Consider the following 56,138-nt stretch of genomic DNA (forward strand, 5'->3'; position numbering starts at 1 on the left):
GAAATAGGGAGAGACCAATGCGCCGAATCCTTGGCATCGCCGCCCTCGCGGCGCTGGCGGCGAGCACCGTCACCGCGTGCTCCGACTCCGGGGACGAGTCCGAGTACGGCAAGAGCCTCACCGGCGAGCCGGTCAAGCTGTCGGTGATCGCCTCCGGCCCCGGCCCCATCTACCAGCCCGAGCTGCTGAAGGCGGCCAAGGCCGCGGTGAACGCGGTCAACGACGCCGGCGGCGTCAAGCCCGGCGGCGGCGAGGCCCGCCCGCTGGAGCTGGTGCACTGCGAGGCGTCCACCGTCACCGACCCGAACGCCGCCACCAAGTGCGCCCGCGAGGCCATCGACCAGAAGGTCGTCGCCGGCGTCGGCAAGTACGTCTCGTCGGACGCCGTCGTCCAGGCGTTCCAGGGGGCGGACATCCCCCTCGTCGGGACGATGGTCCAGACGGGCCAGGACTTCTCGAACCCCGTGTCGTTCCCGATCATCGGCGGCTCGCCGATGCTCTCGGCGGGCACCGGCATCGCGCTGCAGAAGGCGGGCGCGAAGACGGTGGCCGTGGTCACCGGCGACAGCCCCTCCGGGCGGCTGGTCCCGCAGTACGTGAAGGCCCTGCTGGAGTCGCCCGACGACCTGAAGGGCGCCTTCTACCTGCCGTTCGACGCGTCGGCCGACCTGACCTCGAACTTCAGCGAGATCGCCGCCGCCAACCCCGACGGGGTCGCGCTGCTGGCCTCGACCGACGTCACCAGCAAGACCATCGTCGGGCTGCGCCAGGCCGGCTACAAGGGCAAGATCTCGGTGGTCGCGACGGCCGTGTCCGAGGGCTCGCTGGAGAAGACCGGCGAGGCGGGCGAGGGCACCATCGTCGTCAGCGACTACCACCCGGTGACCAGCACGGACAACCCGAAGATCAAGCAGTTCCTGGACGAGATGAAGAAGTACGGCGACGGTGAGATCGAGGGCACCGAGTTCGCGCTGAACGCCTGGGCGTCGGTCCACCTGGTCGCCGAGCGGCTCAACGGGCTGTCGGAGGTCAGCGGCGCCGCCCTGATGAAGTCGCTCGAAGGCAGCAAGGTGTCGCTCGGCATCGCGCCCGACTTCACCTACGGCGAGCCGAACTTCCTGAAGCTGCCGCGGATCCCGCGGGCCACCGTGCAGTTCCAGACGGTGAAGGACGGCAAGATCATGGCGCCCGAGGGCGGCGAGTTCACCGACCTCAACCAGGCCGCGAAGTAACACGGACCCGGCCGGGAGCCTCTCCATGAACGACCTGCTCACGTTTCTCATCCTGGGACTGTCGGTGGGGGCGGTCTACGCCCTCACCGCCCAGGGGCTGGTGCTGATCTACCGCGGCAGCGGCGTGGTGAACTTCGCGCAGGGCGCCTACAGCATGATCGGCGCCTACGTCTTCTACCGCGTCGCTCCGGACCTCGGGCTCGGGCAGCCCGCGGCGTGGCTGCTCGCCCTGGGCGTCCCCGCGCTGCTCGGCGCCGCCACGCACCTGCTGCTGATGAAGCACCTGCGGCGGGCCTCGTCGCTGGTGCGGCTCGTCGCGACCCTCGGCGTGTTCGCGCTGCTGGTCGGGATCGGCTACCAGCTGTGGGGACGCGGGCAGGACCTCGTCGTCTCCCCGCTTCCGCACGAGCCGCACCACCTGTTCGGCGCGGACGCGGGGATCGGCGAGGACCGCTTCTGGGTCATCGGCATCGCCGCCGTGCTCACGGTCGGGCTCGTCGCGCTGTTCCGGTGGACGCCGTTCGGGCGCTCCACCGAGGCGATCGCGGAGAACCCGGTGGCCGCGGCGGCGCTCGGCAAGTCGCCGGACGTGGTCGCCACGGCCAACTGGGTGCTCGGCGCCGTCCTGGCGTCGCTGGCCGGCATCCTCGTCGCGCCGATCCTGTTCCTCAGCGTCGAGGCGCTCTCGCTGATCGTGCTGCGCTCGCTGGCGGCGGCGCTCGTCGGCCGGTTCTACTCGTTCTGGAAGACGCTCGCCGCGGCGCTGGTCATCGGCGTCGTCGAGACGCTGCTGGCGCGCTACATCACCGACGAGGGCCCGCTGGCGCCGTTCGTCTCCGAGGACCGGCTGCTGTTCGGGGCGTTCACCGCCCAGTCGGTGTCGCACTCCGCCGCGTTCCTCATGATCGTCGTGGTGCTGTTCGTCGCGGGCCGCAACCTGCCCGCGCGCGGCGAGCTGCTCGACCGCCTGCCGGTGCTGGGCACGGGACGGATCTCCCTGCCCGGCCTGGTGGTGGCGGTGGCGATCACGGTCGCGGTCATCCTGGCGGTGCCCTCGGCGTGGGCGGCCTCGATCCAGGTCAGCCTGGCCGCCGCGATGATCTGCCTGTCGCTGGTGGTGGTCACCGGCCTCACCGGCCAGATCTCGCTGGCGCAGATGGGCCTGGCCGGCACCGGGGCGTGGATCGCCGGGAAGCTCGTCCAGACGCAGTCGTGGCCGTTCGTCCCGGCCCTGGCCGTCGCCGTGGTGATCACGACCGTGGTCGGTGTGGTGGTCGCGGTCCCCGCGCTGCGCACCCGCGGTGTGAACCTGGCCCTGCTGACCTTCGGCCTCACCGTCGTGCTGTCCCAGCTGATCCTGCAGAACCCGGCCCTCACCGGCGGGCTCGAAGGGATCGACATCGGCAAGCTGAGCGTGTTCGGCCTCGCCATCGACGGGTTCGACCATCCGCGCCGGCTCGCCTTCGTCACGCTGGCCGTCCTCGTCGCGGTGTGCGTCGCGGTGGCGAACGTCCGGCGCAGCGGCACCGGGCTGCGGCTCATCGCGCTGCGCAGCAACGAGCGCGCCGCCGCGGCCCTCGGCCTGAACAGCGCGGCGATCAAGGTCTACGCGTTCGGGCTCGGGGCGGCGCTGGCCGCGCTCGGCGGCGTGTTCCTGGCCTTCCGCCAGCAGAACCTGGTGCTGACCGAGTTCTCGCCGTTCTCGTCGGTGCAGCTCGTGGTCTACACGGTGATCGGCGGGATCGGCTACGTGATCGGCGCGATCGGCGGCGGCACGTTCGCCCCCGGCGGCATCGGCGGGCAGATCCTGCACTCGTTCGGGCTCGGCACCAACGCGCTGGAGATCGTCTCGGGCACGATGCTGCTGCTGATCATCCTCGCGAACCCGAGCGGGATGGCCTTCGAGCAGGTCAGGGCCGTCTCGATGGTCCGCGAGCGGATCGGGACCCGGCGGCGCCGGCCGCCCGCGGTGGCCGCCGCGCCCGTCCTCGGGCAGGGCGGGGAGGCGCCGCGCGCCGAGCGCTCGGAGAGCGCGCGCACCCTGGTGGTCGACGGGCTGAGCGTCCACTTCGGCCGGGTGCGGGCGGTCGACGAGGTGAACCTGCGCGTGCACCCGGGCGAGGTGCTCGCCCTGATCGGCCCCAACGGCGCCGGCAAGACGACGGTGATCGACGCGCTGACCGGCTTCGTCAAGCCCGAGCGCGGCGCGCGGATCCGGCTCGGCGACCACGCCTTGGAGGACTGGGGCGCCGCGCGCCGTGCCCGCGCCGGGCTCGTCCGCTCCTTCCAGTCCCTGGAGCTGTTCGAGGACCTGACGGTGCTGGAGAACCTCCTGGTCACGTCGGAGAGCCCGGGGACGCGGTACGTGACCGACCTGGTCCGCCCGCGCACGCCGCGGCTGACCGCCGCCGGGGAGGCGGCCGTCCAGGAGTTCGGCCTCGCCGAGGACCTGGAGCGGCTGCCCGACGAGCTGCCGCACGGGCGGCGCAGGCTGCTGGCCATCGCCCGCGCCGTCGCGTCCGACCCCGCGGTGCTGCTGCTGGACGAGCCCGCCGCGGGACTCGGCGAGGAGGAGACGGCCGAGCTGGCCCGGCTGATCCGCCGGCTCGCCGACACCCTCGGCATCGCCGTCCTGGTCATCGAGCACGACATGTCGTTCGTGCAGACCTGCGCCGACCGGATCGCCGTGCTCAACTTCGGGCGGCTGATCGCGGACGGCGCGCCGGAGGAGATCCTCCGGGACCCGGCCGTGGTCGAGGCGTACCTCGGGACCGACGCGCCGGCCGAGCCGGAAAGGGCGTGAGGACATGCTGCTGAAGGTCGAGGGGATGTCCGCCGGGTACTCGGGTGTGGACGTCATCCGCGAGCTGGACCTGACGATCGACAAGGGCGAGGTCGTCGCGCTGCTCGGCCCGAACGGCGCCGGGAAGACCACGACGCTGCTCGCGCTGGCCGGGGTGCTCGTGCCCACGTCCGGCAAGGTCCTGTACCGGGACGCGCCGCTGCGCGGCGCGCTGCACCAGCGGGCACGGCGCGGCGTCGCCTACATCAGCGAGCAGGGGTCGGTGTTCAGCCGGCTGACGACGCTGGCGAACCTGCAGCTCGGGCCGGGGCCGGTGGCCGACGCGCTGGCGCTGTTCCCCGAGCTGGAGCCGCTGCTCAAGCGGCGCGGCGGGCTGCTGTCCGGCGGTGAGCAGCGGATGCTCGCGCTGGCCCGCAGCCTGGCGGGCAAGCCGGACCTGCTGCTGGTGGACGAGCTGTCGCTGGGCCTGGCCCCGCTGATCGTGACGCGGCTGCTGGAGCGGCTGCGCGCGGCGGCCGACGAGGCCGGGACGGCGGTGCTGATCGTCGAGCAGCACGCCTCGCAGGTGCTGGCGGTCAGCGACCGCGGGTACGTGCTGCGGCGCGGCCGGCTGTCGCTGTCCGGCACGGGGAGCGAGCTGCTCGACTCGCCCGAGGCCCTCCAGTCGGCCTACCTCGGGGCGGGACCGGACGCCGTGTCCGGCTGACCGCCCGCACACCGGACGACGGCGTGCCGGGGATTCCGCTGAATCCCCGGCACGCCGTTTCCATGTGCCCGTGTTTTCTGAGTGCCCCGTGTTGCTCTGTGCCCGTGCTTCTATGCGCCCGTGCGCGTCAGCGGGGGAGGCCGAGTCCGCGCCGGGCGATGATGCCGCGCTGGATCTCGCTGGTCCCGCCGTAGATCGTCGTGCCGAGGGAGAAGCGGAGCGCGTGCTCGACCCGCCCCTCCTCGGGCGCGCCGGGCGTGAACCGGCTGCGCACCGCGTCCGGGCCGAGGAGGTCGAACATGTCCTCGGCGGCCCGGGTCAGCGCCTCGGAGCTGAAGAGCTTCGCCATCGGGCCCTCCGCCACGGGCGTGTCGCCGCGCTGCGCCATGGCCGCCGCGCGCCGCTGCAGCAGCAGCGACACCTCGGTCTCGGCGGCGCACCGGCCGAGCCGCTCCCGCACGTCCGGGTCGTCGATGCGCGGCCGCCCGGCGCCGCCGCGGGCGGTCCGCGCCCAGCCCTCCGCCGCCTCCAGCAGGCCGAGCATCGAGGCGCCGAAGCCGGTCGAGTGCTCCTCCTGGAGCGCCTCGCCCAGCACGCGCCAGCCGCCGTTCACCTCGCCGATCCGCCAGTCGTCGTGGACGCGCGCGTCGCGGTAGTAGGTGATGTTCGTCCGCTCGCCGGAGATGGTGCGCACGGCCTGGACCTCGATGCCGGGCTGGTCCAGCGGGACGAGGAAGACGGTCAGCCCCCCGTGCTTGGACGAGGTGTCGGTGCGGGCCAGGAGGAACACGTGATCGCCGATGTGGGCGTTGGTCGTGAACATCTTGGAGCCGTTGACGACCCACTCGTCGCCGTCGCGCACGGCGCGGGTCCGGGCGGCGGCGAGGTCCGACCCGCACTCGGGCTCGGTGAACCCGAGCACGATGAGGACCTCCCCGCGCAGCGCCCTCGGGATGATCTCCGCCCGCTGCCGGTCGGTCCCGGCGTGCAGGATGGCGCGGGCGACCATGTGCGTCGTACTGACCCCGTACGTGGGCGCCTCGGCCTTGCTCAGCTCCTCCTCGACCACGCACCGGTCGAGCGGGTCGCAGGGCCGGCCGCCCCACTCCTCGGGCCAGCCGAGCGCGAGCAGCCCCGCCTCGTGCATCGCGCGGACGAACCCGTCGTCGTGGGCGACGCCCGTGCGGTGGCACCGCTCGGCGAGCTCCTCGGTCAGGTGCTCCCTGAGGAACGCCCTGACCTCCGCGCGCAGCGCCTCGCCCCGTTCCCCTATGCGGAAGTCCACTGTTCCCCCATCTGTGCGGCGCCGTAGCGGCGGTCGGCCGCCCTGCGGTAGGCGGCGCGCGGTTCGAGGCAGACCGCGCCCCACGCCCGCGCGCGCCGGTAGTAGAGCTGGACGTCGTACTCGTCGGTGAAGCCGTAGCCGCCGTGGAAGTGCAGCGCGCGGTAGGTCGCGTCGCGCGCCGTCTCGGTGCCGAACGCGAAGGCCATGGCCGCCAGCTCCGCGAAGCGCTCCGGCTCCTCGTCGCCCGCCCACGCGGCCTCGTGGCAGAGCAGGCGGGCCCCGTCGACGGCGGTGGCGGAGTCGGCGAGAGCGTGCGCGATGGACTGGAACGTTCCGATCGGGACGCCGAACGCGCGGCGCTCCGTGACGTAGCCGACGCCGATCTCGACGGCGCGCGCGGCGATGCCGACCTGCGCGGCCGCCGTCAGCAGCAGGTACTCGTCCAGCGCGGCGTCGTAGGCGGCCTCGGCGGCCGGTCCCGAGGCGAGCGGTTCGGCGTCCGGGCCGAGGGGCAGGTCGGCGAGCGGCATCGAACCGAGGTTCGGGGTCTGGGCGCGCCCGCCGGGGGAGCGGACGAGCAGCAGCCGGTCCCCGTCCAGGACCAGCGCGTCGTCGGCGACCGCGCCGGCCGGCACGAGCCCGGCCGTGCCGTCGCGGGCCGGGCGGACGGCCACGGTCACGGTGCGCTCGCCCGCCAGCGCCGCGGCGAGCGCGGCGGCGGCGGGCGGCGTGCCCAGCCGGGCCAGCAGGCGTGCGGCGACCTGCGCCTCGATGATCGGGGCGGGAGCGATGAAGCGCCCCTGGACCTCGGCGACGAGCGCGAGATCGAGCGGGGTCGCGCCCCAGCCGCCGTCCGCCTCGCCGACGGCCATGGCCACGGCCCCGGCGTCGCGTACCGCGTCCCACAGCCGCGGATCGAAGCCGAGCGGCTCGGCCGCGCGGACCTGACCCGGTGACGCCGCGTCCCCGAACAGGGCGGTGAACGACGCGACGAGCTGGCGCTGCTCGTCGCTCAGACCAACATCCATGCAGGCACATCCAGTTCTCGGTGCTACGTCCGGACGATCCCGTCCCGGGTCGCCCGCAGGCCGTTGCGCTCGGCGTCCCACCCGTCGGCCGGGACGCCCGCCGCGCGCAGCGGTCCCTTCATGATCTTGTTCGAGGCCGACCTCGGCAGCTCGGCGGTGAACGCGATGAACCGCGGGACGGCGAAGTACGGCAGCCGGTCGGCCAGGTAGCGGAACAGCTCCGCCGGATCGGGCGCGCCCTCCGGATGGGGCACCACCAGCAGCAGGACCTCGTCCTCGCTGTGCTCGCTGGGCACCCCGACCGCGGCGGCCTCGGTGACCCGCGGGTGCGTGTTCGCCGCGGACTCGACCTCCAGCGAGGAGATGTTCTCGCCGCGGCGCCGGATGCTGTCGCGGATGCGGTCGACGAGGAAGAACTCGCCGTCCGGCGTCCGGCGGACGGCGTCCCCGGTGTGGAAGTAGGAGTTCCGCCATGCCTCCGCCGTGGCGTCGGGGCGGCCGAGGTAGCCCTGGAACATCGTCCACGGCTCGTCCGGGCGGACGACGAGCTCGCCGATCCGCCCGTCCGGGACCGGCCGGTCGTGCCCGTCCACGACCAGGGCCTCGAACCCCGGGCGCACCCAGCCGAGCCCGCCGGCTCCCGACACCCCGTGCGGGGCGGCGAGCGGCGTGGCGGCCTCAGTGCTGCCGTAGCCGGCGCAGTAGGACACCCCGAACCGTGCGCAGAACGCGTCGACGTCCGCCGGGACGGGCGCCAGGCACACCTTGCGCAGGCCGCTCGACCGCTCCAGCCCGCTCGGCGGCTGCGCCTCCAGGAAGCGTGCCATGGCGCCGGTGAGCACGGCGAAGGTCGAGCCGCTGCGGGCGATGTCCGCCCAGAAGCCCGAGGCCGAGAAGCGGGGGGCGATGTAGGCGCGCGCCCCGGCGATCAGGGCGTTGTACACGCCCCACAACTGCCCGCCGACGTGGAACAGCGGCATCGCCACGTAGCTGGTGTCGTCGGGCTCCACCGCGCCGATGTACACGGGGCTCGCGTATCCGTACGCCTGGGCGTGCGGGACGAGGACGCCCTTGCTCGGCCCGGTCGTCCCGGACGTGTAGAACACCGCAGCGATGTCCCAGGGCTCGGCGTCCTCGATCACGGGTTCGCCTTCGGGGAGGTCGAAGCGGCCCCGTCCGCTCTCCGCCGGGACGTGCTCGATGAGGTCGCCGCGCAGCCGTCCGCCGTCGGCCGCCGCGAGGCGGTCCAGGTAGTGCGTCTCGCCGATCGCCGCGACGGCGCCGCTGTCGCGCACGACATGGTCGAGGAACTCGCCGCGGAACGCGGTGTTCACCGGCACCTCCACCGCCCCGGCGCAGGTCAGGCCCAGCCAGGCGAGGACGGCGTCGACGTGGTCGTCCAGCATCAGCAGGACCCGGTCGCCGGGCCGCACGCCGCGGGCGCGCAGGCGCCCCGCGAGCGCGGCGGCCTCGTCCAGCAGCGCGCCGTAGCCGAGTTCGGCGCCGGGCCCGGCGACCGCCGGGCGGCCGGGGTGCTTCTCGGCCTGCTCCCGGAGCACGCGGACGACGCTGCGCCTTTCCAATGGCGGCAGCGAGCCTTCGAAGGACGGTTTCATGATGCCTCCCCGCTCATGGAGTTCGTGGGCCCGTCCGGAAGCGGAGCACGCCGCGGACGGCCACCCGGCCGTGCTCGTTGCGGACCTCGGTGTCCACGGTCCCGTCGGCGGCCGGGACGTAGGCGATCGTCAGCTCGTCCGCGTCCGAGACCGGACTCCGGTAGGAGACCTCGGCTCCGAGGAGACCGCTCACGCCCAAGGGGCCGAGATGCCGCTCGGCGAGCCTGGCGACGATGCCCAGGGTGACCTCCCCGGGGAGCGCGGGCGCGGACAGGCCGAGCTCGCGCGACCGGACCGGGTCGATGTGCATCGCGTCCTGCACGCGGCCGTCGGCCGTCAGGCCGAGCAGGGTGCGGAAGACCGCGGCCTGGTACGGATGGACGCTCTCCCGCACCTCGACCGCCTCGCCGCCACCGGGGGCCCCGGCGGCGCCGGCGTCCGGGGACGGCCGCCGCGGGCTCCGCTCACCGGGCAGCCGGAAGTGCACGTCGAGCGACGAGGAGGCGATCCGCTCGCCGGCCGCGCCGGTCTCGACGTCGAGCGTCACCACCAGCCGTTCGTTGGAACGTTCCTTCAGGCTGAGCGCCGCGGTCGCCTGCGCCTCGGCGCACTCGGCGGCGAGCGGCCGGTGGAGGGTGAGGCGCAGCGCCTTCGCGAAGGAGGGGAGACCCGCGTCCTGGACGCCGCTCCCGAAGTCGAGGAGCGCGTCGTGCGCGAACCGCGTCGCGAACGTCGGCAGCGTCGTGAAGCCGGGCGCCGACTCCCACACGAGCGAGCGGGCGTTGCGCGCGTCGGCGCCGGCGGCGATGGCGTAGGTGATCGTGTCGCGCAGCGACCACCGCACGGGGTACGTGCGCGGCTCCCAGCGGTCCACGAGACGCAGGATCTCCGAAACGCCGTCGGGCACGGTACCTCCTCCGGGGGCTGTCCGCGAAACTCAATCCAATTTCGACGTCGTTGTCAATACAGTGGCACAGGGCGTACATTGCGAGCGGGCGCCGCGCCGGACCGCGCGGCGCGGGCGTCGGAATCGGATCGGTCGGGAGTGGGGACGATGGGGGCTGAGGGCGAGCGGGCCGCTGCGGGAGAGTCGGCGAGGCCCTGGGACCAGGACGAGCTGCTCCGCCTGATGGACGTCCGGCCCGCCGGGCCGGGCCGGTACACGGCACCTCCGCACGAGGGGGCCGAACGCAACGTGGTGGAGGCCGGCCAACTCCTCGCGGACGCCGTCGTCGCGGCGTCCAAGGAGATCCCCGAACACCGGGTGACCTCGGCGTCCATGGTGTTCTCCCGGGCCGCCGGCCACGACAAGGGCGTCTCCGTCGACCTCGACGTGGCGCACCGGGGCCGGACCTACTCCACCGTCCAGGCGCGGGTCGCGCAGGAGGACAAGCTCCGCTGCGCCGGGCTGATCCTCATGGGCGCCGACGCCGAGGACCTGGTCACCTCGACCGCGCCGATGCCCGACGTCCCGCGGCCGGACGCGGTGCGCCCCTTTGGGCCGCCCGGCATGCAGGTGCAGGGCCGTGAGCTGCGCGTCGTCGACGACGCCTACGACTGGGACCCGCAGCACGTCGGCCCCCCTGAGCTGATGGTGTGGACCCGCTTCGCCGCCGCGCCCCAGGCCCCCTACCTGCACAGCGCCCTGATGACGCACTCGGTCACGCACTGGGCGATCGCCGCAGCGCTGCGCCCGCACGCCGGATACAGCGAGGCGATGGCGCACAAGACGATCTCCACGGGGATCTCCAAGGCCACGGTCGCCTACCACGACGACATCGACGTCTCCCGCTGGTTCCTGTACGTGAACCGGGCCATCTACACCGGGCGCGGGACGACGCAGAGCGAGGGCCGCGTCTACGGCGAGGACGGCCGGCTGGCGGCGTCGTACGCCGTGCACGGGATGATCCGGCCGCTGGCGCGCCGCGGCGGCGCCCCGGACATGGTGCTCTGATTCCGCCGCCCCGTTGATTTTGACATCGACATCGATATATCCTGACGACATCCCGACCGGAGGGGGAGACGATCCATGCCGTCACGTGACCTGCCGTATCCGCTGTTCGACGCGGACAACCACCTGTACGAGACCGAGGACGCGTTCACCCGGTACCTGCCGAAGCAGTACCAGGGCGCGATCGAGTACGTGCAGGTCCGCGGCCGGACGAAGATCGCGATCCGGGGGCAGATCAGCGAGTACATCCCGAACCCGACGTTCGAGAAGGTCGCCCGTCCCGGGGCGCAGGAGGACTACTTCAAGCACGGCAACCCCGAGGGCAAGTCCTACCGGGAGATCGTCGGCAAGCCGATCGAGTCCATCCCCGCGTTCCGCGAGCCCGGCCCCCGGCTGGAGCTGATGGACCAGCAGGGCATCTCGCGGACGCTGATGTTCCCGACGCTGGCCAGCCTTCTCGAGGACCGGATGCGGGACGACCCCGAGCTGACCCACGCCGCCGTTCACTCGCTGAACCAGTGGCTCGACGAGGTCTGGTCGTTCAACTACAAGGACCGCATCTACACCGCCCCGGTGATCACCCTCCCGATCGTGGAGGAGGCCGTCAAGGAGCTGGAGTGGTGCCTGGAGCGCGGCGCGCGCGTCGTGCTGGTCCGCCCCGCGCCCGCGTTCGGCGTCGCCGGCCCGCGCTCGGTCGCGCTGCCGGAGTTCGACCCGTTCTGGAAGCTCGTCCAGGACAGCGGCACGATGGTCGCCTTCCACTCCTCCGACAGCGGCTACCAGCGCTACACCGCCGACTGGGAGGGCAAGCAGCGCGAGTACCTGCCGTTCACGCTGCAGCCCTTCCGCGAGATCGGGCAGTGGCGGGCGATCGAGGACACGGTGGCGTCGCTGATCTGCCACGGCTGCCTGTCCCGCTTCCCCGACCTGAAGATCGCCACCATCGAGACCGGGTCGTCGTGGGTGGGGCCGCTGCTGGAGAAGCTGCAGACCACCTTCAAGAAGATGCCCCAGGGCTTCGAGGAGGACCCGGTGGAGCAGATGCGCCGGCTGATTCACGTGAGCCCGTTCATCGAGGACGACATGGCCGCGCTCGCCGACCTGCTCGGCATCGACCGGGTCCTGTTCGGCTCGGACTTCCCGCACCCCGAGGGCAAGGCCGACCCGATCACCTACGTCGACGACCTCGCCCACCTCGACGACGCGGCCAAGGCGAAGATCATGGGCGGGAACCTGTCCCGCCTCATCCCCGCGTGACCTGAGCGTCCCGGGGCCGCACGCCCGCCGTGGCCTCGGCGCGACGCCACGGCGCGGGAAGGCCCGCCGTACCCCGTGGGGCGGCGGGCCTTTCCGACTCTCCGCCTCCGGGCGAAGGAGGGAACCACGATGACGCAGGCTCTCGCCGGCCTCTACCTGCCGCAGATCCGGATGGACTTCGCCGCCATCGAACGGCGCGCCCGGGTGGCCGAGGAGGCCGGCTTCCACTCCGCCTGGTTCATCGACCACCTCGCGCCGCCCGCCGCCCGCGAGCTCGACCTGCTCGACGCCTGGACGGTCGCGACGGCGGTCGCCATGCGCACCGAGCGGCTGCACGTCGGGCACCTCGTGCTGTGCGCGGAGCTCCGCCACCCGGCGGTGCTGGCGAAGATGGCCGCCAGCCTCGACGCCGTCTCCGGCGGGCGGCTGGAGCTCGGCCTCGGCTGGGGGTCGGTCGCCAAGGAGCTCACCGACTACGGATTCACCGATCCCGGCCCGGCGGAACGCGCCGGCCGGCTCGCCGAGACCATCGACATCCTCCGCCTGCTCTGGACCGGCGAACCGGTGGACTTCGACGGCGCGCACTGGACGCTCCGGGACGCGGTCTGCCGGCCCCGTCCCGCCGCCGGCCGGGTGCCGATCCACATCGGCGGCGCCGGCCGCCGTCTCACGCTGCCGCTGGCCGCCGAGCGGGCCGACTGGTGGAACTGCCCGTCGAGCGCCGCGGACCGCCTCGCCGAACTGCGCCCGTCGGTCGGCTCCGCCCGGGTCTCCGTCCAGCACCCGATCGGCCTGGCCGCCTCCTCGGCGGCCCGCGACGAGGTCGCCGAGACGGCGCGGCGCCGCTTCGGCGCGTGGGGCGGGGTCGTCACCGGAACCCCGGACGAGGTCGCCGCCGCGCTGGCCCGCGAACGCGACGCCGGGGCCGAGCTGTTCGTGTGCCAGTTCCACGACTTCGGCACCCCGGAGACGATCCGGCTCTTCGCCGAGGAAGTGCTGCCGGCCCTCGATCGGCCGGCCACCCCCGAAAGGCGCGGCACGTGACGATCGGCACCGACCCGGACGGACCGGCGGGCATGCTCCAGGAGCTGGGCTTCGCGACGTGGACGGCCGGCGATGAACTGCACGGCGCGGCCCCGGTCACCCCGGCGATGCACGTCCCGGGCCTCCCGCACCTGCGGACGTCCGTCCTCGCCGTCTGGACCGACACGCTCACCGGCCTGCTGGCCACCCAGGTCACCGCGCCCCGCGTGCCGGTGACCCTGGAACTCGACGTGCAGCTCTACCGTCCCGCGCCCGCCGAGGGAACCGTCCAGGGGGTCGCCAGGGCCGTCAAGGTCGGCCGCTCCGTCTTCGTCGCCGACGTCGAGTTCACCGTCGCCGGCGAGCCGGTGGCGATCGCCGGCGCCTCCTTCATGATGGCGCCGGACCCGGGGCTCACGATGCCGTCCGCCTTCAGCGTCGAGCTTCCCGCGGCGCCGGAACCGCTGTCCCGGCCGTTCGCCGAGCGCGCGGGCTGCGTCCGCCGCGGCCCCGGCGTCGCCGTCCTGCCCCGCTCGGCGGACGGCCTGAACATCTCCGGCACGATCAACGGCGGCCTCATCGCCCTGGCCGCCGAAGAGGCGGCGCTGTCGCTGGCGCCGGGAGACACGCTGTGCTCGCTCGGCCTGCGCTACCTCCAGCCGGCGCGCACCGGCCCCCTCGTCGCCACGGCGCGGCTGCGGGACGGCCTCGGCCGGGTCGAACTGCGCGACTCCGGCAACGGCGACCGCCTCACCTGCACCGCGACCGCAAGGACCTTCGAGCGCGCCACACCCCCCGGCCCACCAGGACGTTGACTTGCGGCGTGTTGTTGTTATCCGGTCCCGGATAACAACAACACGCCGCAAGTCAACGAACGCGGCGGGGGCCGCTTCAGCCGGCGGCCTGGGCGGAGTGGAGGATTTCGTCGGCGAAGCGGCGCAGGCCGTCGAGGGCCTCCCGGGAACGGGTCCACGGCGCGACGATCAGGCGGGTCACGCCCGCCTCGGCGTGGGCGGCGACCTCGTCCGGCCGGGTGATCCGCGCGCCGGGCAGCGTCACCTCGACCGGCGTCGTCCGCCCTTCACGCTCGGCCAGCTCGCGCAGCCGCGCCAGCGACCGGGGGAGCGACTCCAGCGTGTGGTTCATCGGCATCCAGCCCGTGCCGACGGCGGCCGCCCGGCGCAGCGCCGCCGCCCCGTCGCCGCCGATGTGCAGCGCCGGACCCGGCCGCTGGACCGGCTTCGGCTCGAACGCCACCGGCCCGAAGTCGAAGAACTCGCCGTGGTGCTCGACCACGTCCTCGCTCCACAGCCGGCGGCAGACCGCGATCGCCTCGTCCACCCGCGCCCCGCGGCGGTCGAAGTCCAGCCCGACCGCCTCCCACTCGGACCGCAGCCAGCTCGCCCCCACCCCGAACGCCAGCCGGCCGCCGGACAGGACGTCCACCGTCGCCGCCGCCCGCGCCGTCACGAACGGATGCCGCAGCCCGATGTTGTACACGCAGGTGCCGAGCCTCAGCCGGGTCGTCCGCGCGGCCAGGTGGCACAGCACGCCCAGCGCGTCGAACACCGGGACGTCCGGCCGCAACGGGGGATGCCCGGCGTCCCGGTGCGGGCTGCCCGCCACCTCGACCGGCAGCACCAGGTGCTCGGGAAGCCAGACCGACTCGAAGCCGAGCCGCTCCGCCTCCTCGGCCACCTCGACCCACAGCCGCGGGTTGACGGCGCCGAGCTGGACCCCGAACCGCATCGCGGTCACTGGCCCTTGACCTTGTCCTTCATGCCCGTGAGCTGCATGAGGACCGGAAGACCGCTCTCGCTGAGGGCGTTGCCGTGGCCGGTCTCGTGGATGTCGAAGACCGACTGGATCGCTGCGTAGAAGCCTTGGACGTCGAGGGTCTGGTTGACGGCGCGCTTGGCCTGCCGCAGTGCGAAGGGGTGCATCTGTGCGATCTGCCCGGCGAGCTCCATCGCCGACGCCTCCAGCTCGTCCAGCGGGACGACGCGGTTGACCATCCCGACTTTCTCGGCCTCCTCGGCGGTGACGGGCCGGCCGGTGAACAGGATCTCCTTGGCCTTGCGCGGCCCGAGCTCCCAAGTGTGGCCGTGGTACTCCACGCCCCCGATGCCCATGTGCACCACCGGGTCGGAGAACTGCGCGTTCTCCGCCGCCACGATCAGATCACAGGGCCAGCACAGCATCAGCCCGCCCGCGATGCACTTGCCCTGCACCGCCGCGATCGACGGCTTCGGGACGTTGCGCCACCGCAGCGTGTACTCCAGGTACCGGCGCGCTTCGATGTTGTAGATGTACTCAAGGGTGAGCTTCTCCGGGGCCGGGCCGCCGCCCTTGAGGTCGTGCCCCGCCGAGAAGTGCTTGCCGTTGGCCTTCAGCACGATGACGCGCACGTCGTCGTCGGCGGCGGCGCGGGTCCATGCGGCGTCCAGGTCGTCCAGCAGTTCCATGGTCTGCGCGTTGGCGGCCTCCGGGCGGTTCAGGGTGATGACCGCCACCCGGTCCGCGACCTCGTACAGGATCTGGTCCTTCTGCTCCATCGGGCTCTCCCCATCCGTTCCGCCGCCGCGCGCCATAGTTTTTAACTTCGGAGTCGAATTCAATATTCGACCACCCGCGGAGACCGTGTCAAGGACATCGGCTCCCGGCGGACGGCGCCCCGCTCAGGGCGGTCCGAGGAGGTGCCGGCCCCGGCCGGTCAGGCGGTGCCGGACGTGGGCGCCGGCCCGCTCGCTGCGGACCAGGCCGGCGTCCCGGAGCACCTTCAGGTGGCCGCTGACCGTGGACGCGGGCATGCCCAGCCGGACGGCGAGCGACCCGGTCGTGAACGCGGCGGTCAGGCCGCCGAGCACCCGCGCCCGGCCGGTGCCCATCAGGGCGGCGAGGGCGTCCGCCCGGCCGGCGGCGCCCCGGGGGTCCGGCGGCCCGTCGCCGACCGGGTAGACCACGACCGGCGGCAGGCCGGGGTCGGCGATGGCGATCGGCGCGGTGTGGCAGAAGAACGACGGGACCAGCCGGACGCCGCGTCCCCTCAGGTGCAGGTCGGCGTCCACCGGGTACGGCGCGCTGAGCACCGGGTCCCGCCACGTGAACGACGGAAGCGACTCCAGCGTCGCGACCGTGCCGCGCTCCAGCGCGTCGGCCCGCCGGTCCCAGCCGGTGGCGACGGCGGCCTCGACCTCGCTCCAGTCCGGGGCGACCAGCCGGGTGTGGAAGTGCAGGACGGCGTCCGCGACCTGGTCGAGCACGAGGCGGTCGCCCGAGGCGAGCCGCCGCGTCCAGCCGGGGAGCGCCCGGTACCGGGCGGCCTCGCGCATCTCCTTGTCCAGCCGGGTGCCGGGCGTGCCGCGCAGCGCCCGCAGGGCGGCCGCCATCCCCTCCTCCGACTCGGCGGGGGTCAGGAAGTCGGGGAAGTACGCGGCGTCGGCGGGCGCCAGGTCCGCGAGCAGCCGGGACGCCGCGCGCAGGCCGCCGTCCTGCAGCCGCTCCACCGCGCGCCGCCGCCACGGGTGCAGCCGCCGGGGCAGCCGGGCCAGGGGAGTGGTGAGCACGTGCAGCCCGAGGAACGCCTCCCACACCGGATCGGCCGATCTGGCGAACCGCACGTGCCGGAAGTCGCGGTCGCTGAAGTGGATGCGCAGGACACCGCCCATCACCCGACGTTAATACCGGGCGGTAACGAGGGGATTTCGAGCTCACTCGAAAACCTCGGCGGCGCCCGCCCCGCCCGCCGCCTACCATCCGCCGCGTGCGTCGAAGACCCCCAGGAGGCACGGGTGAGCCAGTCGAACATCTCCCGCCGGCAGGTGCTGAAGACCGCCGGCGCCGCGACCGCCGCCGCCGCGCTCGGCGGCGCGGGCGTCATCGGATCCGCCACCGCAGCCCACGCGGCCGGCGACGGATTCGGCCTGCGCATCGTCGACCGCGACGAGCGCGACCCCCGCATGAAGTACTACCGCTTCGCCACCGACGCGATCGGCTGGAACCCCGGGGTCAACGTCCTGCTCCCCGACGACTACGCGAGCGGGCGGCGCTACCCCGTCCTGTACCTCTTCCACGGCGGCGGCCTCAACGCGGACTTCATCGACTTCGACCGATGGGGGATCCGGCACATCAGCGCGGGCAAGCGCCTCATCATCGTCATGCCCGACGGCGGGCACGCGGGCTGGTACTGCAACCCCGTCTCCTCGAACGTGGGCCCCCGCAACTGGGAGACGTTCCACATGGCCCAGCTCCTGCCCTGGGTCGACGCCAACTTCCGCACCTACGCCGAGTACGACGGGCGCGCCGTCTCCGGGTTCTCCATGGGCGGCTTCGGCGCGCTGAAGTACGCTGCCAAGTACTACGGCCACTTCGCCTCGGTCAGCTCCCACTCCGGCCCCGCGAGCCTGCGCCGCGACGCCGGCCTCGTCGTGCACTGGGCGAACATCAGCTCCGCCGCCGTCGACCTCGCCGGCGGCACCGTGTACGGGGCGCCGCTGTGGGACGAGGCAAGGGTCAGCGCGGACAACCCCGTGCAACGCGTCCCCAGCTACCACCACAAGCGGGTCTTCCTCGTCGCCGGCACCAGCCCCGACCCGGTGAGCTGGGCCGACTACGTCCAGGAGACCCAGGTGCTCGCCGGGCAGCGGGAGTTCCGCGCCCGCCTCGGCGACGCCGGGATCCCCCACGAGTGGCACGAATTGCCCGGCGGCCACGTCCTCCGCGAGAGCATGCTCCGCCGCGACCTGGACGGCGTCATCGCCCGCCTCCGCAAGGCGTGACCTGACGACGGCCGGCGCCGGGGGTCACCCGGCGCCGTGCCCGGGCTCCAGCTCGGGAAGCGAACGGAAGGTGAGCGGGGCGGCCTCGGTCCCGGCGGCCACTTCGAGCGGAGCCAGCAGGAACCCGACGTGGTCCCCGAGCTCGACCCGCTCCAGGATGCGGCCGACCATGTGGCGGTGGGCGCCGGCGAGCAGCGGCACGCCCTCGGGCCCCGGCCGCCAGGAGCAGCGGGCGAACTTGTCGACTTCGTCCCCGGTCTCCGAGCCGAACAGGGCCGCGAGTTCCAGCTGGTCGTCCTCCCGGCCGAGGACGTGCACCGCGAGGACCGTCGCCGCCTCCGCCGCCCGGTAGGTCCGGTTCTGCCGCGACAGGCACACCAGGAACCTGAACGGCTCGATGCTGGTCTGCGTGGTGAACCCCACCAGGCAGCCCGCCGGCGTCCCGGTGCCGGGATCGACGGTGGTCACCACGAACATCGGGTAGTCGAACCCGGCGACGAACCCATCAGTCCCATCACTGTCCACCCACGCAGCCTACGGCGATTTGCCCGCATATCGACCAGGCGCGAACCCGGACCCCGAGACCGGTGGACGGGAGCGCAGCGGCGACGGAGTACGGTACTGCCCCGTGATCCCCAGCCGCGCCGGTGTCCGTCTCACCGCGGTGAAGCAGGCGGCGGCCACCCTCAACCCGGGCTACTTCGCCTTCGTCATGGGCACCGGCATCCTGTCGGTCGGGCTGAGCACCCACGGGCTGACCGCCCTCTCGGCGTTCCTGCTGTGGCTCGCCGTGGCCGGCTACGTCCTCCTCGTCATCCTGACGATCTGGCGGATCATCGCCTTCCGCGGCCCGCTGAAGGCCGAGTTCTCCGACCCGCGCCGCGGCTTCGGGTTCTTCACGTTCGTCGCCGCCACCAACGTCCTCGGCACCCGCCTGGCCGCCGACGACCACCTGGGGACGGCGTTCGCGCTGCTCGTCACCGGCACCCTCGCCTGGCTCGTCCTCGGCTACGTGGTGCCGTGGACGGCGGTCCTCGGCCGCGCGGACCGCCCGGTCGTCGCCGGCGCGAACGGCACCTGGTTCATCTGGGTCGTCGCCAGCCAGTCCGTCGCGGTGCTCGCCGCCGCGCTGGAACCGGTGGCCGGGTTCGGCAGGCACGAGCTGTCGGTGCTCGCGGTGGGCTCCTGGTCGGTCGGGATGTTCCTCTACGCGGGAGTCGGCATGTTCGTCGCGGCCCGCATGCTCTGGTACCCGCTGCGCCCGGCCGACCTCACCCCGCCGTACTGGGTGGCGATGGGCGCCACCGCGATCACCGTCCTCGCCGGGGCCCGCATCGTCCAGATGGCCGACACCCCGATGGTCGCCGCCACCCGCGGCCTGATCGCCGGGACGTCGGTGGTGGTGTGGGCGTTCGGCACCTGGCTCATCCCGCCGCTGATCGCCGCGGGCTGGTGGCGGCACGTCGTCCACCGCGTCCCGCTGCGCTACGAGGCGACGCTGTGGAGCATCATCTTCCCCCTCGGCATGTACGGCGTCGCGGGCCACTACCTGGGCACGGCCGACGACCTGCCCATCGTCCGCGTGATCGGCGAGACCGAGATCTGGATCGCGCTCGCCGCCTGGACGGCGACCTTCACCGCCATGCTCGTCCACCTGGCGACCACCCTGACCCGCCCCCGCCCCGGCTGAGTGCGGGCGCCCGGCGCGCCCGTCTCACGGCGATGACCCAGAATGGGGGAGTATGAGTCAACCGTGGGGGCCGCCCCCTCAGCAGCCTCCGCCCGGGGGATACGGGCACGGGTACGGTCCGCAGGGCCCTTATCAGGGAGCGGGCCACGCCGGTGCCGGTCAAGGCCAGCTGGTGGTCGACATCAAGACCCATCCGCTGGCGTTCGTCTACCGCATCTGGTCGCCCGTGATCACGCTGAACGGGTACCGCGTCCACGGCAGGTGGGGGCCCAACGCGCTCCCGCTCCCGGCCGGCCACCACCACCTGGCGGTGCACATCCCCTACCTGCTGCCGCCCGAGATCGGGCGCGCCGAGCTGACCGTGCCGGTGGAGCCGGGCCGGCAGGTGCATCTCGAATACCGCGCCCCGATGGGCGCCTTCATGCGGGGCGCACTCGGCCCGCCGCCGCAGAAGTGGCCCGGCCTCGTCCTCATGTACGTGTTCCTCGGCGTGATCCTGCTCCTCACAGTGCTGCTGACGGTCGTGCTCGTCGCCGCGACGGCGAGCGGGGGCTGACCGGCGGCCGAGAAAGCGGCCTTCCACGGCGCCCGCCACCCTTCCGGGGCGGGCGGGAAGGCTGGGCGACACAGCCTTTCGTAACAGGAGCAGCTAACCGGCTCGACTGTTCCTCAATTCTTCCTTGGCGAGGGAATGCCACTCAGCCTTTCCCTTTCGGCCTATGATCTTGTGGGGAGGGGCGCCTATGAGTAATGCTTTTCTCCAGGGGGCGCGTCGGCTCGGCGCATCTGCGACGCTTTTTGTGCTGAGTGCGTTATGCGGCTGCTCGTGGGTGACGGCTGCGTCGTGCGAGGGGCGGGCGAGGCAGCCGCTGGACCAGTTGCAGGAGGCATTGCTTCCCTACCTCGACAAGTCGCACATCGCGTCGGTGGACCGGCACGACGGATGCGACTCGGGTGATGGCCCCAGCGTTACCGTGGTCTTCCGGCCCCGGGTGAGCAGGGATGACGGCACGCGCGGGCTGGCGGGGTCGCCGTGGACCCGGTTGCCACGGCCCCAGGCGCGCGAATACGAGCATCGCATCGGAACCGTCGTCTACCTCAGAACCCGCGAGAACCGGCGGATGGTCCTGGTGGCCGAGGGGCCCACGAATGCCGATCCCGAAGCCGGCCTATGGGTGTACTTCGACGACTCCGAGGCGCGGGCCGGGTACAGCTCCCTGATGAACGCCTCTGGCTCGTCAGGTCTGGTGTGACCAGAGCCGCGGCCAGGTGGGTGCGCAGGTAGAGGTGGTCGGCGTAAGAACTGCTCTCCTGTCGGCTTGGTGCGTTGGTGCGGGTGATGAGGAAGCCCGATGCGGTGGCGAGTATGTGGCTGTAGAGGTTGGCCGTCGTGCCGCCCGGTGAGACGGCCAGGAGTACGCGTGGCGCCGTCCGCCGATTCAGGTGGCCTGCTGCGATTCGGCCGCGTCCGGCCGCAGGTCCCCGAGGGTGAGCTGGTGGACGGGACGGTCCGGCAGGACGACGGTGCTGTCGATCCGCAGGTCGGCGCCTACGTGCAGCAGTTCGCCCGGCTGCAGGGGGCGCCAGCCGGGATGGTCGTCCATGCGTTCGCTCGCGATCACGACTGCCGGAGCATCGGCCAGGGAACTGGAGCGGACCCGCATGTGCCCGCCGGTGCCGCTGTGGTCCAGGTGCCGGTCGCCGTGGTGGCCGCCGTCCGGGCGGTCGAGGACGTACAGCCGGTGGGTGTCGGGGTAACGCAGGGCCCATAGCTCGTCGGCGGTGATCAGGACGAGGTTGAGGGAGTAGACGGGGAGACGGCCGGCGATCCAGCGCGCGGCCTGCTCGATTCCTGCGGCCACGTCTCCGTCGTGGTGGCCGATCTCGCGGGTGATCAGGGCGAAGAAGCGTTCGGAGTCGGTGTCCCCCTGGACCAGGGAGCGGTCCTGCCCGAGGTGGTCGTCGAGTTCGTCGAGGCCCTCGATGACGCCGTTGTGGGCGAACAACCGGCCGTGCTGCTCGAAGGGATGGGTGTTCCGCGGCTGTAGGCCACCGGTCGACGCGTAGCGGACATGCGCCAGGAAGGTCATGGATTCGGCTTCCTCGGCCTGAGCCGCGAACGCACGGTCCTCGTAGGCTGCGAGCGGCGCTTTATGGACTCGCACGGAGCCGTCCGGGGCGAAGTAGCCCAGTCCGGCGCCGTCCGGGTCGCGGTGGCTCTGGACGCTGAGGCTGTCAGGGGCGTCCAGCAGCCAGAAGGTGGCGTGGGTCCGTTTCGGGGCGCTGCTCAGGCCGAACAGGCGGCACATCGGCTTCCTCCTTCGATCCGCCGTCTACGGGCGGCTGGTGACGGGCGCAGCGGGCCTGGAGGGCGACCGCGCCGGCCGGAGGTGCTCCAGACGGACGGTTCAGCGGCGGCCCCGGTTCTTGGTCTCCGCTCCGTGGGCGAAGCCGCCGGCGTCGCCCGCGTCGCGCTGCGGCTCCCGCTGCTCGCCCAACCTCGGCAGAACGCGGCGCAGGTCGTCCAGGAGCAGGTCGGCGAGGTCATGGCTGAAGCCGTTGCGGACCACCACCCGCAGGACGGCCAGGTCACCGCGGTTCTCGGGAAACGTATAGGCGGGCACCAGCCAGCCGTTCTCGCGCAGCGCGGCCGACACGTCGAAGACGGTGAAGGCGTCGATGCCGTCGCGGATCCGGAAGGCGAAGACGGGCGTCTCGGAGCCGTCGGTGACCAGCTCGAACGGGTCCAGCCCGGCGATCTCGGTGGCCAGGCGGGTCGCGACGTCACGGCAGGTCCGCTGGACGCGGCGGTACCCGTCGAAGCCGAGCCGCAGGAAGTTGTAGTACTGGGCGACGATCTGCGCGCCGGGCCGGGAGAAGTTCAGCGCGAACGTCGGCATGTCGCCGCCGAGGTAGTTGACGTGGAAGACCAGGTCGTCGGGCAGTGCGTCCCGGTCTCGCCACAGCGCCCACCCGACGCCCGGCATGACCAGGCCGTACTTGTGGCCGGAGGTGTTGATCGACGCGACGCGCGGCAGCCGGAAGTCCCAGACCAGGTCCGGATCGAGGAACGGGGCGACCATGGCGCCGGACGCGCCGTCCACGTGCACGGGCACGTCCAGGCCGGTGCGCGCCTGGAGGTCGTCGAGCGCCGCGCAGATCTCGGCGACCGGCTCGTAGCTGCCGTCGAACGTGGAGCCGAGGACCGCGACGACGCCGATCGTGTTCTCGTCGCACAGCTCGACCGCCTCGCGGGCGTCCAGGTGGAAGCGGTCGCCCTCCATTGGCACGTACCGCGGCTCGACCTCGAAGTAGTCGGCGAACTTCTCCCAGCAGACCTGCACGTTGATCCCCATGACGAGGTTGGGCCGCTCGGCGGGCCGCCCCTCGGCCCGCCGCCGGTGCCGCCACCGCCGCTTGAGGGCCAGCCCGCCGAGCATCGCGGCCTCGCTCGAACCGGTGGTCGAGCAGCCCATGGTGTGCAGTGGGTCCTCGGCGTTCCAGAGCCGGGCCAGCATGTGCACGCACCGGGCCTCCAACTCGGCGGTCCGCGGGTACTCGTCCTTGTCGATCATGTTCTTCTCGGCGCACTCGGCCATCAGCCGCCCGGCCTCCGGCTCGGCCCAGGTGGTCACGAACGTCGCCAGGTTCTGCCGGGCGTTCCCGTCGAGCATGAGCTCGTCGCGGACGATCTGGTAGGCGGTGCCGGGCTCCATCTCCCCGTCCGGCAGCGCGTGGCGCGGGATTCGGATCGGTTCACGACTGAATATGGGATTGATCTGCAGATCTCGGGTTTCGCCGCCGCGATCACGCGTGTGGTGAACGGTCACGTACCTCTCGCCTTCTTCCGGGCCGCACCGCCGCTTCGCCGTCACTTCGCCGCTTCCCGGTCCCGGAGACCGCAACCCTCCTGGTCAGCGGGGTGGGTGGCGGCTGGAGCGTCCCCTGACACCTGCGCGTAAGCTCCTGTTATGTAACTCCGTCCCGCCGTGCGAGCTCCGCGCGGACGGGCGGAGCGCACCGCGATCGGGACGCTTGTCCGAGCGTCCGGTCGCACTCCCGGAGCGGAGGGCCTCGGCCCACGCCGCCGGCCGCACGACGCGCCGGCACCCCTGCCCAGTAGCGCGGCCACGGCACGATCGGGCGCCGCCATCGCGAGTCGGAGGATTCGGCCTGTGACGTCTCAGCCCCAAAGCCCGCCGAGGTCCCCGGCCACGCTGGTCGCCAAGGTCACCGCGCTGAACGAGATCGCCGACGAGCTCGCGGGCGAGTTCGATCCGTCGGCCGCGCTCGAATCCATCCTCGCCCGCTGCATTCGGCTGATGGCCTGCGACGCGGGATCGGTCTCCAGTGTCGACGAGGCCGCCTGGACCTACCGCAAGGTGGCCGACATCGGCGTCCAGTGCCAGTCGGGCCAGGTGTTCCCGCTCGACGAGGGCATGACCGGTGAGGTCGTGAGGCGGCGGACCGCGGTGTGGTTCGACCGCTACGACGACGTCAGGGGCGGACATCTCGACGCCGCCGACCGCGACGGCTTGGGAGCGACCATCGGCGTCCCGCTGGAATGGCGGGGGCGCGTCATCGGGGCGTGCGTGCTGTTCTCCCGCGATCCCCATCGCCGGTTCGGGCACGACGACGCGCAGCTCCTGGGCATGTTCGCCCGCCACGCCGCGGTGGCGCTGGCCAACGCGACGATGCACGCCGCGATCGAGGAGCACACCCGGCACCGGGCCGCCGCGGCGGAGCGCCAGCGCGTTCTCGCCGAGCTGGGCGACCTCCTGGCGCAGGCTTTCCGGGAGGCCGTTCACGAGATAGACGCCGCGGAGGAGCGCAAGCCGGCCGACGCCGGCGGGGAGCTGGAATCCGTGCGGGCCGCTGTCCAGGCGGCGTTCTCCGGCATCACCGCCAAAGTCCACGAACTGGCTTTCGTGGCGGAGGACGAGCGGGACCTCGACACGCTCCTCCGCAGCGAACTGGCGACACTGGAGGACATCCGTTCGCTGCCCACCGAACTCGTGGTGTCCGGCGAACCGGTGGCTCTCGAGCCCGCCGTCCTGCGCGACATCATGCGCGTCCTCCGCGAGGTGCTCGACAACATCGTCCGGCACGCCTCGGCGCGGAGCGTGCGGGTGCTGCTCGCCTACGCGGCTCGAACCTGCCGGACACCCGCCTGATCCTCTGCTCGATGGAGGGCGACGACATGTTCCCCGACCTCACCCGCATGCTGACCGAACCCGAGTTCGCCTTGCTGCACCACAGAGTGCTCATCACGACCGACCCGGTGTACCTGTCCCGCTGGACGAGCACTCCTCAAGTGGTCAGCTACCAACGCCGCTTCATGTTGGCCGCCGCCGGGGCGGCGTGATGGAGTACAGGTCCGGGCGCGGGTCAGGAGCCGGGGGCTCGCGGCGGAGGAGGTAGGTGTCCATGATCCAGCCCTTGCGGGCGCGGGCCTCTGCGCGGGCGGTGCGGATGCGGTCGATCACCGCTGTCCTTCCCCGGATCCCGCCGTCGCCGGCACGTCGCGCGGCCCGCGCCCGCCGCGCAGTCGCACGTTGCCCCGCGAGGTCAGTTCGATCACTCGCGGCCCAGCCCGCGGGCTTGTGTCACCTTGCGGACGCCCGGTGCCTCCCGGCGTTTCGGTGATGACGCACAATGGGGGAGTATGAGTGAACCGTGGGGGCCGCCCCCTCAGCAACCTCCGCCCGGCGGATACGGGTACGGGCACGGCTACGGCCAGCAGGGTCCTTATCAGGGGATGGGCCACGCCGGTGCCGGTCAAGGCCAGTTGGTGGTCGACATCAAGAGCCATCCGCTCGCGTTCGTCTACCGCATCTGGTCGCCCGTGATCACGCTCAACGGGTACCGCGTCCACGGCAGGTGGGGGCCCAACGCGCTCCCGCTCCCGGCCGGGCACCACCACCTGGCGGTGCACATCCCCTACCTGCTGCCGCCCGAGATCGGGCGCGCCGAGGCGACCGTACCGGTGGAGCCGGGCCGGCAGGTGCATCTCGAATACCGTGCGCCGATGGCCGTCTTCGTGCGGGGCGCGCTCGGTCCGGTGCCGCAGAAGTGGCCCGGCCTCGCCCTCATGTACGCGTTCTTCGGCATGGTCTTGCTCCTCACGGTGCTGCTGACGGTCGTGCTCGTCGCCGCGACGGCGAGCACGGGCTGACCGGCGGAGGGGAACCCGTCCGGCACCTCGTCCACCCCGGGCAGCGCCGGCCACGCCACCACGACCGGTACGAGGAAGGCGAGCACGGTCGCCGCCCACCGCGAGACCGTTAAGGCCCGTGGCGAGGAAGAGCCCGAACTTCTACGCCCGGTGCTCACCTCCGCGCCGTGGCCGTGCCCGCCGACAGCGTGCTCGCGGTACCTCCGAAGGGAACTATTGCGCGTCCCGGACTATGGGGTCGCGGCCGCCCGAGCGACCTGGCTCCCGGGCTCGTCGTCCCGGATACAGTGGCGCGTCCGCACCGGCATCTCACCGAAACGCACGACCTACCGAGGTACCTGTCAACCCACCGGGCGGTGACACCCGGCCTCACCCCAGCCCCGGAGGACACCTTGATGACCGATGTACCTGCCGTGCGGACACGCTGGCTCCGGCCATTAGCGATGACCTTCGCGCTGAGTACGGTCTCCGGTTGCTCATGGGCGGTGAGTGCGTCCTGCGAGGGCCGGGCAGAGGCGCCCCTGGACCGCCTGCAGGAGGCGACACTTCCCTATCTGGACGCGTCGCAGATCGCGTCGGTGGACCGGCACGACGGATGCGACTCGGGCGACGAACCGTCCTTCACCGTGACCTTCCGACCCCAGGTGAGCAGGGACGACGGCACCCGCGGCCTAACCGCGTCCCCATGGACCCGTCTATCACCCACCCAGGCACAAGAATACGAGCAGCGAATCGGAACCATCGTCTATCTGAGAACCCACAAAAGTCGCCAAATGATTCTGGTAGCCGAAGGCCCCACACACACCGACCCCAATGCCGCCCTATGGGCGTACTTCGACGACTCCCCTCCATGAAAAAATGCGCTGGACGCGACGCAGCCCGGACCCCTCTGCGCGGACGGGCCCGGAGAAGCGGAGACTGCCTCCGGGCCCCAGCGCTGCAGCATCTCGGACCTGCGCCCCGTGGTCGACAGGCCGTCGGCCCGAGCCAGTGGGTTCTTTTGAGGACCGGTCGTCAAACGCTGGTGTCGCGGTCAGCGCGCGGTGGCCGAGCCGATCAGTGCGGCCGCCGTCGTCACGTCGGCCTCGGTGCTCCAGCGGCCCAGCGACAGCCGCACCGCCCCCAGCGCCCGGTCGGCGTCCAGGCCCATCGCGGTCAGTACCGGTGAGGGCATGTGGGTGCCGCTGTGGCAGGCCGAGCCGGTCGAAGCCGCGATCAGCGGGGCAGCGGCGAGGAGATCATGCCCCCGGACACCGTCGATGCTGATGTTGAGGGTGTTGGGCAGGCGCTGCCGCACCGGCCCGTTGAGATGGAGCCGACCGGGCAGCGCGTCGGTCAGCCGCTGGTGCAGGTCGTCCCGCAACGCCGCGATGCGGGCGGACGCGCCGTTCGCCAGATCGTCGGCGGCGAGCCGGGCGGCCGTTCCGAGCGCCACGGCGAGGGAGACGTTCTCGGTCCCGGCGCGCAGGCCGCGTTCCTGCCCACCGCCGTAGACGACCGGCTCAAGCCGCACGCCGTCACGCACGTACAGCGCCGCCGTGGCCTTGGGCGCGTACATCTTGTGTCCGACGACGGTCAGCAGATCCACCCCGAGCTCCCGCACATCGATCGGGACCTTCCCGGCCGCTTGGGCGGCGTCGCAGTGGAACAACGCGCCGTGCTCGCGTGCGAGGGCGGCCAGCTCGGTGATCGGCTGCAGCGCGCCGGTCTCGTTGTTGGCGGCCATCACCGACACGAGCACCGTCTCGACGGTCAGTGCGTCCTCCAGCGCGGCCGGGTCCACCAGCCCCTCGCCGTCGACGGGTAGCACGGTGACCTGTGCGCCGTGAAGCCGCCGCAGGGCATGGCAGGTCTGCAGCACGGCCGGATGCTCGGTGGCCTGAGTGATCACATGCGGTCGCCCGGCGCCCGCGGCGAGGACCGCACCGCGCAACGCGAGCAGATTCGCCTCCGACCCCGAGGAGGTGAACACGATCTCCGCATCCCGCGCGCCGAGCAGAGCGGCGACCTGCGCGCGGGCTTCGGCCAGTGCCTTACGCGGCCCGATGGCATAGCCGTGGTCGCTGGACGGATTGCCGAAGAGGGTCGTCAGATGCGGCAGCATCGCTTCGGCCACCCGCGGGTCGACCGGCGTGGTGGCGTTGTAGTCCAGGTAGACGGGCCCGTCCGCGAGTCCCGGGTGCGCGGGTGGCGGGGTGTGGATCATGCCGGGTCTCCGGTTTCGGCGGGCGGTTCGGCCAAGCGCCATTCCACCATCCCGTCGTGCGGTCGGATCACGCGCCGGCCGCGATCACCCGGCAGCCGGGCGGCATCGTACGCGAGCACGCAGTACTCGCCGCGGCGGTAGACCACGATCTCGGCGTCCCCGGCCTCGGCGCGGGCACGCGACTTCCTCGCGGGTGATCTCCGCTCCGAAATACTCCTTTCGCCTCGGCCGTTGACGATGTGCACCCTTCTGTTACGAGTCTCGGAAGTAGAAGGTGCGGTTCTTGGGGCGGTAGACGCCGATTTCGTCATTTCCGTCATTGTCCCAGTCACCGACTATGGGTCTGTCGCCGGTGTTGCCGTAGAGGATGACGTTGCTGGTTCCCCAGCGGTGGAAGCTGCTGTTTTGAGTCTTGTAGATTCCGGGGTAGTGGCGTTGTTGGTCGTGCCATTTTCCGGTGATCGGAACGTCGCCGACGGTCCCGTAGGCGAGCGGAGGGTAGCCGCCCATGCGGTGGAACGTGCTGTTGCCGCGCTTGTACACGCCGATGTCGTCGGTTCCATTGCCGTTCCAGTCGCCGATGATGGGCACGTCGCCGACGGTCCCGTAGGCGATAGGGTAGACGGTCCCGCTGGCGTAGCGGAGATAGAAGGTGCTGTTCCCGGGCCGGTAAACGCCGACCTCATCGAAGCCGTCACCGTTCCAGTCGCCGGTGATGGGAACGTCCCCGGATCTGCCGAGGGTTATGGTCTCATCGGTGTGTTGGAAGTAGAAGGTGCGATTGCTCGGCCGGTAGACGCCGACCGCATCGAGGAAGCTGGTGAATGCGCCGATGATGGGCACGTCTCCGGGATTGCCGAAGGTGTAGGGAGGGCGGGCGGCGTGCGCCGGCGTGGCGAGCAGGGCGGTGGTCAGGGCGACGCCCGAAGTCAAGGCGACCAGGCGTCGCGGAGACGATGATCTGCGCACGATCTCTCCTACTGAATAGGGATTTCTGCCTCACGTGAGGCCGCACCGGATTTCTGACGCCTGAACTGGAGGCTTCAAGGTGCGTCGTCGCGTGTTGTGTACTGCTCCATAAGGATGCGAGTCGCGACCGGGCCCTGTCTTACGGATGGATGCACAGGTCTTCGGTCTGTGCGCACTGTTGGCGGAACCGGCTCGGTGAAAGGCCGTAGGCAGTGCGGAACACGTGGCTGAAATGCGTCGGGCTGGAGAATCCCCAGCGGGCGGCGATCGCACTGATCGGGTGGGCGGTCATCCGTGGCTCGGCGAGGTCGCGGCGGCACTGCTCCAGGCGGCGCTCGCGGACCCAGCCCGCGACGGTGTGCCCGTTCTCTTGGAAGAGTCTGTGCAGGTAGCGCAGGGAAATGTGATGTGCTGCGGCGATTGTCTCCGGGGTCAGATGGTCGTCACCGAGGTTCTTCTGGATGAAGGTGCGTATCTCGGCCATCAGCGCTCGCTGCCTGACCTGCGGTGGGACGGCGTCCTGGGCGTCGAGCGCATCGGCGAGTGCCGAGGTCACCACGTCCAGCGTGAGGGTGGACAGCCGGGCGGTGTCGGACGGGCTGAACTCGTCCATGTGGCGGGCAAGCCGCAGTAGGAATTGCGAGGACAGCGCGCCGATGCCCCGGTCGCCTGGGATGCGGACCGCGGTCAGACGCTGCAGATCCCGAGGCGGCACCGGCAGCAACGAACGATGAAACTGCAGGACGAGCACGCGGCCCTCCAGAGTTCCCGGCACGACCCCGGCCAGGTAGGGGCGCGAGCTGTCGAACAGGCAGAGATCCCCGGCCTGGGACTCCGCCCGCCTCCCGTCCTGCTCTCCCAGTACACCCGGACCCCGGACGGCGCAGGTCAACAGCAACGCCTCGGGATCCTCCCGCCGGATCAGCTTGACTGTGCGGTGGACCGAGTGCGGCATCGTGGTCATCACCGCCGCCCGCACGGGACCGAGATCGCTGAGGGCGACCCGAGCCCGGAAACCGCGATCCGTGCCCGGTTCGCAGCGTGCGTCGAGGGGCACCCAGACTTTCGAGCAGACTTCGCGCCAGAAGGCGAACCGCTCCTGCGGCGGGACCTCAGCGGTGCTGACCACGTCCATGACCTACCCCAGGCTCGACGACCGTGACGGTCATCCTCGGCGGACGCCTTCGTATCCGTCGTCCCACGCCGGGCGCAAATGCCACTACTCCCGCCGACGTAACCGCCCCACCCCGGCGCTCGACCGCAACCTCGCCCACCTCGGGCTGGGAGAGGCGCTCTACGGATACCCCCTCGACGGGCTGCGACAAGACGACGCCCGCGTGCCTGATGGTGGCGGCGACGGAGATCTCCGAGCGGTGGATCGGGCATACACCGCCGGTATTCGAGAACCAGACACCGTGGCAGGAGATTCACCGCTCCACGGTCGGGCAGCCGTCCGGACGGAGGCTGCTTGGAGGTCGCCACGGCCTATCAGGACCTTGTACACACCAAGGGGATTACCCGTGACTCGCACTGACTGCAACGGCACAATGCCGATCGCCCACTACGGGGACGGGCGCGAACGTCGACTACGCCCGCCACTGTCTCCGGGCAACGACATGCGGACGGGCGTCCACCCTTGATCACCGTTGAGCAGACATACCGCGGCCGCAGCCGCAGGAGGTGACCATGCTCGACCCCGACCCGCCGTTCCGCCCGGTCCGCCGGCCGGACGGCTATCCGCGGCTGGAGGATCTGGGCCTGATCGGCGACGGCACGACAGCGGCCCTGGTCGGCCTGGACGGCTCGATCCCGTGGCTGTGCCTGCCCCGCTTCGACAGCGACCCTCTGTTGTGCGGTCTGCTGGACCGCGAACACGGCGGGTCCTTCGCCTTGACGGTCGAGGACCTGCAGGAAGCCCGCCAGTACTACGAACCCGACACCGCGGTACTGGTCACCGAGATGCGCGGCCCGACCGGCCTGGTCAGGGTCACCGATGCGCTGGCCCTGCGCGCGGGCGCCGACCTGTCCGATGACGCGGGCGCGAGCCGGGGGGAGCTCGTCCGGTCCGCCGTCGTCCTGGACGGAGACGTCCGCCTACGAGCGGAGCTGCACCCTCGCGGCGGCGCGCGGACCCGCGCCCTCGCCAGCGGCCTGGAAGTGCAGGCGTCCGGCCGGCGGGACCTGCGGCTGCATCTGCGCTCCAACCGTGCGCTGAGCGGCCTGCACACGGTCCACGACCTGGCGAAGGGCGATCGACTCGATCTGACCCTGGCCTGGGGACGCGTCCACCGCCACCACCGCTTCGACACGGACGCGCTACTGCGGCAGACCGCCGAGGCATGGCGGCGCTGGATGCGGCACTTCGTCTACGACGGCCCGCAGGAGCCGCTGGTGCGGCGCGCCGCGATCACGTTGAAACTGTGCGACGACTGGACCAACGGCTCCCTGGTGGCGGCCCCCACGTCGTCGCTGCCCGCGCCCATCGGCGGCGTCCGGAACTGGGACTACCGCTACGCATGGATCCGGGACGCCGCCTTCACCGTCTTCGCGTTGCGCCGCGTCGGCTTCGAGGGCGAGGCCGACGGCTTCCTCGGCTGGGTCCTGGACGCCTTCGAGAACACGCGGCGGCCGCGGATCATGTACACGCTGGGCGGTGATCCCGTCCCCGAGGAGGTCCAGGACGCCGACTTGGAAGGCTACCGGCGCTCCGCCCCCGTCCGGTGGGGCAACGGCGCGGCCGACCAGCGCCAGCACGACATCTACGGCGAGGTCCTGGACTGCGCGGACCAGTGGCTTCGCACCGGCGGTGACCTCCATCCCGCGCTGTGGTCGGACCTGGCGCAGCTGGCCGAGACCGCCGCGGACGCGTGGCGCCAACCGGACCAGGGCATCTGGGAGGTGCGCAGCGAGGGCAAGATCTTCACCTACTCCGTAGGGATGTGCCAGGTGGCCCTGGACCGGGCCGCCGACATCGGGGAACGGTTCGCCCTGCCCGGACCTGTCAGCACGTGGCGCGCCGGCGCCGACAAGCTGCGCACGCTGATCCTGGAGCGGTCCTGGGACGAGGAATCGCAGTGCCTCAGCGAGCACCTCGACGGCGGCGGCGGATTGGACGCCAGCCTCCTCGCGCTGCCCCTGCGCAAGGTCGTCCCCGCCGAACACCCCCGGATGACGGCCACGACGGCGGCCATCGCCGAACGCCTGTCCGCCGGGGACGGCCTGCTCTACCGCTACCTGCACGACCATTCGCCCGACGGCCTGCCCGGCAATGAAGGCGCCTTTCTCCTGTGCAGCTTCTGGATGGTGGACAATCTCGTCCTGCAGGGCCGGATCGAGCAGGCGGAGGAGCTGTACGACTCATTGTGCTCCCGGGCCAGCCCACTCGGGTTGCTGCCGGAGCAGATCGACCCGTCGACGGGCACGTTCATGGGCAATTTCCCCCAGGCGTTCAGCCACATCGGCGTCATCGCCAGCGGCGTGACCCTCGCCCGAGCCCAGGCGGAGGAGAGAGCAGGAGCAGCGGATGCGCCAAAATGAACCCTACGAGATCGGCGCAGGCCCGGACCGTCAAGCTCCGCTCAGCGGAGGCGTCCTGCCGCCTGTCTGTTCGCCCGGCACGTCGCCCTCTCGCTCCCCGAGGCGGACACGCGGCTCCGGCGCCGACGAGATGGGCCAGAACCTGCTGCACCGCCGATCGAACGTCGAACCGCGCTGAACGACGCCGGGCGATCGCCGCGACCCTGTCCCGGCCGCACATCACGCCGGTTCGGGAGTCGCTCCCGGCACCTCGGGGAGGGCTTCGCAGACGCGCAGGTGCTCGTCCAGCCCGGCCCTGCTCACAAGGTCGGCCAGCCGGGCCGGCGGACGCAGCAGCACCAGTTCTCCACCGCACGCGGCGGCTCGTTTCCATAACCGGATGAACACGTTGATCCCCGAGGAGTCGCAAAAGCTGACCCGGGACACCTCCAGCGCGATCCGCGGCGGTGCCTCCCGCGCGATCAGCCCGGCGACCTCGTCGAGCAGTGCCGGAGCGGTCGCCAGATCCAGCTCTCCTGTCAGTTCGACGGTCGTCCACGGGCCGGCAGCCCCGACGACCGTGCTGAGCGTCGGCCCGGTCCCCGCGCTTTCTGACATCGCAGTCATGTCCTTCCGGCCGGAACAGCCTGGTCATGCCCGCAGACCGGCGGGCCATCCCGCGGCGCCTGCCTGGTTCCGTTACTGCCGGCGCGATCGACACCGATCCGGGCTGACATGCCGCAGATCGTCCCGGCGCCGTTCGCGCCGCTGCCGATCTCACGCGGAAGCTAACGTATCATCGCATCGTGATGTCAGTGGATACTGATGTATTGCGGGTCCTGGCGGATCCCCTTCGAGCGCGCATCGTCACACTGCTCGCCGGCGAGGCCCTGTGCACCTGCCATCTGGTCGAAGAGACCGGTGCCAAGCAGACCAACATCTCCAACCACCTGCGCGTGCTCAAGGACGCCGGGCTGGTGGAAAGCGAGCCCTGCGGCCGCTTCACCTACTACCGGCTACGCCCCGAGGCGCTGGACGCGCTCGCCGCACGGCTCGGCGACCTGGCGGCGCAGGCGCGCGCCAGCCGTGGCAGCGCGACCAGAAGGCCCTGCCCGTGACCGTCCGAACCCATGAGCCCCCATCGGAGCAGACGGAGAACCTCGCGGGGCGGCTGTCCACGCTGGACCGGTTCCTGCCGGTCTGGATCATCGCCGCCATGGCGGTCGGCCTCGGTCTCGGTCGCGCAGTGCCCGGCCTGGACGACGCGCTGTCCAAGGTGGAGATCGGCGGAATCTCCCTGCCGATCGGGCTCGGACTGCTGGTCATGATGTATCCGGTGCTCGCCAAGGTCCGCTACGACCGGCTCGACGCCGTCACCGGCGACCGCCGCCTGATGGTCTCCTCGCTGGTGCTCAACTGGCTGATCGGCCCGGCGGTGATGTTCGCGCTGGCCTGGATCTTCCTGCCCGACCTGCCCGAGTACCGCACCGGACTGATCATCGTGGGGCTGGCCCGCTGCATCGCCATGGTCATCATCTGGAACGACCTGGCCCGCGGCGACCGCGAGGCCGCCGCCGTCCTGATCGCCCTCAACTCGTTCTTCCAGGTCGTCGCATTCGGCGCGCTGGGCTGGTTCTGCCTCAAGGCCCTGCCCGGCTGGCTCGGCCTGCCCACCGACGACGTGCACTTCTCCACCGCCAAGATCGTGGTGAACGTCCTGGTGTTCCTCGGCATCCCGCTGCTGGCCGGCTACCTGACCCGCCGCACCGGCGAGAAGGCCCGCGGCCGCGACTGGTACGAGACCCGCTTCCTACCCCGTATCGGCCCCGCCGCGCTGTACGGGCTGCTGTTCACCATCGTCATCCTGTTCGCCCTCCAAGGGGACACCATCACCAGCCGACCCGCGGACGTCGCCCGTATCGCCGTCCCGCTGCTCGTCTACTTCACCCTCATGTGGGGCGGATCGTTCGCCCTCGGACGCGCCGTCCGCCTGCCCTACCCGCGCACCGCCACCCTGGCGTTCACCGCCGCGGGCAACAACTTCGAGTTGGCCATCGCCGTAGCCATCGGCACCTTCGGCGTCACCTCCGGCCAGGCACTGGCCGGCGTGGTCGGCCCTCTCATCGAGGTCCCGATCCTCGTCGCCCTGGTCTACGTATCGCTATGGCTGCGCCGCCACTTCACCCCTGAACCAGCGAGGACGAGGTGACCACCCCCACCCGACCAGACAATGGTCCCCGACTCCAACCGGCGCTCAGACGGCCGAACTCGACCCGTGAGGAACCCTGATGCCGGACAAGCCCAGCGTCCTGTTCGTGTGCGTTCACAATGCCGGACGTTCCCAGATGGCCGCCGCCTACCTCACCCACCTCGCGGGCGACAAAGTCGAGGTCCGCTCCGCCGGGTCGGCCCCCGCCGACCGAGTGAACCCGGCCGTGGTGCAGGCGATGGCCGAAGAGGGCATCGACATCACCGCCGAAACGCCCAAGGTCCTCACCACCGACGCCGTCCAGGCATCTGACGTCGTCATCACCATGGGCTGCGGCGACACCTGCCCGGTCTTCTCCGGCAAGCGCTACCTCGACTGGGAACTCGAAGACCCCGCCGGACAGGGCGTGGACGCCGTCCGTCCCATCCGCGACGAAATCCGCGCCCGCATCGAACAACTCGCCACCGAACTCACCACCGACCAAGCCGCCGAACACGATCCCCGCCGATGACCCCGGGTATCGCGGCCGCCACCTCGCGGCGCCTGCTGGAGGTCACGGCCGCGCTGCTGCGCTCCGGCGCCGCCGCAGTGAAGAACGAGAGCAGCGGCGTCGCGCACGGCCGGAACCGCTGGCTCGCACTGAGCGAGCAGGCGGCCGAAGCCCCGACCCCCGCGCCCAGGAGATCGAGGACGGTGCCGGCTTCCGCTTGACCGACGACGCTCCCCGCCACGTCCTCCGCACCGTCGCCTGCGACCGCTACGACGAGGACGATCTGTTCTTCAACCCCCATGGCTACATCCGCCTCACCCGCCCTAGCCGGTACCGCCGCCCGGCCGCCGGTCCCCGGTCCGGTGAGGAAGGGGAATCAAGCGTGAGCCTTCGTTTCCTCCCTGCCTGACGTGCCGGTGCGGGTGATGGAGAAGCCGAAGGCGGTGGCGAGGACATACATGACGATGCTGTAGACCGCGGCGGGGATGGCGACCGCCGTGCTGTTGAGGACGCTGAGGGCGATGGTCAGTGCGACGGTCGTGTTGTGGATGCCGACCTCCATGGAGGTGGCGATCGCCTGCTCCCGTCCGAGCCGGAACAGCCGCGCTCCGGTGTAGCCGAAGGTGAGGCTGGCCAAGCAGAACAGCGTGACCACGATCCCGACATCACGGACGTAGTCCACGATGTTCTCCCGCTCGCCGAGGATCGCGCCCAGGGAGACCGCGACCAGAACCACGATCGAGAAGATCCGCACCGGCCGATCGGCGGCGGCTGCGAAGGAGTCCGAACGCCCGCGCACCAGCATGCCGACGCCGACCGGCACGAGAACGATGCCGACGACCTGGACGACCTTGCCGAACTGGAGGCCGAGCGTGCCCTCGGCGTCGAAGAAGCCGATCGCCAGATTGGTGATAAGCGGGATGCTGACCGCGGCGAGCACCGAGTTGATCGCGGTGAGCGTCACGTTCAGCGCGACGTCGCCGCGGAACAGGTGGCTGAAGAGGTTGGCCGTCGTGCCGCCCGGTGAGGCGGCCAGGAGCATCACGCCCACCGCGACCAGCGGATCGACGTCGAATGCCACGACCAGGCCGAAGGCCACCAGCGGCAGCACGAACATCTGCAGGACGAGCGCGACGATCACCGCCTTCGGGCTGCGGGCCACCCGGCGGAAGTCGCCCGGGGTCAGCGAGAGCCCGAGCCCGAACATGATGATGGCCAGCGCCACCGGCAGCCCGACGGTGATCAATGCTGAGTCGTTCACGGTCTTCCTTCATGATCGGTGCTCCCGGTGGGGACGGGAGTCGTCCACTGGCCAGAGACGGCAGCGGGGCGGAGGGTATGGGGGGACGGTCGGTGCTTCTGGCGGTGAACAGGTAATTCGTGGTGAGTCGTCGGCTTTGCCTACCGCAAGTTCAGGTGCTTTGTCCACGCCCCAGCTCCACCGTCCCCGACCGCGATGCGGCAGGTGAATGGACCGGGTTCCGGATCTGACGGCCACAGGCAGCCGCCCCTCCGTGGCGATGAAACAGGCTCTAAAGCTGGACGGTCGCTCTCCATCTGCCGTCCGGTCAAAGCCCGAGGCTGATGGGACTCACGGAGTCTGCGAGGCGTTCTGGAGGCGGGTCAGGGGTTGACTCGCCAACCTGCGAATCATACATTCATCCATCATATGTATGAATGAAAGTAGGTCCGGATGCGGAGCAGCAGGGCCGTGGTACTCGGCGGCAGCGTGGCGGGACTTTGCTCTGCCGGAGTGCTCGCAGAGCACTTCGACGAGGTGGTCGTCCTGGAGCGGGACGAGCTTCCGCCGGACACGGAGCACCGCCGGGGGGTGCCGCAGGGCAAGCATCCGCATTTCCTCCTCAATTCCGGCCGGCGCGCGATCGGCGAGATCTTCCCCGGGTTCGAGGAGGCGCTGATCGCCGGCGGCGGGATGCATCTGATGCCGTCGATGGACGCGGCCTACTGCGAGAACGACGGCTGGGCCCCCCGCAAGTCCGGAACGATGACGATGGTCTACAGCTCCCGGGCGCTCATCGAACGGGTCCTGCGCGACAAGGTTCGCGAACTGCCGGCCATCGAGATCCGGGAGGGCGTGACCGTCACCGGGTTGCGGTCGACCGGGGGCGGCACCACGCACGGGCGCGTCGAGGGAGTCGAGTACCGCACCGCCCGCGATGACGAGGGCTACCTGGCCGCCGACCTGGTCGTCGACGCGCTGGGGCGCGGCTCCTCGGTGGTCGACTGGCTCGGCGCGGCCGGCTGGTCCGTGCCACCGGAGAAGACCCTCGACGCCAAAGTCACCTACATCTCCCGTTGGTACGATCTGCCTCCCGCCGACCGGCGCCCCGAATCGTGGTGGTGGAAGCACCTGGTCATCACGCCGACCCAGGACACCGGCGACCACCCCGAGGAGCACGAGTTCCTCAGCAACTTCTTCCCGATCGAGGGCGACCGCGCCATCGTGTGCATGGGGTCCTGGGGCATCCAGATGCCGCGCAAGACCGACGCGTTCGAGGCCGCGCTGACCCGTGTGAGGGCCACGACCTTCGGCCAGGCGGCGCGCGCGTGCACACCGACCTCCGAAGTGCACATGACTCGTTCGACCGGCAACAAGTGGCGCCGCTTCGACCTGCTCGACGTGCCACCGATCGGGCTGGTCTGCGTTGGCGACTCGATCTGCGCCTTCAATCCGTTCTACGCCCAGGGGATGAGTTCGGCAGCCCGCTCCGCGCTCATCCTCGGTGAGATGCTGCGCGGCCGCGACGCGATTGATCTGGCCTTCTTCCGCGAGTTTTTCGACCGGCAGAAGAAGTCCCTGGACGTGCCCTGGATGCTCGCGATGGCGCGCGACCAGGCCTACGACTTCGCGACCGGGAGCGAGGTCGCCGCCCCCTGGCGGCGCAGGCTGGTCGGGCGCTTCAGCTGGCCGATCTTCAACGCCATCAACGCCACCAGCCGCGAGGACGCCTACGTCGAGGAGACCTTCGCCCAGGTGTTCAACCTCGACAAGTCGCTCAAGGAGATGCTGACCGACCCGAGGTTCTGGTTCGGCCTCGCGCGCTACAAGGTGCGCCGGCGGCTCGGCCGCACGGTGGTGCCGGGCGGGTTCGACGCCCGGCGCGACCCGCCGGGCACCGACTTCACCGGCTACCGCGGACCGGGGCGTGCGTCCGCCAGTGGAGCCCGCCGCGGTGACGACCGCGTCGGCGCCTGACCCCGGAGGCGAGGAATGGACCACACCTGTGACGCGGCGGCCGCGCGTGTCGCCGAGGGACTCGGCTTCTCCTGCCGCGACGCCCATCCCGTGATCGACTTCCGCAACCCGCTCGGCCTCGAGAACGGCACCATGCCGGTCCTTGAGCTGCTCATCATCGGCGGGGCCGTGTTCGCGCTCGTCCACGCGTGGCGGCGGTGGCGGCGCGACGGCGATCCGGTCAACATCTCGCTGTGGTTCGCCTCGGTCGTGTACCTGGCCGTGATCGAGCCGCCGCTCTACTTCCCCGGCTGGTTCGGCCTGGAGGAGCACGTCGGGTTCATCTTCTCCCACAACGTGTTCACCGTGCAGTTCATGTACGACCGGCTGCCGCTCTACATCGTGGCCTTCTACCCCGCACTGTCGCAGCTCGCCTACGAGCTGGTCCGGGCCCTGGGCGTCTTCGCGCGGCGCGGCCCGCTGCTCGGTTCGATGGCGGTCGCGTTCGCCTGCCAGGTCTTCTACGAGATCTTCGACCACCTCGGGCCCCAGCTGAAGTGGTGGGCCTGGAACGCCGACAACGAAGCGATCAACCAGCCGGCGCTCGGCTCGGTGCCGATGAACAGCATGCTCCTGTTCGCGTCGGTCTCCTTCGGCGCCATGACCTACCTCGTCGTCCGCCTGGTCGGGGAAAAGGACGGCCGCGGCCCCCTCACCGGCGGGCGGATCGCCTGGCGTACCGTCGTCGCCGGTGCCCTGACCCCACTGGCGATGATCATCGTGAGCGCGCCCAGCGGCGCATTCCGCGGTGAGGACCGGCTCGGGATCCAGCGGGCCATCCTCAGCGCCGAGCTCGCCGTGGTCTGGATCGTCGGCCTCTTGCTGCTGGTGGACGCCTGGCGCGCGGTGCGCGCCGGCACGGTGCCCCCGGTGGCGTCGCCGCTGTTCGCGCGGACCTATCCGGCGCTGTACCTGGGCGTCCACGTCGTCCTGTGGCTGATCGCGTTGCCGGCGTACTTCGCGGCGACCAACGGCGTCACCGAGCAGGGCACGCCGACCGGCAGCCTGTGGTACGCCGGGCTGTGCACCGTCGCCGCGACCGGATTCATCCTGGTCGCGCTCCGTGCGATCAGGGCACGATCGGACGCGGCGCCTGTGCGATCCTAGGGCCATGGCGCGCCACGGCTGGGGAGGCCGGCCTCCCGCATCAGATGCCGAGGCCCGGCAGCGCATCATCGACGCGACCGCCCGCTGCGTCGACAGGCACGGCGTCACCAAGACGACCCTCTCCGACGTCGCGAACGAGCTCGGTGTCACCCGCCAGACCGTCTACCGGCACTTCGACCGGATCAGCGACATCATCGGTGAGGTCGCGGCCCAGGGCGCGGAGTCGTTCGTCGATCAGCTGATCGCCCACCTCCAGGGGATCGGCGATCCGGCCGAGGCCGTGGTCGAGGGCATGGTCTTCTGCGTGCGGACCATCCCGACCGAGCCGCGGCTGAGCCTGGTGCTGCAACTCGGGGACTCAAGCGCCTTCGGTCGCGGCGCCACCACCGCGGACACCATCGCCTACGGCGCCGAGATGCTGCAGCGCTTCCCCGTCGACTGGGCCGCCGCCGGCATCGGCGAAGACGACCTCAACGGGCTCGCCGAGGTCATCATGCGACTCCTGACATCGCTGTTGCAGCACCCGAGCCGGCAGACGCAGGACGAAGCCCGGCTCCGCGCCCTCCTCGACCGCTGGCTGGCCCCCGCGATCAACAAGGTATGAGGTCCCCCCCCGGAGCCTCGCCATTGGCCGCGTGCCCAGTCGGAGTCGCCGCCGTAACCGCCGCCGACGTGGCTAGCGAGAGGCGGAAGAGGACGGAGCGAGGGTGCGGTTCAGCAGCGTCACAGTGCCGCGGTCGCCGTCGACCCGGACCCGGTCGCCGGTGCAGAGCACGCGGGTGGCGCCCTGGGTGTTGACCACGCAGGGCAGGCCGTACTCGCGGGCGACGACGGCGCCGTGGGAGACCGAGCTGCCGATGTCGGTGACGAGCGCGGCGATCAGGGTGAAGTACGGCGTCCAGCCGACGTCCGTCACGGGCGCGACCAGGACCTCGCCGGGATGCAGTTCCCGGGCCTGCGCGACCGTCGTCGCGACCCGGACGGTCCCCTCCACGACCCCGCCGCACGCGGGACGGCCGACGATCACCCCGTCCTCGATGCCCTCCGGGGGCTTGGGCCGGGTCGGAACGGGCTTGCCGACGGAGACGTCCGGGAACTCGAGCCGGGCTTGGAACGGAAGCGCCGACCGCCGCGCCGCGGCACGGTCGATCAGGTCCCGGACGTCTCCGGTACCCACCAGTGCCGGCAGCTCCGACCTGTCGAAGAAGAACACCAGGTCCGCATCGGGCAGTCGCCCGGCTGCAGCCAACCGCTCGCCCAGCAGGCGGTAGCCGCGGCTGAGCAGGTAGGCGACCATGACCATCCGAGACTTGGTCGCCTCACGTCCGCGTGCCCCGGCCTGCGCCATGCGGGCCATCGCCCGCACCGTCCGGGAAACGCCTTCCTGCGGCGGTGCCGGAGTCGGGCGGACGGCGTCGCCGGCGTTCAGGCGGGCACGGAGCATGGCCTGCATGATCGTGCCGAGACCGTCGGGGTCGTCCCGCCATGACCGGTCCCGCATGCACAGCTCCCGGTAGCCCCGGTGGCCATGGCGCCGCAGAAACTCGTGGAATGCGCGACTGATCGGACCGGTGCCTCCGGTCAGCCAGGTCACGGCCTCGGCGGCATCCCGTTCGAGGAACGCCTCGGCCGCCGCCGGGTCCCCGGCCAGGCGGCCCACCACGTCGTCCAGCTGCTCCAGCATGACGGCGCTCTCGACGTCGGCGGCCCCGGCCATCATCGCGGCGGCCCGGGAGCGGCCCTCGTCCTCACTCCGGCCCGCACGGGTCGCTTCGCGCATCACCGTCTGTTCGAGCACGTTCGCGGCGACGGCGGACCGCGAGGAGGACCGGACGTGGGTGAGCGTGGCCTCGTTGTAGAGCTCGATCCCCGCGTCGAGCTCGGCGAGCAGGGCCGCCGGCTCCGCCGCGGACGGCGCCTCGAAGCGGGCCAGTTCCCGGTCCAGACGGCGGATCGCGTGCCCTGCCGAGAGCGCGAAGGCCGTGAGCCGGACGGTGTTGACCAGGCGGCGGGCGAACGGCTTCGGCGGCTTCGGCACCAGCTCGTCCACGACCCTGCCCGCGATCGAGAGCGAGTACTGCTCAAGGGAGTTGCCGAGGATGCCCGAGCTCAGAGCCGTGCCTTCGGTCATGTTGAGGAACAGGTGACCTGAGAAGTAGCCCAGCTGCAGCCAGCGGTCCTCCCGGTAGGTTTCCTGGAAACCGGCGGCGACCTGGACCAGCTGCATCGCGTACTCGATCGCCCGGCCGCTGACGGACGCGGTGAGCGGGCAGAAGGCACCCGGCATCATCTCGCCGATGTTGCACCGGGTGTAGACGTGGTCCTCGCCCGCGACCGTGGTGTCCATCTCGCTCAGGTCCCCGGGCAGGGTGGTGATCGGCCGTGCCTGCAGCCAGCGGATCTCGCCGGTCCGGTCGATCGCCCACTCGAGGTCCAGGGGCATCTCCCACCGCGCCTCCGCGGCGCGCGCGCCGGCGACGACGGCCATGACCTCGTCATCGGTGAGCGCCGGACTCGACGCGATCTGCCGATCCATGATCTTCCCGGCGCGGTCGACCTCGTAGTGGTCCGAGCTCGCGGAGCCGTCGACCAGCGACTCTCCCAACCCGGGAACCGCGTCGACCACGCAGATGTCGCGCCGTCCGCTGGCCGGATCCGCGGTGAACACGACACCGGCGGCGCGCGCGTCGACCATTTTCTGGACCACGAGGTGCATCGGGCCGGCCACCCCGGCGCCGGGCCGGTAGGCGGCTGCTCGCTCCGTGGACGCCCCGGCCGCACAATGCCGGATCGCGGCGAGGAGTTCGTCGTACCCGTTCACGTCCAGGACCGTCTCGTACTGGCCGGCGAAGGAACTTTCGAGGCCGTCCTCGCCCGAAGCCGAAGAACGCACCGCGACCGCCCCGGCCGAGGCGGCCATCCGGGCGTGGCGCGCTTCGAGATCGGCGGGAAGGCCGCCGGCGTCGGCGTTCGCGATGATAAAGGCGGCGGGCACCGGGAAACCGGCGGCGGCCAGCTTCGCGAGGCCGAAAGCCTTCCCGCCGTACCTCGCGTCGATGACGTCCGACAACTCGACGAGCTCACTTCGCGGCTGCTGCACGGCAGTTACGTTACACTTTGCTCGGAAATGAACAACCCCACCGGAAGGCCGCGTGACGCCCGCATCGACGGCGCCGTCCTGGACGCCGCCGCCGAACTCCTGACGGAGGTCGGCTACGCCGAATTGACCGTGGCCGCCGTCGCCGACCGCGCCGGCACGTCCCGGCCCGCCGTCTATCGACGCTGGCCCGGCAAAGCCCACCTCATACACGAGGCGACCTTCCGGGACAGCGTCACCACCGGCCCCCTGCGGACCGGCTCGTTCGCCGAAGACCTGCGCGAACTGGTGCGGCGGATCGCGGAACTCCTGACCACCCCACTGGCCCGAATCGCCGTCCCCGGCCTGCTGGCCGAAGCCGCGACCGACCCGGTCCTCCACCGGCGCATCCTCGAGCGGTTCTCCGCCGAGGGCTGGCGCGGCCTGGACGCCGACCTCGCCGCGGCCGTCGAGCGCGGAGAACTGGACGCCGATGTCGACACGGTCGTGATCCTGGAGATGATCATCGGCTCCGCCCTGGCCGCGATGCTGATCAGAGGGCCTGACGGCCTCACCGCGGACTGGGTCGACAAGACCGCCCGCATCCTCCTCAACGGTGTGAGGCCCGCGGATCGTCCGGCAACATCCTGACGATCTCCGAACAATCGCTACCAGGATCTTCGGTGAGAGCCCGCAGGACCGGTGCGCGGTGCGGTCGCGGATGGGCATCCTGGCACCGCGGGCAGGGCGTGCTGGGCCTCGACGAGATCCAAGATCCCTAGACCGGAGCTAGTGGACGCCACATCAGGGGGCAGTGTGGCTCGTGGGGTGTCGGGTACCTCGGCGTACTGCTGCGGGGGCGGGTCCGGAAACCGTCCCGCCAGGGGGACGACTAGGACTGGTTGTAGCTGAAGAGCGTGCCCCGGATGAGCAGTTTCACGGCGCTCACCGTGGCGTGGTAATCGCTTGGTGAGGCGGCTGCGTGGGTGTACAGGCCCCGCATGAGCGCCAAGATCGCGGCTGAGGCGTTCTCGACGTCCACGCCGGGCCCCAGTCCGCCCTCCCGATCGGCTTGCTCGATGATGCCGACCATCACATCATTGAACGAGGCGTAGATCGTGTCGCTCTCCTCGGCGAGATGGAGGTGCGCGGCGCTCTCCGCCCGGATCGCGCGGTCGAACGCCGCAGCGTACGGGTACTCGTGCATCAGCTGATCGCTCTCGTCGAACACGGCCATCAGCTTGTCCATGACGCCGTCGGCCCCGTCCGCCGCGGCGGACAGCCGGGGGACCGTGATCCTGGAGATCTCGACGAACGTGGCCTTGATCAGCTCGGACTTGGTGGGGAAGTAGTGGTACAGGCTGCCGCTGGTCATCGCGGCGGCACGAGCGATCTCGCGGATGGTCGCGCGAGAATAGCCGACCTCTGCCACGCACCGCATGGTGGCCTCGATAATGCGCTGCCGGGTCTCCTCGCCCCTGGCGCCGGCCGGCCGGCCGAGAATCGGCCGACTGACCGACATGGCTGTCTCCTGGAAGCTCGGCTGATGAGTCTCGATCCAAGCTTCTCATGCCTGGGAGGCCCGGGCTCCAACCGCCGAGGCGCTGGACGGAGGTGATCGGGGCCGCCGAGGTGTAGTGATCATGGGCGGCGCTGATCGACCGGGTCGCTCAGTGCTCACGGGTCGTGCCTGGGGAAGTCCGTCCGCCCTACCGGGACGATGACCGGTCGTCAGCTTGCGGTGAGGCCGTTGTCCAGGGTGTAGATGGCCCCGGTCACCGAGCGGGCATCGTCGGAGGCGAGGAACGAGAACAGGGCTGCGACCTCTTCCGGCTCTGCCAAGCCGCGCATTCCGGCCATGCGGCGCGCCAGGTCGCCATCGATGTCGGGCGGGAACGTCGTCTCCGATGCGATGTTGGTGTTGGTTCCCGCCGGAGCGATGGCGTTGATTCGCAGCGGCGTCTTCAGGAACTCGACGGCGAGCGACCGGGTGAGCTGTACTAGCCCGCCCTTGCTCATGCAGTAGGCGGCAGAGTACGGCACGCCCTGGAGACCGGCGTTGGATGCGATGTTCACGATGTTGCCGCCGCTCTCCAAAAGGTGGGGAATGGCGGCCTGGGCCAGGAAGAAGCAGGCGTCGAGATTGACGGCCATCACCCGCCGGTACTGCTGAAGGGCCATCTTCGCGGTGTGCTCGGCCACGTAGATGCCGGCGACGTTGCCCAGCACGTCCAGCCGCCCGAGTTCGCGGACGCACGCGGTCACGGCCTCGGCGCACGCATCCGGGTCGCCGACGTCGGACCGGCGGACGACCACCGTGCCCGTCGCGAGCGCCCGCGTCTCTGCCAGGCCGCTCTCATTGACGTCGAGGGCGAGCACCGATGCGCCCTCGCCGGCGAGCCGGATGGTGACGGCCCTGCCGATGCCGGATGCGGCGCCGGTGATGAGCGCGACCTTGCCTTCGAACGGCGCTGTCATTGCCGCCGCTTCTCCTTCGTGCCGTAGGTCGGGGCCGTCGATGCCCCGGATCGGCGCCCTCCAGCCTTGACGCGATCGTTAGAGAGGAACATACTCCGCTGTGAGAGTCAAATTCTCGCCATCGACACTGGCGTTGTCGGGCGATGCTGCGCCTCTTCTGGGATCGCGAAGACGGAACCTGCGGGGGGCGGGGCGTGGCGCGCCCGGGGCTTGAGGGTCGTCGCCGGCCAGGACCCGGAACTCCGGGCCCGGGGGCCGTGGTGCCAGTGGGTCGCTGAGCCGTCCGGTACGTGAACACAGGCCTTGACAGGGTCATGATGTGACATCGATCATAAATTGATCGCTTGATTGATTCGTGCCATCGAAAGCGGGCGGGGTCGTACCCCGAAAGGAGATGAGATGGTGCAGCAGACCGCACGACCGGGCGAGTGGGTCGACACGGCGTTGAGCCTCGCGGACATCGGCGCCGACAAGTTCGGCTCGAAGGTGCCCACCGATCGCTACACCTGCCGGGAGTTCCAGGAGCGCGAGCGGGAACTGATCTGGATGCGGAGCTGGCAGATCGTCGGGAGGGTCGGCGAACTGCCCAAGTCCGGTGACTGGAAGACCTACCGGCTCTTCGACCAGTCCTACATCATCGTCCGCGGGAAGGACGGCGTGCTCCGCGGGTTCGTCAACGCCTGCCGGCACCGCGGAAACCTGATCTGCCAGGGCGAGAAGGGAAACACCAGGCGGTTCCTGTGCCAGTACCACCTGTGGTCGTACGACCTCGACGGGAAACTGCGCGGCGTCCTGCGGGAGAAGGTCCAGGGGCCGATCGACAAGGACGACAACTCGCTTCTCCAGGTGGCGGTCGACACCTTCGCGGGCTTCATCTTCCTCAACCCCGACCCGGACGCCGAGCCGCTGTCCGACTACCTCGGCGAGGAGGTGGTCGAGCTTCTGGCGCCCTACCGCCTCGACGAGATGACCACGGTGATGGACGTCCGTGAGGCCCTGGACTGCAACTGGAAGGTCGTCATGGACGCTTTCCAGGAGGGCTACCACGTCTCCGGCGTGCACCCGCAGCTGCTCAACCAGATCGACATCGACCCGACCAAGAGCCGCTACCTCTTCTTCGACGAGCACAGCGTGGCCTGCGCGCCCTTCGACGTGGCGAACGCCGAGAACTTCGGTCCCGAGCAGCACGTCGAGGGAATCCGGGGCCTGCAGGAGACCTTCCCGTCACTTCCGATGGTCCTGCCGCGTTTCGATGAGCTCGTCGCCGCCCACCGGGACGAGAACGGGAAACTGGAATTCCCGGAGGGCGTCACCGCTCGGACGATCCTGCAGCAGGCCACCCGCGACACGTTCTCTGGTCTGGGCATGGACGTGAGCGCGTTGACCGACGCGCAGATGAGCGACAACCACGGCTGGACGCTCTTCCCGAACTTCTTCATGACGATCCGCGCCGGCGAGTGCCACGTCATCATGGCGATGCCGCACCCCAGCGGCGACCCCAACAAGTGCGTCTGGCACGTGAGCAGCTACATGTGGCTGCCCGAGGAACTGGCGGACCAGTTCCGGGCCGAACTGGTCGACGTCACCGAGCCGGGAAGCCACGAGTACTTCCTCGCCCTCCAGCAGGACTACGAGCAGATGCAGCGCCAGCAGGCGGGCCTGCGCAACAAGCGGCTCGATCACCTCTCCCTGGTGAAGGAGGAGATCGTCGTCGCCCACTTCCATTCCGTGGTGGACCGCCATCTCGCGGCCACGGCGCGATCCTGAAAGGCGGCGGACCGTTGGCTCATCGAGAGATCGGCGACGTCATCGACGACTACACCGGGAATTCGCGCGCGGTTCTGGAATACGCCTCGACCACCAAGCGCGTCGTCGACGGCGCCAAGCGGCCCGGTTTCTCCGCCGCGGACTGGGCGCCGCTCGCCGCGCTGGTCGCGGTCGGCGAGTTCGAGCGCGTCGGCAACTTCAAAGAGGTAATGACCTGGGACGAGTACGTCGACTTCCTGACGGGCTGGGCGCCGTCCGCCGAGTGGGAGTGCTCGTTCAAGCGCCTCACCGAGAGTGGGAACCTGGTCTTCCTCGAACTGGAGGAGCGAAGCACTTTCGGGGACTACAAGAACGTCGTCAACTCGGTATCGGTCTACGACTTCAACGGCGCCGGCAAGATCCGGCACATCGACGTGTACCTCCAGATGGCGCTGCCTGCGATCGAGATCCTCCAGAGCTACGAAGGCATAACCATCACCGAATGAGCGGGCCTCCCGCCCCCGGGATCACGCGGCGGGAGCACAGCCCTCGGCGAAGGTGGTCCGGCCAGCGGCCGGGCAACCTTCACCGTTTCCGACGGGGGCCGTCGGAGGCGGGAACCGCTGCCCCCGTCACCCCGCCCCACCGGCCGGCCCCGCCGCGCATGCGCGACGGGGCCGAAACGCAAAGCCATGACCGGTCTTTCGATCAGGGCGCCGGCCTTCCGCCATCCCCAGCGGCGTGGGGGCCCGCTCAGCCGGCGGCGGTGGCGGCGATGAGTTGCATGACGCGGAGCTTCGGCTGTGGGTCCATCTGCATGGCGTCCGACATGGTCAGCCGGCCGTCCGTGGCCGCCGCGCCGAAGCTCGCGATAACGGCCTTCGGGTCGCCTTCGAGTTCGTACACGGCGAGGTAGGGGTCCCCTTCCTCGGTGGGGGCGTAGCGGCGGGCCGCGACCACCCCGTCGAGCGCCAAGAGCTCCGGGAGGTGGACCTCGTCGTACCAGCGGTTGAACTCGTCGACCACGTCGGGGTTTGCCGGCCGGCTCTCGACGAGCAGGATGCTTGTCGCCATCTTTCCCTCCACTGTCCCGGAATCCATCGGCGCCTCCGATCCGCAGAATCGTGTCCAGGCGGGGTTCCGCCGCCTGCGCAGACCCCTCGGCCCAGTTCACGCTCGTGGTGAGAATGACATTCTCGCTTGTGGCAAGTAAGAGTCTCGAAGAAGAGATGTGTCCGGCGGAGATGGCGAGCATGGCTTGAAAGCTACGATGTCATACGCGAGAATCAAGTTCTCGTGAACCTCGTCATGATCCTTGAGATGGCCGCATCGGCCGGTGACCGGACGGCGGTGACCTCCGGTGGGCGCTCGCTGACCGCCTCCCGCCTGCTGCGCCTGGCCCACGCCGCCGCCCGCCGGTTCCGGCGTCACCCCGCCGTCCTGTACCCGGCGGAGAGTCACCTCGCCTATCCGGTCGCGCTGTTCGGCGCGGCCGTGGCCGGCGTGCCCTTCGTCCCCCTCAACTACCGGCTGGGCGAGCGCCAGCTGGGCGAGCTGCGGTCCCGGCACCCCGGTGCCCTGGTGCTTCAGCCCGCCGCCCTCGACTCCTTCCTCGACGAGACCGAGGCGGCCTCCGAGGGACCGACCGACCGGGCGGAGGCCCCCGGGAACGACCGTGACTCGGTCGCGGTGCTGCTCTACACCAGCGGGACGACCGCCGCGCCCAAGTCGGCCGTCCTGCGGCACCGGCACCTGCTCGCCTACGTGCTGAACACCCTCGAATTCGGCTCCGCCGCACCGGAGGAGGCCGCCCTCGTCGCGGTCCCGCCGTACCATGTCGCGGGCCTGGCGAACCTGTTGACGAACCTCTACACGGGACGCCGGGTGGTGTACATGCCCGCGTTCGACGCCCGGGAATGGCTGGAGACCGTCCGGCGCGAGCGGGTCACCCACGCGCTGGTGGTGCCGACGATGCTGGCGCGGATCGTGGCCGAGGTGGCCGGCGGCGACGCCGGGACGCCGACGCTGCGCAACCTGGCCTACGGCGGAGCGCGGACCCCGATGCCCGTCCTGGAGCAGGCGCTGCGGATCTTCCCGGAGACGGGGTTCGTCAACGCCTACGGGCTGACCGAGACAGCGTCCTCCGTTGCCGTCCTCGGCCCGGACGACCACCGCGCGGCCCTCGCCGCGACCGATGCGCGAATCCGGGCGCGGCTCGGGTCGGTGGGCCGTGCCCTGCCCGGCGTCGAGTTCCAGATCCGCTCCGACGACGGCGAACCCCTTGAGGCGGGCAGGAGCGGATCGGTGTTCGTGCGAGGCGAGCAGATCTCCGGCGAGTACGGCGGGAAGAGCGCCCTGGACGCCGACGGCTGGTTCGCCACCCGCGACCGGGGACGGCTGGACGACGAGGGCTACCTGTTCATCGAGGGACGCGCCGACGACACCATCATCCGGGGCGGCGAGAACATCGCCCCCGCCGAAATCGAGGATGTGCTGCTGGCCCACTCTGGCATCACCGAGGCGGCGGTGATCGGTGTGCCCGACGCGGAGTGGGGGCAGCGGCTCGTCGCGGTCGTCGTCGGCGAAGGCGACCCCGTGGAGATCAAGCGGTGGGTTCGCGAGCGGCTGCGCTCCTCCAAGACGCCCGACGAGATCGTGTTCCGCGCCGAACTGCCGAAGACCGACACCGGCAAGCTGCTGCGCCGCGTCCTGTTGGGGGAACTGGACGACGCCCGTGCCTGACCTGGGGCGCCCGTGGTCGTCGCTGGGCCGTCCGGGGGGCCGCATCAGCGGCACGTCCCCAAGAGCTAACGAGAATGTGACTCCCGACTAGGGCAGGGTGACTCCCACAGCGCAGAAGTCCCAGACCTCATCCGCGGCGAGCGGATGCGATTCCCCGCCTTCGACGAGCCCATTGGACTGGGCCACGAACATGACCGTCTGCATCATGAGGGCTGCCACGCGGCGCGGCTTGACGCCCGGACGCAGCCTCCCCGCGTCTTCGGCCTGCGCCAGCAGTTCGGTGAAAAGCGCGAGCAGCGGAGCATGGGCGGTCTTCACTTCGGCCGGGTGGGAGATCAACAGCTGCGGGGCGAAGTCGGTGAACAGCGGACGCTGGGCGCGCGGGTCGGGACGCGACAGCTCGAACAGCAACTGAACGGCGACCTTGAGGCGGTCCAGGGGGTCGGACTGGCCCGCGGAGGCGGCGCGGATCTGGTCGGCCGCCCTGCGCAGGGCGTCCTCGAAGAGAGCGAGCAGCAACTCGCGCTTGCCGTCGAAGTGCTGGTAGAAGCTGCGCAGCGACTGGCGGGAGCGGTCGACGACCTCCTGCACGGTGAAGTCGGTGGTGTTCTTCTCCGTGATGATCGCCTGCGCCGCATCGAGAAACCGCTCGACGCGCTGTTCGGCCCGCAGCTTGGCGGCCTTGGTGGACCGCTCGACCGCGCGCCGCTTCCAGGCGGGCTCCCCGGCGGGCGCGCTCACGGGCGGATAAGCCTTTTCTGCCATGCCGAGAACCTTACTGCACGATTTCGGGACGAACCTGCAACCCTCTCGCCCTGGCCTTGAGCATTGGGAGATTCTCACTGTTCATGGCGAGAATGCCGTGCTGCCGGGATCACTGGGCGAAGACCTTCCCGCCTTTCATCACGAACCGCACGTCCTGCGTGAGGGTGATGTCCTGCAACGGGTCGCCGGGGACGGCGATGACATCGGCCAGCAGCCCCTCGGCGAGCCGTCCGCGGTCGGTGACGCCGATCAGCTCGGCCGCCGTCACGGTCGCGGCCCGCAGCACCGCGAGCGGGCTCATTCCGCGTTCCACGAGCGCGACCAGCTCGCTCGCGTTCTTGCCGTGCGGGATGGCCGGGGCATCGGTTCCGACAGCGATCTTCACTCCGGCCTTGTAGGCGGCCAGCACCGAAGTACGGGCGCGCGGGAACATCTCGGCCGCCTTGGCGCGCAGCTCGGGCGCGGCCTTGGAGACGTCCATTCCGTCGGTCAGGTACGTGGTGGGGACGAGGAACGTCCCGTTCTCGACCATCATCTGGATCGCGTCGTCGTCGATGAGGAAACCGTGCTCGATGCAGTCGATCCCCGCCTCGACGGCAGCCCGGACGGCGTCCGCTCCGTGGGTGTGCGCCGCGACCCGCAGGCCGCGCCGGTGCGCCTCGTCCACGATCGCGCGGAGTTCCTCGTCGGAGTAGTGCTGCGCGCCGGGCAGGCCGGTGTGCGACATGACACCGCCCGAGCAGCAGACCTTGATCAGCTGCGCGCCGTGCTTGATCTGGTACCGGACGGCTTTGCGGATCTCGTCGACGCCGTTGGCGATGCCCTCCTCCACCGACAGCTCCATGACGCCGGGCGCGAACGCCGCGAACATCGTCGGGTCGAGGTGCCCGCCGGTCGGGGTGATGGCGTGTCCGGCCGGCACGATCCGGGGGCCGTCGATCCAGCCGGCGTCGATGGCCTTGGCGAGCGCGACGTCCAGCAGGTAGCCGCCGGTCTTCACGAAGAGCCCCAGGTTCCGGACGGTGGTGAAGCCCGCCCGCAGCGTGCGCCGGGCGTTTCCGACCGCGCGCAGCATCCGCAGCGGCGGGTCGTCCTGGACGGGCGAGCGCGTGGCGTGCTCGCCGCGCCCGCCCATGAGGAGGTTGACCTCCATGTCCATCAGTCCTGGAAGCAGGACCGAATCCCCGAGGTCCAGGACGTCGCCGCGCGGGGGGCCGCCGACACCGGCGATCCTGTCCTCCTCCACCCGCAGGACCCCCGGCCGGACGACCTCGCCCGCGTCGGGGTCGAACAGCCCGGCGGCCTTGAGCGTCAGCATCTGACCACGGGCTCCACGACAAGGTCCAGGTAGGCCGCACCGCTGTCGGGGACGCGGGCCTGCTTCCACACCTCGACCGGAAACGACACCATGACCAGCGACTGCATGAGGTGAAGCAGCGTGCACGCGTCCTCTGGGAGCGCGTTCCACGGGAAGGTGTCGATGTAGGTGATCGCGTCCTCCAGCCGCCCGAAGGCGGCCTCGTAGAAGGCCTGCATCTCCTCCATCGAGCTGTCCAGGCGCTTGGCGTACCGCTCGGGTTCGGTCGCGAGCGCCCAGTCCGCGTATGGCTCGAGGTCGGCGAAGTCAGCGGGAAGCGGCATCGTGGTACTCCTTGACGTGGTCACTCGCGACCTTGTGCAGGTTGCGTAGGAGGATCTCCTGGTCGTTGAGGGGGAACTCGGTCACGGCGCGGCTCTTGAGCATGCTCTGAGTGGCCTCCAAGGTGTTGCCGTCCTGGAGCGCGTACTCCTTGAACGTCACCGCCGCGAGTTCTTGGGCCAGTCGCTGGCGGGCGCCTTGCGGCGGGACGAAGTACAAGCTGGACTCGAAGATGTGCCGGTCCACTGCGGTCGGCCAGTAGTGGTACGTGAGGTACCAGCCGGGTGCCCACACGAGCAGCATGAAGTTCGGGAAGAAGACGAACGAGTCGGTTCCCCATGCGTGGTGGCCGGCGGGGTTGAGGCCCGGAGGGAGCGGGTCGAGCCCTTCGATGTCAGGACGGTCCCAAGGGCCGAACAGGCCGCTGCGCAGCGCGCGCTCGATGGGCTTGACCATGCCCGGGTCCTTCGGCGGTGCCATGCCGCCCCACGACGAGATCATCGAGTGCGGGCCCTCCAGCTGGTAGTGCAGCGCCTCGAAACCGACCTTGATCAGCTTGGTCGCCTCGCCCTCGACGGCCTGTTTCTGGTGCAGGACGGGCGCGTGGTAGAACTCGGCGAACGCGTCGATGAACAGCTTCCAGTTGCTGCCGATCTCGGCCTTGTAGGTGTAGACCTCGGTCATCTCGTGGAAGGGGTAACCCTCCAGGCCCTTGGACAGCTTGCCGAGATAGTCGGCCAGCGGCTGCGCGTCCGGGTCGAGATTGACGAAGACGAATCCCTCCCAGGTTTCGCAACGCACCTGCTTGAGGCCGTAGTCGCCCTTGTCGACGCCGAAGAACTCCTCCTCCTGCTGGATGAAGGTCAGCTCGCCCTTCAGGTTGTAGCGCCAGGCGTGATACTTGCAGGTGAACTGGCGGCAGGTGCCCTTGACCTCTTCGCCGGGGTAGTCGTTCCACACCAGCTTGTTGCCGCGGTGGCGGCACATGTTGTGGAAGGCGCGGATCTGCTTGTCCTCGCTCCGGACGACGACCACCGAGGTGTCGGCGACGGCGAGTTCCTTGGTGAAGTAGCTGCCTACCCGGGGCAACCGCTCGACCCGGCCGACGTTCAGCCAGGTCCGCTTGAAGATGGCCTCGCGCTCGGCCTCGTAGTGGGCGGGGTCGATCGAGTCGGTGTAGTCGACGGGATCCGTACCGAGCTCGGGATAGTGCTCGGTCCAGCTCCCGGCGTCGGGCTTCGCGAAGTGCGGCACGGGGATCTACCTCTCCTTGTCGGGTTCGACGCCGAAGGTGTTGAAGGCCATCGCCAGCAGGCTGTAGGTGCCGACCGTGAACACGAGGTCCATGAGCTGCCGCTCGCTGAGGTGCTCGCCTAGCGCGGCCCACGTCCGGTCGGAGACCGTCGATTCGCGGTGCAGCTCGTCGACGGCGGCGAGGACCGCGGCCTCCAGCGCGTCGTCGGCCTCGCCGCGCCCGGCGGCCTCTATCTCGTCCTCGGACAAGCCGGCCTGTGCGGCGATCTTCAGGTGCTCCGCCCACTCGTAGGCGCAGTCGCGCAACCGCGCGACCCGCAGGATCGCCAGCTCGCGCAGCCGCGCCGGCAGCGTCGAGCGCATCAGCAGGTGCGCGCTGAAGGGAAGGAACTTCCGCGTCAGGCGCGGGTGACGCACGAGGGTGGCCAGCGCGTTGCCGGCGCCGCGCGGGTCGAGGCGGTCCTCCGGCAGCATGACCGCCAGTGCGTCGCGCTCCGTCGGGCCCCACTGGTCTTCCGGCAGCGGCGGCAGGCGCATGGGCTCCCCCATCGTGTGAGAATCTGATTCTCAAATCTGATTCTTAGATTCTCACAGCCCGACCCTGGCGTCAAACGTCCGATGCCTGTCCTGCGGAACCTTGATTCTCCGAAAATGAGAGGCTACTTTCCTCACAGCAAGAACAGGTGATCAGGAGGTCGTCGATCACCTGTTCCGCCAGTGCTCGGGGGACACCACCGAGGAGGAGACCCGTGAAACCGTTGAGGACGGTCGCCGCCCTTGCGGCGGTCGCCATGCTGGCCGCCGGCTGCGGCCGCAGTGGCACCGGCGGCGAGGAGACGTCCGGGGAAGGCGCCCAGAAGCAGGCCGTATCGGCCGACTTCGGTGACCTGACGGACGTCTGCGGGCCGGGGAATCCGGCGAAGTCGCCCGCCCAGGGCGTCACCAAGGACGAGATCAAAGTCGGCGTCTTCAGCGATGTGGGCTTTACCAAGAACCCCGAATTGGTGAACACCGCGAAGGTGTTCACGTCCTGGTGCAACGAGCTGGGCGGCATCAAGGGCCGCAAGCTCGTTCCCAACATCCGGGACGCCAAGTTCATGGAGGTCCGGCAGCGGATGCTCGAATCCTGCAAGGAGGACTTCGCGCTCGTCGGCGGCAGCGCCGGGCTCGACGGCATGGGCGTCAAGGAGCGGCTCTCCTGCCTGCTCCCGGACTTCCCGGCGCAGCAGAGCATGACCGCGAGCAACGGCTCCGACCTGCAGCTCAACCTGACGGGCGGCTCCTCCTACAACCCGTACCAGGGCTACTGGGAATGGCTGGTCAAGGACGCCTACCCCGGGTCCAGGGGATCCGTCAGCATCATCGCGGGCGACTCTCCCGTCACCAAGGTCCTCAGCGGCCAGGCCCAGGAATCGTTCAAGGCGATGGGCGCGAACATGGTCTACAGCGACCTTTACCCGACCCAGGGCGTCTCGGACTGGACGCCCTACGCCCAGGCCGTCAAGAGCAAGGGCGTCAAGGGACTCGTCTGGTACGGGGACTTCCGAAGCCTGGCCACCTTCGAGCAGGCCCTCACGAACAGCGGCTACAAGCTCGACTGGATCGACGCGAACAGCAACGCCTACCAGCCCGCGTTCATCCAGCTGCTCGGCCCGGCCGCGAAGTTCCAGAACAACCTCGCCGACCTCGGCGGCATCCATCCCCTGGAGGCCGCGTCGAGCAATCCCGCGACCCAGCGGGCCAAGGACCTGTTCGAGAAGTACGCCCCCGAGGCGGACCTCACCCTCAACGGACTGCACAGCCTGTCGGCGTGGCTGCTGTTCGCCAAGGCGGCCGGAACCTGCGGGGACGACCTGACCCGCAAGTGCGTCTACGAGGCGGCGCGCAAGGAGAAGGCGTGGACCGGGGGCGGCCTCCAGGCCCCGATCGACCTGTCCAGGAAGGACGTCCCGCTGGACTGCTTCAACGTCGTGCAGGCCACCCCGGACGGCTGGAGGCCCGCCGACTTCAAGCCCGACAAGGGCGCCTACCGCTGCGGCGCGCCCACGTACGAGTACACCGGCGACTACGGGAAGCCGATGACCCTCGCCGACGTCGGTAAGAGCATGAGCGACGTCAAGTAATGGAGCAGTTCCTCGCCTTCGGGGTGGTCGGCCTCAGCACGGCCGCGATCTACGCGGTCATCAGCAGCGGGCTGGTACTGACCTACGTCACCACGGGCGTGTTCAACTTCGCCCACGGTGCCGCGGGCATGCTGGCGGCCTTCACCTACTGGCAGCTGACCGTCGGCTGGGGCGTGCCGGTCCCGGTCGCCCTGGCCGCGGTCCTGCTGGTGCTCGCCCCCGCCTTCGGGCTCCTCGTCGAGCGGTTCCTGCTGCGTCCCATCCAGCACCTGGGCGAGGCGGAGCGGATGGTGATGATGGTGGCGCTGCTGAGCGGCCTCATCGCGGTCGCCCGGTGGGTCTGGGATCCCAACGAGCCCAGGCCGCTGCCGCTGTTCTTCGCCGACCGGACGCCGTTCCGGGCGGGGCCGGTCACGGTCACCTGGCATCAGGCCCTCACCATGGTGGTCGCCGTCGCGGTCGCGGTGGGCCTCTGGGCACTGCTGAACCGGACCCGCACCGGCGCGGAGATGCGGGCGACCGTCGACGACCGGGCGCTGGCCGGGCTCACAGGGGCCGACCCGGTACGCGCCAACCGGGTCGCCTGGATCCTCGGCACCCAGCTCGCGGCGGTCGGCGGCATCCTCATCGCGCCGGCGATCGCGCTGGACGCCCAGCAGCTCTCGCTGCTGATCGTCAGCGCCTACACCGCGGCCATCTTCGGGCGGCTGCGGAGCCTGCCGCTGACCTTCCTGGGCGCGGTCGTCGTCGGCTGCATGGAGAGCTACCTGACCGGCTACCTGCCGCAGAACGACTACCTGCCGGGGCTGCGGCTGGCAGCGCCCGCGCTGCTGCTCCTCGTGGCGCTGCTGCTGTTCCCGCACCGCCGGCTGCGCGGACGGGACCGGCGCCTGGCGCGGGTGCCGCTGCCGTCGATGCGCGGGGCACTGGTGTTCGCCGGGGCGGTCGTGGTGTTCGGGGCGGTGCTGGCGACCGCCCTGAACGGCGAGGACCTCATCACCCTCGGGCCGCTGCTGCC

At 70.7% G+C, this 56,138-nt stretch carries 55 protein-coding genes (1 of these 55 running past the window's edge); 29 read left to right on the forward strand and 26 right to left on the reverse strand.

Going from position 1 to position 56,138, the window contains the following annotated elements; genetic code table 11:
* Positions 1–17 precede the first annotated feature (17 nt).
* The 3 genes from E1200_RS00795 to E1200_RS00805 are packed head-to-tail and all read left to right on the forward strand — an operon-like array spanning position 18 to position 4,741.
* On the forward strand, positions 18–1,232 hold the full coding sequence (locus E1200_RS00795; protein WP_131949795.1) for an ABC transporter substrate-binding protein: 1,215 nt from the start codon (positions 18–20) through the stop codon (positions 1,230–1,232).
* 25 nt (positions 1,233–1,257) lie between these two features.
* Positions 1,258–4,035 carry an ATP-binding cassette domain-containing protein gene (locus tag E1200_RS00800; protein ID WP_131949796.1) on the forward strand — a complete coding sequence of 926 codons (2,778 nt, stop codon included), beginning with the start codon at positions 1,258–1,260 and terminating at the stop codon, positions 4,033–4,035.
* Between the two features lie 4 nt (positions 4,036–4,039).
* Positions 4,040–4,741 (forward strand): ATP-binding cassette domain-containing protein, encoded by a 702-nt coding sequence (locus tag E1200_RS00805; RefSeq protein WP_131949797.1) that lies wholly within the window; start codon positions 4,040–4,042, stop codon positions 4,739–4,741.
* Between the two features lie 127 nt (positions 4,742–4,868).
* On the opposite strand, the gene E1200_RS00810 is transcribed toward E1200_RS00805, so the two are convergent.
* The 4 genes from E1200_RS00810 to E1200_RS00825 are packed head-to-tail and all read right to left on the reverse strand — an operon-like array spanning position 4,869 to position 9,577.
* Positions 4,869–6,026 (reverse strand): acyl-CoA dehydrogenase family protein, encoded by a 1,158-nt coding sequence (locus E1200_RS00810; RefSeq protein WP_131949798.1) that lies wholly within the window; start codon positions 6,024–6,026, stop codon positions 4,869–4,871.
* A complete protein-coding gene (locus E1200_RS00815) occupies positions 6,011–7,054 on the reverse strand; it encodes an acyl-CoA dehydrogenase family protein (RefSeq protein ID WP_131949799.1) in 1,044 nt (347 codons plus the stop codon). Before E1200_RS00815 ends, E1200_RS00810 begins: the two co-directional genes overlap by 16 nt.
* Positions 7,055–7,077: 23 nt before the next feature.
* Entirely contained in the window at positions 7,078–8,670 is a 1,593-nt protein-coding gene (locus E1200_RS00820) for an AMP-binding protein (RefSeq protein WP_131949800.1), read from the reverse strand.
* A gap of 13 nt (positions 8,671–8,683) precedes the next feature.
* Complete coding sequence (locus tag E1200_RS00825; RefSeq protein WP_131949801.1) at positions 8,684–9,577, reverse strand: MaoC family dehydratase; 894 nt, start codon at positions 9,575–9,577, stop codon at positions 8,684–8,686.
* A gap of 147 nt (positions 9,578–9,724) precedes the next feature.
* Here E1200_RS00825 and E1200_RS00830 point away from each other — a divergent pair, with 147 nt between their 5' ends.
* From E1200_RS00830 to E1200_RS00845, 4 genes are all read left to right on the forward strand, one after another.
* A complete protein-coding gene (locus tag E1200_RS00830) occupies positions 9,725–10,624 on the forward strand; it encodes an acyl-CoA thioesterase domain-containing protein (protein WP_131949802.1) in 900 nt (299 codons plus the stop codon).
* A gap of 75 nt (positions 10,625–10,699) precedes the next feature.
* Positions 10,700–11,878 carry an amidohydrolase family protein gene (locus E1200_RS00835; protein ID WP_131949803.1) on the forward strand — a complete coding sequence of 393 codons (1,179 nt, stop codon included), beginning with the start codon at positions 10,700–10,702 and terminating at the stop codon, positions 11,876–11,878.
* A gap of 129 nt (positions 11,879–12,007) precedes the next feature.
* On the forward strand, positions 12,008–12,922 hold the full coding sequence (locus tag E1200_RS00840) for an LLM class flavin-dependent oxidoreductase (protein ID WP_131949804.1): 915 nt from the start codon (positions 12,008–12,010) through the stop codon (positions 12,920–12,922).
* Positions 12,919–13,716, forward strand: coding sequence for a PaaI family thioesterase (locus E1200_RS00845; RefSeq protein WP_207932998.1), 798 nt, complete (start codon positions 12,919–12,921; stop codon positions 13,714–13,716). The genes E1200_RS00840 and E1200_RS00845 overlap by 4 nt, the downstream gene beginning before the upstream one ends.
* A gap of 76 nt (positions 13,717–13,792) precedes the next feature.
* On the opposite strand, the gene E1200_RS00850 is transcribed toward E1200_RS00845, so the two are convergent.
* From E1200_RS00850 to E1200_RS00860, 3 genes are all read right to left on the reverse strand, one after another.
* Positions 13,793–14,650 carry a TIGR03619 family F420-dependent LLM class oxidoreductase gene (locus E1200_RS00850; RefSeq protein ID WP_131949861.1) on the reverse strand — a complete coding sequence of 286 codons (858 nt, stop codon included), beginning with the start codon at positions 14,648–14,650 and terminating at the stop codon, positions 13,793–13,795.
* A 5-nt stretch (positions 14,651–14,655) separates the two neighbouring features.
* On the reverse strand, positions 14,656–15,456 hold the full coding sequence (locus E1200_RS00855; RefSeq protein ID WP_131949805.1) for an enoyl-CoA hydratase: 801 nt from the start codon (positions 15,454–15,456) through the stop codon (positions 14,656–14,658).
* Positions 15,457–15,579: 123 nt separating this feature from the next.
* Positions 15,580–16,569 carry a helix-turn-helix domain-containing protein gene (locus E1200_RS00860; RefSeq protein ID WP_131949806.1) on the reverse strand — a complete coding sequence of 330 codons (990 nt, stop codon included), beginning with the start codon at positions 16,567–16,569 and terminating at the stop codon, positions 15,580–15,582.
* A gap of 123 nt (positions 16,570–16,692) precedes the next feature.
* On the opposite strand from E1200_RS00860, the gene E1200_RS00865 reads away from it, so the two are divergent.
* A complete protein-coding gene (locus E1200_RS00865) occupies positions 16,693–17,679 on the forward strand; it encodes an esterase family protein (protein WP_131949807.1) in 987 nt (328 codons plus the stop codon).
* 24 nt (positions 17,680–17,703) lie between these two features.
* On the opposite strand, the gene E1200_RS00870 is transcribed toward E1200_RS00865, so the two are convergent.
* On the reverse strand, positions 17,704–18,204 hold the full coding sequence (locus tag E1200_RS00870; RefSeq protein ID WP_243708277.1) for a flavin reductase family protein: 501 nt from the start codon (positions 18,202–18,204) through the stop codon (positions 17,704–17,706).
* 103 nt (positions 18,205–18,307) lie between these two features.
* Between E1200_RS00870 and E1200_RS00875 the strand changes: the two genes are divergently transcribed.
* The 3 genes from E1200_RS00875 (at position 18,308) to E1200_RS00885 (ending at position 20,622) form a co-directional block, all read left to right on the forward strand.
* Positions 18,308–19,369, forward strand: a complete 1,062-nt coding sequence (locus tag E1200_RS00875) for a tellurite resistance/C4-dicarboxylate transporter family protein (RefSeq protein WP_207933000.1) — start codon at positions 18,308–18,310, stop codon at positions 19,367–19,369.
* Between the two features lie 172 nt (positions 19,370–19,541).
* Positions 19,542–19,925, forward strand: coding sequence for a hypothetical protein (locus E1200_RS00880; protein ID WP_131949809.1), 384 nt, complete (start codon positions 19,542–19,544; stop codon positions 19,923–19,925).
* A gap of 187 nt (positions 19,926–20,112) precedes the next feature.
* Positions 20,113–20,622 (forward strand): hypothetical protein, encoded by a 510-nt coding sequence (locus E1200_RS00885; protein ID WP_131949810.1) that lies wholly within the window; start codon positions 20,113–20,115, stop codon positions 20,620–20,622.
* A 186-nt stretch (positions 20,623–20,808) separates the two neighbouring features.
* On the opposite strand, the gene E1200_RS00890 is transcribed toward E1200_RS00885, so the two are convergent.
* Together E1200_RS00890 and E1200_RS00895 are read right to left on the reverse strand one after the other, a co-directional pair.
* Entirely contained in the window at positions 20,809–21,678 is an 870-nt protein-coding gene (locus E1200_RS00890; RefSeq protein WP_131949811.1) for a class II glutamine amidotransferase, read from the reverse strand.
* A gap of 99 nt (positions 21,679–21,777) precedes the next feature.
* Positions 21,778–23,199: a glutamate decarboxylase gene (locus E1200_RS00895; RefSeq protein ID WP_131949812.1), complete on the reverse strand. Its 1,422-nt coding sequence runs from the start codon at positions 23,197–23,199 to the stop codon at positions 21,778–21,780.
* A gap of 345 nt (positions 23,200–23,544) precedes the next feature.
* Between E1200_RS00895 and E1200_RS00900 the strand changes: the two genes are divergently transcribed.
* Both E1200_RS00900 and E1200_RS00905 read left to right on the forward strand, forming a co-directional pair.
* Complete coding sequence (locus tag E1200_RS00900; RefSeq protein WP_165950149.1) at positions 23,545–24,543, forward strand: GAF domain-containing protein; 999 nt, start codon at positions 23,545–23,547, stop codon at positions 24,541–24,543.
* Positions 24,544–24,554: 11 nt separating this feature from the next.
* On the forward strand, positions 24,555–24,734 hold the full coding sequence (locus E1200_RS00905; protein ID WP_131949814.1) for a hypothetical protein: 180 nt from the start codon (positions 24,555–24,557) through the stop codon (positions 24,732–24,734).
* Here the strand turns inward: E1200_RS00905 and E1200_RS33480 are convergent.
* Positions 24,706–24,855, reverse strand: coding sequence for a hypothetical protein (locus E1200_RS33480; protein WP_165950148.1), 150 nt, complete (start codon positions 24,853–24,855; stop codon positions 24,706–24,708). The two genes, E1200_RS00905 and E1200_RS33480, sit on opposite strands and share 29 nt — an antisense overlap.
* Positions 24,856–25,034: 179 nt before the next feature.
* Here E1200_RS33480 and E1200_RS33485 point away from each other — a divergent pair, with 179 nt between their 5' ends.
* Together E1200_RS33485 and E1200_RS00915 are read left to right on the forward strand one after the other, a co-directional pair.
* A complete protein-coding gene (locus E1200_RS33485) occupies positions 25,035–25,544 on the forward strand; it encodes a hypothetical protein (RefSeq protein WP_165950150.1) in 510 nt (169 codons plus the stop codon).
* Between the two features lie 395 nt (positions 25,545–25,939).
* A complete protein-coding gene (locus E1200_RS00915; protein WP_131949816.1) occupies positions 25,940–26,398 on the forward strand; it encodes a hypothetical protein in 459 nt (152 codons plus the stop codon).
* A 179-nt stretch (positions 26,399–26,577) separates the two neighbouring features.
* Here the strand turns inward: E1200_RS00915 and E1200_RS00920 are convergent, their stop codons facing one another.
* The 4 genes from E1200_RS00920 to E1200_RS00935 form a co-directional block, all read right to left on the reverse strand.
* Positions 26,578–27,750 (reverse strand): cysteine desulfurase family protein, encoded by a 1,173-nt coding sequence (locus E1200_RS00920; protein ID WP_131949817.1) that lies wholly within the window; start codon positions 27,748–27,750, stop codon positions 26,578–26,580.
* On the reverse strand, positions 27,747–27,995 hold the full coding sequence (locus E1200_RS00925; protein ID WP_207933004.1) for a hypothetical protein: 249 nt from the start codon (positions 27,993–27,995) through the stop codon (positions 27,747–27,749). Before E1200_RS00925 ends, E1200_RS00920 begins: the two co-directional genes overlap by 4 nt.
* A gap of 7 nt (positions 27,996–28,002) precedes the next feature.
* Positions 28,003–28,719: a VCBS repeat-containing protein gene (locus tag E1200_RS00930; protein WP_131949818.1), complete on the reverse strand. Its 717-nt coding sequence runs from the start codon at positions 28,717–28,719 to the stop codon at positions 28,003–28,005.
* A gap of 139 nt (positions 28,720–28,858) precedes the next feature.
* On the reverse strand, positions 28,859–29,854 hold the full coding sequence (locus E1200_RS00935) for a helix-turn-helix domain-containing protein (protein WP_131949819.1): 996 nt from the start codon (positions 29,852–29,854) through the stop codon (positions 28,859–28,861).
* Between the two features lie 551 nt (positions 29,855–30,405).
* Here E1200_RS00935 and E1200_RS00940 point away from each other — a divergent pair.
* On the forward strand, positions 30,406–32,256 hold the full coding sequence (locus E1200_RS00940; RefSeq protein ID WP_131949820.1) for a glycoside hydrolase family 15 protein: 1,851 nt from the start codon (positions 30,406–30,408) through the stop codon (positions 32,254–32,256).
* Positions 32,257–32,475: 219 nt separating this feature from the next.
* Here the strand turns inward: E1200_RS00940 and E1200_RS00945 are convergent, their stop codons facing one another.
* Positions 32,476–32,853 (reverse strand): STAS domain-containing protein, encoded by a 378-nt coding sequence (locus E1200_RS00945; protein WP_165950151.1) that lies wholly within the window; start codon positions 32,851–32,853, stop codon positions 32,476–32,478.
* A 191-nt stretch (positions 32,854–33,044) separates the two neighbouring features.
* Between E1200_RS00945 and E1200_RS00950 the strand changes: the two genes are divergently transcribed.
* The 4 genes from E1200_RS00950 to E1200_RS00965 all read left to right on the forward strand — a co-directional run bounded on the left by E1200_RS00950 (position 33,045) and on the right by E1200_RS00965 (position 35,155).
* Positions 33,045–33,353 carry a metalloregulator ArsR/SmtB family transcription factor gene (locus tag E1200_RS00950; RefSeq protein WP_243708278.1) on the forward strand — a complete coding sequence of 103 codons (309 nt, stop codon included), beginning with the start codon at positions 33,045–33,047 and terminating at the stop codon, positions 33,351–33,353.
* Positions 33,350–34,444, forward strand: a complete 1,095-nt coding sequence (gene arsB / locus E1200_RS00955) for an ACR3 family arsenite efflux transporter (protein ID WP_131949823.1) — start codon at positions 33,350–33,352, stop codon at positions 34,442–34,444. Before E1200_RS00950 ends, arsB begins: the two co-directional genes overlap by 4 nt.
* Before the next feature lie 79 nt (positions 34,445–34,523).
* Positions 34,524–34,955, forward strand: coding sequence for an arsenate reductase ArsC (locus E1200_RS00960; protein ID WP_131949824.1), 432 nt, complete (start codon positions 34,524–34,526; stop codon positions 34,953–34,955).
* Entirely contained in the window at positions 34,952–35,155 is a 204-nt protein-coding gene (locus E1200_RS00965; protein WP_131949825.1) for a hypothetical protein, read from the forward strand. Before E1200_RS00960 ends, E1200_RS00965 begins: the two co-directional genes overlap by 4 nt.
* A 155-nt stretch (positions 35,156–35,310) precedes the next feature.
* Here E1200_RS00965 and E1200_RS00970 read toward each other — a convergent pair whose 3' ends face one another.
* Complete coding sequence (locus E1200_RS00970) at positions 35,311–36,195, reverse strand: bile acid:sodium symporter family protein (RefSeq protein ID WP_131949826.1); 885 nt, start codon at positions 36,193–36,195, stop codon at positions 35,311–35,313.
* A 492-nt stretch (positions 36,196–36,687) separates the two neighbouring features.
* On the opposite strand from E1200_RS00970, the gene E1200_RS00975 reads away from it, so the two are divergent.
* The 3 genes from E1200_RS00975 to E1200_RS00985 are packed head-to-tail and all read left to right on the forward strand — an operon-like array spanning position 36,688 to position 39,901.
* Positions 36,688–38,151 carry a hypothetical protein gene (locus tag E1200_RS00975; protein WP_207933006.1) on the forward strand — a complete coding sequence of 488 codons (1,464 nt, stop codon included), beginning with the start codon at positions 36,688–36,690 and terminating at the stop codon, positions 38,149–38,151.
* Positions 38,152–38,166: 15 nt separating this feature from the next.
* Positions 38,167–39,297 (forward strand): hypothetical protein, encoded by a 1,131-nt coding sequence (locus tag E1200_RS00980; RefSeq protein ID WP_131949828.1) that lies wholly within the window; start codon positions 38,167–38,169, stop codon positions 39,295–39,297.
* A 4-nt stretch (positions 39,298–39,301) separates the two neighbouring features.
* Complete coding sequence (locus tag E1200_RS00985; RefSeq protein ID WP_131949829.1) at positions 39,302–39,901, forward strand: TetR family transcriptional regulator; 600 nt, start codon at positions 39,302–39,304, stop codon at positions 39,899–39,901.
* Positions 39,902–39,973: 72 nt separating this feature from the next.
* On the opposite strand, the gene E1200_RS00990 is transcribed toward E1200_RS00985, so the two are convergent.
* On the reverse strand, positions 39,974–42,397 hold the full coding sequence (locus E1200_RS00990) for a PEP/pyruvate-binding domain-containing protein (protein WP_131949830.1): 2,424 nt from the start codon (positions 42,395–42,397) through the stop codon (positions 39,974–39,976).
* Positions 42,398–42,424: 27 nt separating this feature from the next.
* On the opposite strand from E1200_RS00990, the gene E1200_RS00995 reads away from it, so the two are divergent.
* On the forward strand, positions 42,425–43,024 hold the full coding sequence (locus E1200_RS00995) for a TetR/AcrR family transcriptional regulator (RefSeq protein WP_131949831.1): 600 nt from the start codon (positions 42,425–42,427) through the stop codon (positions 43,022–43,024).
* A gap of 241 nt (positions 43,025–43,265) precedes the next feature.
* On the opposite strand, the gene E1200_RS01000 is transcribed toward E1200_RS00995, so the two are convergent.
* On the reverse strand, positions 43,266–43,895 hold the full coding sequence (locus E1200_RS01000) for a TetR/AcrR family transcriptional regulator (protein WP_131949832.1): 630 nt from the start codon (positions 43,893–43,895) through the stop codon (positions 43,266–43,268).
* A 209-nt stretch (positions 43,896–44,104) separates the two neighbouring features.
* Entirely contained in the window at positions 44,105–44,851 is a 747-nt protein-coding gene (locus E1200_RS01005; RefSeq protein WP_131949833.1) for an SDR family oxidoreductase, read from the reverse strand.
* Between the two features lie 399 nt (positions 44,852–45,250).
* Here E1200_RS01005 and E1200_RS01010 point away from each other — a divergent pair, with 399 nt between their 5' ends.
* A complete protein-coding gene (locus E1200_RS01010; RefSeq protein WP_131949834.1) occupies positions 45,251–46,618 on the forward strand; it encodes an aromatic ring-hydroxylating dioxygenase subunit alpha in 1,368 nt (455 codons plus the stop codon).
* Between the two features lie 14 nt (positions 46,619–46,632).
* Positions 46,633–47,103 carry a hypothetical protein gene (locus E1200_RS01015; RefSeq protein WP_131949835.1) on the forward strand — a complete coding sequence of 157 codons (471 nt, stop codon included), beginning with the start codon at positions 46,633–46,635 and terminating at the stop codon, positions 47,101–47,103.
* 247 nt (positions 47,104–47,350) lie between these two features.
* Here the strand turns inward: E1200_RS01015 and E1200_RS01020 are convergent, their stop codons facing one another.
* On the reverse strand, positions 47,351–47,671 hold the full coding sequence (locus tag E1200_RS01020; protein WP_131949836.1) for a DUF4286 family protein: 321 nt from the start codon (positions 47,669–47,671) through the stop codon (positions 47,351–47,353).
* 222 nt (positions 47,672–47,893) lie between these two features.
* On the opposite strand from E1200_RS01020, the gene E1200_RS01025 reads away from it, so the two are divergent.
* The gene (locus tag E1200_RS01025) at positions 47,894–49,339 is read left to right on the forward strand and encodes a fatty acid--CoA ligase family protein (RefSeq protein WP_207933008.1); all 1,446 of its coding nucleotides are present in this window, start codon (positions 47,894–47,896) and stop codon (positions 49,337–49,339) included.
* 87 nt (positions 49,340–49,426) lie between these two features.
* Here E1200_RS01025 and E1200_RS01030 read toward each other — a convergent pair whose 3' ends face one another.
* From E1200_RS01030 to E1200_RS01050, 5 genes are all read right to left on the reverse strand, one after another.
* A complete protein-coding gene (locus E1200_RS01030; protein WP_131949837.1) occupies positions 49,427–50,104 on the reverse strand; it encodes a TetR/AcrR family transcriptional regulator in 678 nt (225 codons plus the stop codon).
* Positions 50,105–50,213: 109 nt separating this feature from the next.
* On the reverse strand, positions 50,214–51,422 hold the full coding sequence (locus E1200_RS01035; protein ID WP_131949838.1) for an amidohydrolase family protein: 1,209 nt from the start codon (positions 51,420–51,422) through the stop codon (positions 50,214–50,216).
* On the reverse strand, positions 51,416–51,745 hold the full coding sequence (locus E1200_RS01040; RefSeq protein WP_131949839.1) for a hypothetical protein: 330 nt from the start codon (positions 51,743–51,745) through the stop codon (positions 51,416–51,418). Before E1200_RS01040 ends, E1200_RS01035 begins: the two co-directional genes overlap by 7 nt.
* Positions 51,729–52,997 carry an aromatic ring-hydroxylating dioxygenase subunit alpha gene (locus tag E1200_RS01045; RefSeq protein WP_131949840.1) on the reverse strand — a complete coding sequence of 423 codons (1,269 nt, stop codon included), beginning with the start codon at positions 52,995–52,997 and terminating at the stop codon, positions 51,729–51,731. Before E1200_RS01045 ends, E1200_RS01040 begins: the two co-directional genes overlap by 17 nt.
* Before the next feature lie 6 nt (positions 52,998–53,003).
* Positions 53,004–53,546 carry a carboxymuconolactone decarboxylase family protein gene (locus E1200_RS01050; protein WP_207933009.1) on the reverse strand — a complete coding sequence of 181 codons (543 nt, stop codon included), beginning with the start codon at positions 53,544–53,546 and terminating at the stop codon, positions 53,004–53,006.
* A 200-nt stretch (positions 53,547–53,746) separates the two neighbouring features.
* Between E1200_RS01050 and E1200_RS01055 the strand changes: the two genes are divergently transcribed.
* Together E1200_RS01055 and E1200_RS01060 are read left to right on the forward strand one after the other, a co-directional pair.
* Positions 53,747–55,120 carry an ABC transporter substrate-binding protein gene (locus E1200_RS01055; protein WP_207933011.1) on the forward strand — a complete coding sequence of 458 codons (1,374 nt, stop codon included), beginning with the start codon at positions 53,747–53,749 and terminating at the stop codon, positions 55,118–55,120.
* A protein-coding gene (locus tag E1200_RS01060; protein ID WP_131949841.1) for an ABC transporter permease crosses the window boundary here: on the forward strand, positions 55,120–56,138 show its 5' portion. 1,093 nt of this gene lie beyond the right edge of the window; 1,019 of the gene's 2,112 nt are visible here — the first part of the coding sequence; its start codon is at positions 55,120–55,122; its stop codon lies beyond the right edge, outside the window. The genes E1200_RS01055 and E1200_RS01060 overlap by 1 nt, the downstream gene beginning before the upstream one ends.

This window comes from Actinomadura sp. GC306 (assembly GCF_004348665.1).
Taxonomy (GTDB): domain Bacteria; phylum Actinomycetota; class Actinomycetes; order Streptosporangiales; family Streptosporangiaceae; genus Spirillospora.

Bases quoted from the DNA above. Each gene is read 5' to 3' on its own strand.
- E1200_RS00795 (WP_131949795.1), top strand. From the start codon at position 18: ATGCGCCGAATCCTTGGCATCGCCGCCCTCGCGGCGCTGGCGGCGAGC.
- E1200_RS00800 (WP_131949796.1), top strand. From the start codon at position 1,258: ATGAACGACCTGCTCACGTTTCTCATCCTGGGACTGTCGGTGGGGGCG.
- E1200_RS00805 (WP_131949797.1), top strand. From the start codon at position 4,040: ATGCTGCTGAAGGTCGAGGGGATGTCCGCCGGGTACTCGGGTGTGGAC.
- E1200_RS00815 (WP_131949799.1), bottom strand. From the start codon at position 7,054: ATGGATGTTGGTCTGAGCGACGAGCAGCGCCAGCTCGTCGCGTCGTTC.
- E1200_RS00820 (WP_131949800.1), bottom strand. From the start codon at position 8,670: ATGAAACCGTCCTTCGAAGGCTCGCTGCCGCCATTGGAAAGGCGCAGC.
- E1200_RS00830 (WP_131949802.1), top strand. From the start codon at position 9,725: ATGGGGGCTGAGGGCGAGCGGGCCGCTGCGGGAGAGTCGGCGAGGCCC.
- E1200_RS00835 (WP_131949803.1), top strand. From the start codon at position 10,700: ATGCCGTCACGTGACCTGCCGTATCCGCTGTTCGACGCGGACAACCAC.
- E1200_RS00840 (WP_131949804.1), top strand. From the start codon at position 12,008: ATGACGCAGGCTCTCGCCGGCCTCTACCTGCCGCAGATCCGGATGGAC.
- E1200_RS00850 (WP_131949861.1), bottom strand. From the start codon at position 14,650: ATGCGGTTCGGGGTCCAGCTCGGCGCCGTCAACCCGCGGCTGTGGGTC.
- E1200_RS00855 (WP_131949805.1), bottom strand. From the start codon at position 15,456: ATGGAGCAGAAGGACCAGATCCTGTACGAGGTCGCGGACCGGGTGGCG.
- E1200_RS00860 (WP_131949806.1), bottom strand. From the start codon at position 16,569: ATGGGCGGTGTCCTGCGCATCCACTTCAGCGACCGCGACTTCCGGCAC.
- E1200_RS00885 (WP_131949810.1), top strand. From the start codon at position 20,113: ATGAGTAATGCTTTTCTCCAGGGGGCGCGTCGGCTCGGCGCATCTGCG.
- E1200_RS00890 (WP_131949811.1), bottom strand. From the start codon at position 21,678: ATGTGCCGCCTGTTCGGCCTGAGCAGCGCCCCGAAACGGACCCACGCC.
- E1200_RS00905 (WP_131949814.1), top strand. From the start codon at position 24,555: ATGGAGGGCGACGACATGTTCCCCGACCTCACCCGCATGCTGACCGAA.
- E1200_RS33485 (WP_165950150.1), top strand. From the start codon at position 25,035: ATGAGTGAACCGTGGGGGCCGCCCCCTCAGCAACCTCCGCCCGGCGGA.
- E1200_RS00915 (WP_131949816.1), top strand. From the start codon at position 25,940: ATGACCGATGTACCTGCCGTGCGGACACGCTGGCTCCGGCCATTAGCG.
- E1200_RS00920 (WP_131949817.1), bottom strand. From the start codon at position 27,750: ATGATCCACACCCCGCCACCCGCGCACCCGGGACTCGCGGACGGGCCC.
- E1200_RS00935 (WP_131949819.1), bottom strand. From the start codon at position 29,854: ATGGACGTGGTCAGCACCGCTGAGGTCCCGCCGCAGGAGCGGTTCGCC.
- E1200_RS00940 (WP_131949820.1), top strand. From the start codon at position 30,406: ATGCTCGACCCCGACCCGCCGTTCCGCCCGGTCCGCCGGCCGGACGGC.
- E1200_RS00945 (WP_165950151.1), bottom strand. From the start codon at position 32,853: ATGTCAGAAAGCGCGGGGACCGGGCCGACGCTCAGCACGGTCGTCGGG.
- E1200_RS00950 (WP_243708278.1), top strand. From the start codon at position 33,045: ATGTCAGTGGATACTGATGTATTGCGGGTCCTGGCGGATCCCCTTCGA.
- E1200_RS00960 (WP_131949824.1), top strand. From the start codon at position 34,524: ATGCCGGACAAGCCCAGCGTCCTGTTCGTGTGCGTTCACAATGCCGGA.
- E1200_RS00965 (WP_131949825.1), top strand. From the start codon at position 34,952: ATGACCCCGGGTATCGCGGCCGCCACCTCGCGGCGCCTGCTGGAGGTC.
- E1200_RS00980 (WP_131949828.1), top strand. From the start codon at position 38,167: ATGGACCACACCTGTGACGCGGCGGCCGCGCGTGTCGCCGAGGGACTC.
- E1200_RS00985 (WP_131949829.1), top strand. From the start codon at position 39,302: ATGGCGCGCCACGGCTGGGGAGGCCGGCCTCCCGCATCAGATGCCGAG.
- E1200_RS00995 (WP_131949831.1), top strand. From the start codon at position 42,425: ATGAACAACCCCACCGGAAGGCCGCGTGACGCCCGCATCGACGGCGCC.
- E1200_RS01000 (WP_131949832.1), bottom strand. From the start codon at position 43,895: ATGTCGGTCAGTCGGCCGATTCTCGGCCGGCCGGCCGGCGCCAGGGGC.
- E1200_RS01005 (WP_131949833.1), bottom strand. From the start codon at position 44,851: ATGACAGCGCCGTTCGAAGGCAAGGTCGCGCTCATCACCGGCGCCGCA.
- E1200_RS01010 (WP_131949834.1), top strand. From the start codon at position 45,251: ATGGTGCAGCAGACCGCACGACCGGGCGAGTGGGTCGACACGGCGTTG.
- E1200_RS01020 (WP_131949836.1), bottom strand. From the start codon at position 47,671: ATGGCGACAAGCATCCTGCTCGTCGAGAGCCGGCCGGCAAACCCCGAC.
- E1200_RS01030 (WP_131949837.1), bottom strand. From the start codon at position 50,104: ATGGCAGAAAAGGCTTATCCGCCCGTGAGCGCGCCCGCCGGGGAGCCC.
- E1200_RS01035 (WP_131949838.1), bottom strand. From the start codon at position 51,422: ATGCTGACGCTCAAGGCCGCCGGGCTGTTCGACCCCGACGCGGGCGAG.
- E1200_RS01040 (WP_131949839.1), bottom strand. From the start codon at position 51,745: ATGCCGCTTCCCGCTGACTTCGCCGACCTCGAGCCATACGCGGACTGG.
- E1200_RS01050 (WP_207933009.1), bottom strand. From the start codon at position 53,546: ATGGGGGAGCCCATGCGCCTGCCGCCGCTGCCGGAAGACCAGTGGGGC.